Below are 57671 nucleotides of genomic sequence, written 5' to 3'. Positions count from 1 at the left end.
AGTCCGCCAGGCGTCGTGCCGGCCGGCCGCCCCCGCTAGCCGCGAGGGTGCCAGCCGCCATTGCGATAGAGCGTTAAGCTCAGTCCTTCTTCACTTCCTTGAAGTCCGCATCGACCACGTCGTCTTCGGGCTTGCTCGCGCTTGCGCCCGAGCTCGCGCCGCCGGACGACGCGCCGCTCGCGGCACCGGCCGCCGCGCTTTGCGCCTGCATGTCGGCGTACATCTTCTCGCCGAGCTTTTGCGAGGCCGTAGCAACCGCTTCGATCTTCGCCTCGATGTCGGCCTTTTCGCTCGCGTTGCTCTTCAGCGCGTCCTCGAGCTCCTTCAGCGCCGACTCGATCTTCTCCTTCTCGCTCGAGTCCACTTTGTCGCCGTACTCGGCGAGCGCCTTCTTCGTGCTGTGCACCAGCGCGTCACCCTGGTTGCGGGCGTCGGCCAGCTCACGCAGGCGATGATCTTCGGCCGCGTTCAGCTCGGCGTCCTTGACCATCTTTTCGATCTCGGCTTCCGAGAGACCCGAATTCGCCTTGATGACGATCTTGTTCTCCTTGCCGGTGCCCTTGTCCTTCGCGCCCACGTGCAGAATACCGTTGGCGTCGATATCGAAGGTCACTTCGATCTGCGGCACGCCGCGCGGCGCGGGCGGGATGCCCTCGAGATTGAACTCACCGAGCAGCTTGTTGCCGGCCGCCATCTCGCGCTCGCCCTGATACACCTTGATCGTCACGGCCGACTGATTGTCGTCCGCCGTCGAGTACACCTGCTGGTGCTTCGTCGGGATCGTGGTGTTCTTGTTGATCATCTTCGTCATCACGCCGCCGAGCGTCTCGATGCCGAGAGACAACGGCGTCACGTCGAGCAGCAGCACGTCCTTGCGGTCGCCCGAGAGGACCTGCCCCTGGATCGCGGCGCCAACGGCCACGGCCTCGTCCGGGTTCACGTCGCGGCGCGGCTCTTTGCCGAAGAACTCCTTCACCGTTTCCTGGACCTTCGGCATACGCGTCATGCCGCCGACAAGGATCACGTCGTCGATGTCGCTCACCTTCACGCCGGCGTCCTTGATCGCGATCCGGCACGGCTCGACCGTGCGCTGGATCAACTCCTCGACGAGCGCTTCGAGCTTGGCGCGTGTGAGCTTCAAGTTCAGGTGCTTCGGACCCGATGCATCCGCCGTGATGTACGGCAGGTTGATCTCCGTCTGCTGGCTCGACGAGAGCTCGATCTTCGCCTTCTCGGCCGCTTCCTTCAAGCGCTGCAGCGCGAGCACGTCCTTCGACAGATCGACGCCCTGCTCCTTCTTGAACTCGCCGATGATGTAGTCGATGATGCGCTGGTCGAAGTCTTCCCCGCCGAGGAACGTATCGCCGTTCGTCGAGAGCACTTCGAACTGCTTTTCGCCGTCGACGTCCGCGATTTCGATGATCGAGATGTCGAACGTACCGCCGCCGAGGTCATAGACGGCGATCTTGCGATCGCCCTTTTCGGCCTTGTCGAGACCGAACGCGAGCGCGGCCGCCGTCGGCTCGTTGATGATCCGCTTGACTTCGAGGCCGGCGATGCGGCCCGCGTCTTTCGTCGCCTGACGCTGGCTGTCGTTGAAGTAGGCGGGCACCGTGATGACGGCTTCCGTGACCGGCTCGCCTAGGTAGTCTTCGGCCGTCTTCTTCATCTTGCGCAGCACTTCAGCCGAAATCTGCGGCGGCGCGAGCTTCTGGCCATGCGCTTCGACCCAGGCGTCTCCGTTATCGGCCTTGATGATCTTGTACGGCATCAGGCCGATGTCCTTCTGGACTTCCTTTTCTTCGAACCGGCGACCGATCAGGCGCTTCACCGCGAACAGCGTGTTCTTCGGGTTCGTCACCGACTGACGCTTGGCCGGCGCGCCGACGAGAATCTCGTTGTCGTCCATGTAGGCGATGATCGAGGGCGTCGTGCGGGCGCCCTCCGAGTTCTCGATCACTTTGATCGAGTTGCCTTCCATCAGCGCCACGCACGAGTTCGTGGTGCCGAGGTCGATGCCGATGATTTTGCCCATTTTGTTAAATCTCCTGACTTTTGATCGCTTTCGGACGCCGCAGCCTCACTGGCTCGACCATCCGCTCAATTCATACCTGCACACAACATAAGTGCGGCTGCATCGTTTTCAAGCCCCGAAGCCCCTGAAGTCGATGCAGTCTTTCAGTTTTTTCAATCGCCGCTGCGTCCCCCGCTCTGAATCGCCTGGCCGCCGGCCGCCCGCGCCTTGGCACGGGCCGCCTCGACGGCGGCCTCGAACTGCGCGAGGCCGTGCCAGCCCGTCGCCCGACCGAGCCGCTTGCCGCGGTGAAAGAAGAACCACGTCGGCACGCCGTGCAACGAAAACCGCTGCCCGAGCTCGCGATGCTCGTAGACGTTGGCATGAAACCACTTCAGCCCGAGCGCGCGGATCGCTTCGGGCTGTGCCAGCATCGCCTTCTTCGCAACTTCGCAGTTAAAGCAATCGACGCCCCAGAAAAAAACGACGGCAAGCGCATCCCCGGCCGAAGCGAGCGCCGCGTCGAAACTCGCGGCATTCACCTCCTCCATCTCGAATACAGAAAACGCCGTAGCGTCGACCGGATGGTCACTCATGCGCGCTCGCTGGTGCGGTGTGGGGCCTGGAGTGCGACCGACGTCACTTCGGTTGCGCGACCGTGACGAGCGCGGGCCGCAACACGCGATCGGCGATCACGTAGCCCTTCTGCAGCACGGACACGACGGTATTCGGTTCCTGATCGGCCGGCACCATTGAAATAGCCTGATGGCGATGCGGATCGAACTTCTGGCCCACGGGATTGACGGACACGACGTGGCCCTTCTCGAACGCGCTCGAGAGCTGGCGCAGCGTCAGCTCGACGCCCTCGCGAAACTTCGCGACGTCGCCCGACGAATCGGCGAGCGCCGCTTCGAGGCTGTCGATCACGGGCAGCAAATGCTCTGCAAAAGCTTCGATCGCGAACTTGCGCGCCTTCACGACGTCTTCGTGCGCACGCCGGCGCACGTTCTCCGTCTCGGCCTTCGCGCGAAGGAAGCTCTCGTTGAGCTCGGCGATCTTCGCCTTAGCCTCGGCCAGCGCCGCTTCGGGCGTCGGCTCGGGGGCAGGCTCGGCGGCGGCCGCCGCCGCCACTTGCTCCGCGACGTTCTCGGCAATGGGTTGCGCGGTGTCGTCGCCGGCAGGCTTCGAGTTCTGGCTGGCCGGGTTGTCTTGCGTATTTTCCATGTCGCTGAATCGTCCAATAAGTGAAATCAAAGCGCGGAAGGCGCATCCTCTTGCGTCCGTTGCGCCTGCCGCCACACATCGGCGGCAAATGGGGCTTGCCGCGAGGAATTCAAGGTCTCCCTCGCTGTTTTTTTGCACAAATTAAGTGCATCGAAACGAGCCGTAACAGGGATTACCTCGTCAAAACCGAAATCGCATTGAGCACTATTATGGTTTGCCCTAGACTGACCTTATGACTATCCGCGCATCGACCGTTCCTTGTCGCCGATGCGCATCGAAAGTCGGTCGCGGCGCCAGGTCCGTCGCCTATCAACCGGGAGCCCCAGCGGGGAAGTACAGTGAAACTGACCTTTGCCATCGCGGTGGTCGCGCTGATACTCGTTGCGGGGACCACGACCATCTGCATGTCCGGTGCGGTGACCGATACAACCACCGAATACGGCGTCGTTCATGCCACGTTCGAGCAGTTGTTCAACCCCCACCACCTGAAAGTTTGTCGATGATGCGCCTGTCGCGCTTGGTCGGCCTGCCCTGCAACGCGGCCGACGGCTCGCGGTACGTTCTGCGCCGCTCGGCTTCCGCCTCCCGCTTCGCGCGGCTCGCGGAAGTCTCCTCGTAGAGCGTCTGCGCCACGGCAGCCGGGCCGCGCACTTCGCACACGCCCATTACGCGCACCTCCCATACCATGCGGTCGATCTCGATTTCGACAAGATCGCCGACGCGCACATCCTTCGCCGGTTTCACGGCCATCCCGCCGATGCGCACGCGGCCCTTGTCCACGGCGTCCGCGGCGAGCGAGCGCGTCTTGAAGAAGCGCGCCGCCCAGAGCCACTTGTCGATGCGCAGGCGTGCGCCCGGTTCAGTCGAGATCTTGTAGTTCATCGGAGTGCCAGAAATTCGGATTGGCCGGCAATTGCCTGCCGTCGTGTGGCCAAGTACGCAAAAAAGCAACGATCTTGCCCGAGCGATCGGCGCGAGCGATCGAGCACGGCCTGCGACGGGCCCGGTTCGCGAGCGGCGGACTCACGCCGGCACGCTCGGCGATGCCGGCAGAGGTGACCGGGCGGGCCATCCCTGCAACTGTTGCGCGACGATTTCGGCGAGCGCGGCGATCCATGAGGACGATGCGTTGAGGCACGGGATGCGCTCGAATTGCTTGCCGCCCGCGCGGAGGAATTCGTCGCGAACTTCGAGACCGATCTCTTCGATCGTCTCGAGACAATCCGACGTAAACCCGGGACAAAAGACGTCGGCCCGCCGCACGCCGGCCGCGCCGAGCTCTCGCAACGTTGGCGCGGTGTAGGGCTGCAGCCACTCCGCCTTGCCGAAGCGCGACTGAAAAGTGACGAGGCACTCGGTCGAACTCAGCGCAAGCTGGTTCGCGAGCAGCGCCGCCGTCAGCCGGCATTGCTCGTGATAAGGGTCGCCGAGGTCGAGCGTGCGTTTCGGCACGCCGTGAAAGCTCAGCACGAGCTTGTCCCCGGCGGCAAAGTCGGGGCGGCCGCGCGCGGCCCAGTGCCGCAGCACCTGGTCGGCGAGCGCCCGAATATACGCCGGCTGATCGGCAAAGTGCCGGACCGTCCGGACTTCGAGCTGGTTGCGCATCCGCTTGAGGGCCGCGAACGCGGCGTCGAACGCCGTCGCCGTCGTCGATGCCGAGTATTGCGGATACATCGGCATCAGCAGCACGCGCTCGGCGCCAGCGAGCTTGAGCTGATTCAACATCGCGCCGATGCCTGGCGTTCCATAGCGCATCGCATAGTCGACGATGACCGGATACCCGTTCGAATGAAGCAGAGCCCGCAGCGCCTCGGTCTGCCTTTCTGTATAGACGCGCAGCGGCGAACCCTCCGGCATCCAGATCGACGCATATTTCTTGGCGACCTTCGCCGCGCGCAACGGCGCGATCAGCCCGCGCAGCAGCGGCTGCCAGACGAGCGCCGGAATTTCGACGACGCGCGGATCGGTCAGAAATTCGACGAGATAGCGACGCACCGCGCGCGCCGTCGGCGCATCCGGCGTGCCGAGGTTCATCAGCAAGACGGCAACTCGGTGTGACGCGGCAGGCTGCGACGGCAGCTCGAGATCGAAACGCATGGGCAATCGACAGGGCCGGGTGGGAGACCGTTTCCGTACAAGCCGGCCTCGGTTCAGTTCAACCGATTATAGCGAGGCCGGCGGCCACGGCGACTCGGCCATTCGGCCAATGGCGCGAATGCCGTGCGCGAAGGATCATGCAAGGGGCGTCGGCGTTCGCGAACGGAGCTCGCGGCGAGCGTCCGGAAACGCGTTCACTGTTGGCTCAAGGCCGTCGAAAGCAGCCGCGCGGTGATGTCGACGATTGGAATCACGCGGCTGTACGCCATGCGCGTCGGTCCGATCACACCGAGCGTGCCGACGATCTTGCCGTTGACTTCATAAGGCGCCGTCACGACGCTCATCTGTTCGATCGGCACCAGATTCGATTCACCGCCGATGAATATTTGTACGCCTTGCGCGTGGCTCGATACATCCAGCAATTGCAGGAGGCTCGTCTTTTGGTCGAATACATCGAAAAGCTTGCGCAGCCGCGCCATGTCGGACGACAGATCCGCCACCTCGAGCAGGTTGCGCTCGCCGGAAATCAGCACCGTCTCGCCCATCTCGCTTTCGTCGGTGCTGGCGGTCACCGCTGCCTGCATGAGCGCGGTCATGTCTCCGCGCAACTGGTCGATTTCCTCTCGCAGGCGCCGGCGAACTTCATCGAAGGAAAGTCCCGCGAAGTGCGCATTGATGTAGTTCGATGCCTCGATGAGCTGCGACGGCGTGTAGTCGCGCTGCGTGGCCATGATGCGGTTCTGCACGTCCCCTTCGGGGGTGACGATGATGAGCAGGATGCGCTTGTCCGACAGGCGCATAAACTCGATCTGCTTGAAGATATGGCTGCGGCGCGGCGTCAGGATGACGCCTGCGAACTGCGAAAGGTTCGAAAGCACGCTCGCCGCGGCCGCGATGACTTTCTGCGGCTCCCCGGGCGTCAGCGTCCTTTCCACGACGCGCGTGACCGCCTCCTCGTCCGCAACCGGCTCGACGGTCAGCATGGTATCGACGAACAGACGATAGCCGCGCGGCGTCGGCACCCTGCCAGCGGAAGTATGAGGGCTCGCTACGAGCCCGAGCTCCTCGAGGTCCGACATCACGTTGCGTATCGTCGCCGGGCTCAGTTCGAGCCCCGAATAGCGCGACAGCGTGCGCGAGCCGACCGGCTGACCTTCCGCGATATATCGCTCGATCAGGGTTTTCAGCAGAGTCTGAGCGCGTGGTTCTAGCATGACGCAAGATTTTAGACGAACGCCGATGGCCCCATGTCCGCGCCCCCGCGGACATGCTGGCCGCCTCCCGCCCGACGTGCCGCCGCGAGCGGCGCAGCGCCCGCAAGATCCGCGCCGGAAAGGCAGCCTGTCATCGGCACGACATCATTCTAGCGACAAATCAATGCGGAGGAACCTGCTCGGAACCCGCGCGCGTCGAGGCTAGGGTGATCGGGGCCCGCCCGAGCTCGCGAGGCGGTGCTTTTTCAACCCAGGGTCCGCTTACATACGAAACGCGTCCCGAGCAGCCGCTCCGGGCAACATGGCCAGCCTCCGTATGTAAACAGACCGTAGCTATGGTGTAATGCCGGCATGGAAATGGGTCACCAATTCAAGACGGTTGCGCTCGTCGGGCGCAGCAATACGCCCGGCATCGGCGAGCCGCTGATGGCGCTCGCCGGCTGCATCGCGAAACGCGGCTTCGAGGTCGTCTTCGAAGCCGACACCGCACGCGAGGTCGGCGCGACCGGCTATCCCGCGCTCACGCCCGCCGAAATCGGGGCGCGCGCCGATGTCGCGGTCGTTCTCGGCGGCGACGGCACCATGCTCGGCATCGGGCGTCAGCTCGCGCCCTACCGAACGCCGCTCATCGGCATCAACCAGGGGCGGCTCGGCTTCATCACGGACATACCCGTCGCGGAGATGCAGCAACGCGTGCCGCAGATGCTCGCGGGCAGTTATGAGCGCGAGGAGCGCACGCTGCTCGAGGCGCGCATCGTGCGCGCCGACGAGCCGATCTATCACGCGCTGGCGTTCAACGACGTCGTCGTCAACCGCAGCGGCTTTTCGGGAATGGCCGAGCTGCGTGTGTTCGTCGACGGCCGGTTCATGTACGACCAACGCTCGGACGGCCTGATCGTCGCCACGCCGACGGGCTCGACGGCCTACGCGCTGTCCTCCCAGGGCCCGATCCTGCACCCGCAACTGCAGGGCCTCGTGCTCGTGCCCATCGCGCCGCATGCGCTCTCGAACCGCCCGATCGTGATTCCGGACGACTGCAAGCTGCGCATCCAGATCATCGGCGGGCGCGACGTCAACGCGAACTTCGACATGCAATCGTTCACGGCGCTCGAACTCAACGACACGATCGAAGTGCGCCGCTCGCGTCATACCGTGCCGTTCCTGCATCCGGTCGGCTACAGCTACTACGCGACGCTGCGCAAGAAGCTTCATTGGAACGAGCATCCGTCGAGCGCCGCCGAAGAAGATGAAGACGACGATGCCTCGCTCTGATCGCATCGCCAGATCGATTTGCCCTGCTCCGTCCTTGGCGCCCGGCGCCCCTATGGCACGCACGTGCGGATATGCGACGCCGGTCCCGAGGCAAGGTTTGACCAAACCATAGCCGGCCGCGCATGGCCGCCCCACGAACCCGCAGTCAAAACGCTCCCATGCTCCGCCACCTTTCGATACGCGACTTCGTCATCGTCGCCGCGCTCGACCTCGAATTCGACCGCGGCTTCACGGTCTTTTCGGGTGAAACCGGCGCCGGCAAGTCGATCCTCATCGACGCGCTTGCGCTCGCGCTCGGCGCGCGCGCCGATGTCGACGTCGTCCGCACGGGCGCGACCCGAGCCGACATCACGGCTGAATTCTCGGCGAGCGCCGAGGTGTCGGGCTGGCTCGACGAGCAGGCCTTGGCGGGCGGCGAGCCCGACGGCGCCGAGGCCACGACGGTCCTCTTACGCCGCGTAGTGGACGCGAACGGCCGCTCGCGCGCGTTCATCAACGGCACGGCCGCTACGCTCGCGCAACTGCGCGAGATCGGCGAGATGCTCGTCGATATCCATGGCCAGCACGCGCACCAGTTGCTGATGCGCCCGGAAGCGCAGCGCACACTCTTCGATACCCACGCCGGTCTCACCGCGGCCGCCTCGAGCGTTGCACGAGCGCACCGCGCCTGGCGCGACGCCGCGCATGCGCTCGAACTCGCGAAGACGCGCGATCGTGAAATCCAACTCGAGCGCGAACGGCTCGTCTGGCAGCTCGCCGAACTGGACAAGCTCGCACCGCAGCGCGGCGAATGGGAGGAAATCGGCGCGGAGCATCGCCGGCTCGCGCATTCGGCGAACTTGATCGAGGGTGTGCGCGGCGCCCTCGATGCGCTTTCCGAAGCGGATGACGCGATGCTCGGTCAACTCGGCTCGATCGTCTCGAAGCTGCGCGATCTGGCCGAGATCGACCCGGCGCTCAACGACGCGCTCGCTGCGCTCGAGCCGGCTGAAATCCAGTTGCGTGAGGCTGCTTATTCGCTGACGCACTACGCGCAAAAGCTGGATCTCGATCCTGACCGCCTCGCCGAGGTCGAAGCGCGCCTCGATGCGCTGCATTCGGTAGCCCGCAAATTCCGCCTGCAGCCCGAAACGCTGCCGGACGAGCATGAAGCGCGCCGCGCACAGCTCGCCGCGCTCGACGCCGCGGCCGATCTCGACAAGCTCTCGGCCGCGGTCGAAGCCGCACACGAGGCTTACCTGCGCGAGGCAAAGCAATTGTCAAAGGCGCGTGCGAAGGCCGCCAAGGCACTTGGCGCAGCCGTGACCACGGGCATGCAGGAGCTCGCGATGGCGGGCGGCAGCTTCGAAGTCGCGCTCGTTCCGCTTGCCGAGGGCGGCGCGCATGGGCTCGAGCAGATCGAGTTCCGGGTCGCCGGCCACGCGGGCGTGCCGACTAAGCCGCTCGCCAAGGTTGCCTCCGGCGGCGAGCTCGCGCGTATCAGCCTTGCGCTGTCGGTGATTGCGAGCGCGGCGAGCCCAACGCCGACGCTGATCTTCGACGAAGTCGACACCGGTATCGGCGGCGGCGTAGCGGAAGTTGTCGGCCGCCTTTTGCATCAGCTCGGCCGCGACCGTCAGGTGCTCTGCGTCACGCATTTGCCGCAGGTCGCCGCGCGCGGCGATCATCACTTCCAGGTGGCGAAGGCAAGTACTGGCGACGGCGGCACGCTCTCGACCGTCACGGCCCTGGATCATGCGAGCCGTGTCGAGGAAGTCGCGCGCATGCTGGGGGGCCTCGAGATTACGGCCACTACGCGCCGTCACGCGAAGGAGATGCTGGCGGCTTGAGCAGTTGGCCCGCCCGCGTCACGATTTCTCGAGTGCATCGATGCAACGTGCTTTCACGTCTCGCAACCGCGGATCCGTTACGCTGCGTACGGCGCGGAGCGCTTTGACCTTGTAGCCGGCGGGAACTGTCTCGATAAAAGGGATGCCGCATACGCGTGAAACTTCGAGGATGTGACCATCACCTTCGAGTGGGTCCACAACATCCAGGACAGCCCGCGGATTCTTCGGCAGCGCATATGCGAGTTCGATGCCTAGTCCTTCGGCATTACCTGCGTCGGCGCCCTCAGCAAGCTTGGGGGCGAGCGAAACCCACTCGGATCGGCCCGAGCCGATTTTATCCATCAACCTATCGATATCGTCGGCGCTGAGAGACGCCAGGAATGTGGCCGCGCCTTGTTGCTCGATCGCGGCAGATACTTGCGCAGGCGATGTAATGGCGGAGCCGGCCCATGCTGAGCTACTGACGACAGCGGCGGCGGCGAATGCGCGGCATTTCATTATGCTTTGCTCCAAGAAAATCTCGGACTTCGGTCCGAGGACGAAAGGAGCGCCGCCGAAAGCGGCAATTCCCCAGTTAGCATCGGCGGCATGGTCTTCCTCTACCGCCGCCGCGTGAAATCCGCCAATGGCTCGCTCGACCCGCGACGCCGCGCGGTGAATTCGTCGTGCGGCCTACTGCTCTGAAAGCTATGCCGATATCCTGCTACTTCGTCTTGAACAATAGCCAGTTCTCCACGCTTTCGTGCGCCGGTGTGGGCGCGTTTACCGCTTTTTCGGGGAACGGCGAGGGACGCGACAATCCTGCCGCAGTCGATCAGCCGGATGTCGGTCCACTGCCGCCCGGCCGGTACTATATCGTCGACCGTGAGTCGGGTGGCCGGATGGGCAGTATCCGCGATTTCGTCCTTAAGCATTTCTACCGCACTGACCGGACCGCTTGGTTCTCGTTGTACCGCAACGACGACGTTATTGACGACTGGACTAGCGTGAACGGCATCCGTCGCGGCAACTTCAGGGTTCACCCTGTTGGACCGCGGCGGCTCAGCGATGGCTGCATCGCCCTTGTGAGTCCCAGCCAGTTCGAAATACTGCGCGATCGCCTCAAATCGGCTTCGACCATTTCGATTCCCGGAACTACAATGCGCGCCTATGGCACCGTGGACGTCCGATGAAACGCTTCAAATTTATCGCACTGAACTTGGCGGCCACCCTAGTCATTGCGCTAGGCGTCGCGCGCGTCCTCGGTTCTATCCCTTTTGCGCCCTGGGCGACGGAAGCGCTCGTCCGCTTCGCCGCATGGTTCGGCGCGTATGGCGACGAACATGTGGAGGACGTCTACGCGATAGCCAGTTCGCTCGCCGCTTTGATACTTGCCGGAACTCTCGTCTGGACCACCAGCCTGCTGCTGAGGCGACGCCGGGGCTAATCGTCCATGTTCGGCACATCGGCGCGCCGGCACCGCAATTGCCAAGGTTCGGCGCGTTGACGTCGACCGATTGTTCCCGGCCGACTACCGCCCGATGTGGTCGACGGTACTAACCCATTCCGGGCGGTCGCATCTGTCGAAAGCGTCTACTCACGGTTGGGTTTCTACTACGAACATTCGCGCTTGCTGAGCCTCCTGACGTTCTGCCTTTATCGGCGCATACCTCTCCGAGTTGTAGAAGGCTAGCGCTTGCGCGAGAGTCGGAAACTCGAACACGCCAGCCATCGGCAACGGCGCCTCATCCCCCTCCAGAACCTGCGCAACGGGGCCGAAATGAAGTATCCGTCCGCCCGCTTCTTCTAGGGCAACGTTAAAGCGTGGAGCGAGCCGCGCCTGCTTTGCTGAATCGATGACGCGCAAATTGACGTGTACGTATGCTGGCATTGTGCCCTCCTCAAATGGCCTGTGCGCATGTTCATGCAAGGATCAACCTCTCTTCCGCCCCGCAGTGTCTCACAGCCGCTTCGACGCGCGCGTGATGAACTTCCGTAGTCGACCCAAGCCGGACGCTGGACGTGCGCTACCTTGGTGGCGTTTTGATGAGCACAAAAGCCACACATACCTACTTCGTTTCGTAGACAGCTCTCGCTGGCGCTGCGACAAACCGATGGTTGTCTACGTATTCGGTCAACGTATTGAAAATGTGCTCAATCGTCTCAGAAACAATTTCCCAGTTCCGCTTCAGAACTGGCGACCGATTACCTGCGGCCACCTCGCTAGCGCTTTTACGCCCATGTGCGACTGCATTTCTCTTGTCCACGATCTCATCGATGTGACCGGCATATGCCATATCGGGGAGTGGGTCCGCGTCTATCCCAAGGCAATCAAACAACTCCGAAATAGTTTTGACCCAATATTTTGTACCCTTCCCGAAAACCGCAGTTCATCATCAACGACGCATCAACCAAACACACGCCGCCAAAGCCGCAGCACGGCTCCACGCTCCGCCCCAATGCTCTCCGGCGCCACCCGCGCAATCTCCATCCCGTCGAGCCGCAGGCGGTGCTGCAGCTTACGATAAGTGCGATACGCACCGCCGACCGTCTCAGCCTCTTCGGCGCTCATCAACCCAAAATGCGAGACCTCGCGCAACAGCGCGATATTGCCGGTATTGAGAACGAGCTCGGGATGCCGCGCCGCATGGAGCAGCACCCAATACTGAACAACGAATTCAATATCGACCATCCCGCCGCGATCGTGCTTCAGATCGAACAGCTCCGTGCGATTCGGATGGCCGGCAGCAACGCGCTCGCGCATCGCCACGATCTCCGCAGCAAGCGGCGCCGCCTCGCGCGGCGTCGTCAGCACCTGCTTGCGGATGGCCTCGAACTGCGCGCCGATCTCCGCGTCGCCAGCGCAAAACCGTGCGCGCGTGAGTGCCTGGTGCTCCCAGACCCAGGCTGCATTGGCCGCGTCGCCCTCGCGCAACTGATAACGACGGAATGCATCGAGATCGGTGATCAGCAGCCCCGACTCCCCGTTCGGCCGCAACCGCAAGTCGACATCGAACAGCGTACCGGCACCCGTCGAAGTCGTGAGCCAGGTGATGAGGCGACGCGCGAAAGTCGCATAGACCTCGGCCGCCGCTTCATCGGGATCGTCGTAAAGAAAGATGAGATCGAGATCCGACGCGTAGCCAAGCTCCTTGCCGCCGAGCTTCCCATAAGCAATGATCGAAAAGCGCGGCACCGCGCGATGCCGCTTCGGCAGGTGCCGCCAGACGGCCTCCATCGTCACGTCGAGGACCGAATCGGCCAGCTCGGAGAGCCGGTCGCTCACCTGCTCGACCGTCAGCTTGCCGGCCAGATCGATTAGCAGAATGCGGAAGACTTCCGCCTGATGAGCGTGGCGCAGCAAATCCATCTGCTGCTCCACGCCGTCGGCCGCGGCAAGCCGCGCCCGTAGCGACGCCCGGAACGCGCCCCAATCGAACGGGCTCGCGATTGCCTCGTCGTCGAGCAGCTCGTCGAGCAACTGCGGATGGCGCGTCAGATACCCGGCGGCCCAGCGCGAGGCCGCAAGCACCCCCATGACGCGTTCGAGCGCTGCCGGATACTCGTCGAGCAATGCGAGGTAGGCGCTGCGCCGGCTCACCGTTTCGAGCAGATCGAAAAGCCGCGTCAGCGTCGGCGCGCGGCTCATCGCCGGTTCCAGCCTCGCCGCGGCATCAAGCGCCCGGCGCGCGATCATATCGAAGCGCTCACGGCTGCGCTCGGGCAGGCCGAGATAGCGCGTCGAACGACGAACAGCGGTGAGCCGCGCGAGAAGCTCGCCCGCTCGCTCGCCGAAACCTTGCTCGGTCAGTCGGGCGGCCAGCGCTTCGCTAGCCGCATCGTCTTCCAGCGCACTTCCCCAGATCCCCGCCGCCGCGCCTTCGTCGGGCGCATCGCCGATGCCGCGCGCCTTATCGGCAAAAATCTGATCGAACTGCGTCTCGACGAACTCCCGATAGCCGTCGAGCTTCGCCACGAGCGCGGCGTAGTCGGCAAAGCCAAGCGAAGCGGCGAGCCGCGCGCGCTCTTCCCCGTCGACAGGCATCGCATGCGTCTGGCCATCGTGGCGGTATTGGAGGCGATGCTCGAGCGTGCGCAAAAACGTATAGGCTTCACCGAGCGTCGCGCAGACGGCGGGCGTCACCAGTCCGCGCGCCGCGGCATAGCGCAGAACTTGCAGCGTCGGCCGGATGCGGAAGCCGGCATCCTGGCCGCCCCGAATCAGTTGAAAGACCTGCGCGCTGAACTCGATCTCGCGAATCCCGCCGCGGCCGAGCTTGATGTCGTCGGCCTTTTCGGGGCGCATCGAGGCTCGCCGCCGCGCCTCCTCGCCGATCTGCCGGTGCAGCGCGCGGATCGCGCTGATGACCCCGAAATCGAGATAGCGGCGATAGACGAATGGCTTCACGAGCGCGTCGAGCTGCCGCGCGAGGCGTTTCGCGGCTTCACTCTCGCCCTCGGAAACGAGCCGCCCTTTGATCCAGGCATAACGCTCCCACTCGCGCCCTTGTACATAGAAATATTCTTCGAGCATGCCGAGACTGCAGACGAGCGGCCCGGCGTCCCCGTTCGGCCGCAGCCGCATGTCGACGCGAAAGACGTAGCCATCGGCCGTCGGTTCGGCGAGCGCGCCGATGAGACGCCGCCCGAGCCGACTGAAGAATTCCTGCGTCGTAATCGGAGTGCGCGTGCCGCCGGCCGTCTCGCCGTCGTCCTCATAGACGAAGATAAGGTCGATGTCGGACGAGACGTTGAGCTCGCGGCCGCCGAGCTTGCCCATGCCGACGACGCCGAGCACGAGTCGCTCGCCTTCCGGCCCGCGGGGCTCGCCGAAGAGCGCTTCGAGGTCGGCTGAAAGCACCTCGAGCGCCTTACGGATCGACACCTCGGCCAAATCGGTCATGGCTCCCGTGACTTCGGCCACATCAGCCCGCCCGCGCAGATCGCGCTCCATGACAGTGCAAAACACGTCAGTCCGCAAGCGGCGCAACAGGCGCCGCAACAGCGCCTCGTCGATGGACGCCCCGCTGGCCTGAGCCTCGTTCACCAGCTCGCCGAAACGCCCCTCGATCCATTCTCGCGTGACAGGCGCCTCGGCCCATTCGGCCAAACGATCGGCCAACTCGGGGCGCGCCGCGATCGCGCGCGCGGCGTAGGTGGAATAGCTGGAACTCGACAAGGAGGGTACGGTCATGAGCGGTGTAGGTCGCGGTTTGCCACGGCGGATGCAAAGCTCCGGAAAGCTCCGGAAAGCTCGACGGCGCGCCGGCGGCGGACCTTCCGTCCGCACACCCATGATCGCGGGCGCCCGCCCCTGTGATACATTCGACGTCCAAGACGCCAAACTACCACAGCCCGGCCGCTCCACCCCGTTCACGCCCCGTTCGCCGCAGCATGTCCGACAGCAAGGAATCCGCAGCAAGCACCATTGCCGGACAGTCGCTTCACGATCATCGGTTTCTTCGCCGTGCGCTGAAAATCGCGCTCGCGTTCGCCATCACGGTTTACTTCGTGGCCGCGGCCGCTTTCCTCGGTCTGCGCTATCTGCTGTTGCCGCGCATCGACGACTTTCGCCCACGGATCGAGCAAGCTGTCTCGGCAACCATCCATGCCGAGCTGCGCATCGAGAAGCTCGCGCCCCACTGGTCCGGCCTCGAGCCCGGCGTGGACGTGACGGGTCTCACGATACGCGATCGCGACGGCAACCTCGCGCTGTCGGTGCCGCATGCGATGGCGACGATCTCATGGCGCTCGCTCGCGCGCGGCAAGCCCGCGCTCGCGAGCCTCGTCGTGGACGGGCCCGATCTGCTTGCGGCGCGCGCGGCCGACGGCTCGTTGACGGTCGCGGGCGTCCAGGTGCCGACCACGCACAAAGGCAACGACACGACCTTCACGAACTGGCTGCTCTCGCAGGAGGCGATCGTGCTGCGCGGCGGCAAGCTGCGCTGGCGCGACGGCGTCCGCAAGGCGCCCGAGCTCGCGCTGCACGACATTCGCGCGGCCATCGTCAATAAAGGCTTCGAGCACTATCTCGCCCTCCAGGCGCCGGCCGAAGGCACGGTCCTGAAAGGCCCGCTCGACTTCCGCGCGCGCTTTCGCCATCGGCCGCTCGGCGAGCGCGGCAGGCCGCAGAACTGGACCGGCGAAACCTATATTTCAACGGGCCCCGTCGACCTGCCGATGCTCGCCCGCTACGTCCAGACGCCGATCGCGCTCTACGCCGGGCGCATCGATAACGCCATATGGGCGGACTTCTCCGGCGGCCATATCCTGGCGGCGTCGGGCACGCTGCAAGGCTATGACATCGCGCTGCGCGTGCGCCCCACCCACCCGCAACTGCATGTGCCCGTCGCGCAGTTCGGCTGGGCCGCCGAAATCGAGCCGCAGCGCGACTATCGCCTCCGCCTCTCGAATCTGCACGCCGAGCTCGGCCAGCCGCCGCTCGCCGACGGTACGCCCGTCACCCGGACGCTGTCCTTTTCGACGCTCGTGGGCCGTTATCGCCCGGCGAGTGTCGAGCACGGGCAGCTGATGAGCGTCAGGGGCGATCGCGTTGATCTCGGCGTGCTCGCCGAGTTCAGCCGGGCGCTACCGGTGCCCGAACGCTTCCTCGACGAGCTCGTGCGTTTCGATCCGCGCGGGCTGATCGCGAACTATGCGATCGAGGCCGAGCGAGCACGCCCCGAGAATGCGCTCGCGGCGAGCGAGCAGCGCGTCACGGGCACGGCGCCGATCGTCCGCTACCGCGTGAAGGGCGACCTCGAAGGCATCAGCATTGCCGCGCAGGAACCGCCCCCGGGGCTCTCGCCGGCCGGCCATCCGCGCGTAGGCTTGCCGGGCTTCGAAAACATTTGGGGAACGATTGACGCCGACGAAACGCACGGCGCCGTGTCGGTCGATACGGTCAACGCGACGATGACGCTGCCTGGGGAGTTCGACGACCCTCGCCTCGCATTCGACCGTCTGCGTGGGCGTGGGCAGTGGACCGTGACGCCGGCCCCCGGCGAGCCGCAGAAGGCGTTTGCGGTGACCGTGCCTGAGCTCAGCTTCGAGAACGCCGATACGGCCGGTACGGTCGTCGCGAACTATAGGAACCCGGGGCACGGCCGCGGCTCGCTCGACTTGACGGCGAACATCTCCCGCGCGAAGGTCCCTGCCATCTCGCGCTACCTGCCGACGAGCGTCGGCGAGCACACGCGCCACTATCTCGGCCACGGTCTGCAGGACGGCATCGCCCGCAACGCAACGATCGAAATCCATGGCGGCCTCGACAAGTTTCCCTATTCGAGAGATCCGCACGCGGGCATCTTTCGCATCGTCGCACCCTTCTCGGGCGGCAAATTCGATCCCTCGCCCTATCCACCGAAAAAGCTGCGCAACGGCGAGCCCGATGTCTGGCCGGCGCTCGAGGGCATCGACGGTGTCTTTACGCTGAGGGAGAACCTGCTGCGCTTCGATATCGACAAAGGCCACTACAAGCGCATCGCGCTCGAACGCGTCAACGGCCGAATCGCCGATCTCGGCAATCACGGGTCGAGCCTCGTCATCGACGGTAGAGCGCGGGGACCGCTCGCCGATCTGCTCGACTATTTGAATAACAGCGCCGCCGGCAGCTTGACGGATCACGTCGGCGACACGGTGAGCGCGAGCGGGCCGGCAACCCTCGACCTCCAATTGACAGTGCCGCGCACCCAGATGCCGCACGTGAGCGTGGTCGGGACCGTCGGGCTGCGCGGCAACACGCTGGCCCGTGCGCAATGGCCGCCGCTCGAAAAGCTCACCGGCGGCGTGCGATTCACCGAGCACGCGCTCTCGCTCGAACGGATCGCCGGTCGCTGGCTCGGCGGCGAGTTCAAGGCCGGCGGGGGGCTCGCGGCCAACGGCAGCTATGGCTTCGACATTTCAGGACAAATCGCGGCGGACAGCGCGCGCGACTTCGACCGAAACGGAACAGCCGGCAAGCTGCTGGACCGTTTGCACGGTGCCGCGCCCTATGTGCTCGACATCCGTGGCAGAAAAGGCGCCTTGCCCGAGGTCTCCGCGCATTCCGACCTCACCGGCCTCGCGCTCGATCTGCCCGCCCCGCTCGGCAAGCCGGTGGGCACGCCGATGCCATTCTCGTTCTCGGTGAAGCCCGAGCCGGCCATCGCGGAAGATAAGGGTTCGCCGCTCGCACGCGCGGACCTTGCACTGGGTCCCGTGACGGCTTCCTATCTGGTGCGTCACGGCGCGGTGCATCCCGATGCACTCGGCGCGCTTTCGGTCGTGCGAGGAGCGATCGGCATCGGCGAGCCCGCGCGACTGCCGAGCGAAGGCGTGAGCGCGGCGGCCGATTTGCAGTCGTTCGATGCCGACGCCTGGCGTACGCTCGTGACCGAGCTGCGCCAGTCGCGGGATACGGCTGGACCTCGAGAGGCCCGCGCCAACCCGGCGGACGGAAACGATTCGAGGGGCCGCTCGGGCGGCGCGTCGAACATCGCATCGAGCAGCGAGTTTGCCCCGAGTCGCTTCGACCTGCGGTTCGGTACGCTCAAGCTGCTCGAGCGCGAATGGGCGAACGTCCACATCGACGCGGAAGAATCGGGGCGCGACTGGCAAGCGCGAATTGCATCGGATCAGCTCACAGGCGATCTGAACTGGCGGCCCGGCGCAACGAGCAGCGACGGCGGCCAACTGAAGGCCCATTTCGCCAAGGCGGAAATTCCCGTCGCCGTCGGGCACGCGCTCGTCGGTCAACTGTCGACGCCTTCGGCTCGGCATATGCCGGCCATCGATCTGACGATCGACGACTTCGTCGTACGAGGGCACAAGCTCGGGCAGCTCGCCCTCGCGGCGCACAATCTCGACGAAGACGGCGTGCCGGTCTGGCAAGTCGACAAATTCGACATCACGAGCGCCGCCGCGCATCTCGCGGCGACCGCCAACTGGCGCACGGCGCCCCGTCTGGGCGCGAATGTCGCAGCCAATACCCCGCGCCGCACGGCCATCGATTTCAAGCTCGACATCTCCGACGCGGGCGCCCTGCTCGATCAATTGGGACTTCCGCGCACCGTGAAGGCCGGCAAGGGCTCGCTCACGGGCAGTATCGGCTGGCGCGGCGAGCCGACGGCCATCGATTACCCGACGCTTTGGGGCCACATGAGCGTCGACCTCCAGCATGGACAGATCCTCAAGGTCGATCCCGGCGTCGCGAAGCTACTCGGCGTATTGAGCCTGCAAAGCCTTCAGCGCGTGATCACGCTGAACTTTCGCGATGTGATCGGCGAAGGGCTGCCGTTCCACAGCGTGACGGGCACGGGCCACATCACCGACGGCATTGCGCGAACCGACGACTTCCGTATCGTCACGGCGCCGGCGCGCGCCGACCTCTCGGGCTCTGTCAATCTCGCCGCGGAGACGCAGAATCTGCACGTCGCGGTCACCCCCACGCTCAATGCCGGCTCGGCCGTCATTGCGGCGACGGTCGTGAATCCGCTGCTGGGCCTGGGCGCGCTGGTGGCCAACCTGGCGCTCTCGCAATCGATCGCCCACGCGTTCGCTACGCAGTACGCAATAACGGGGTCATGGTCGCATCCGCGCGTCGAGCGGTTCACCGGCGATCGGGGTAAGATGGTTGCTCCGGCCGAAGCAACCGGCAACACCGGCAACTGACGGAACTGACGGATTACGTTGATCTCCATGAGCGATCTTTCGACTACACCGACGCGATCCGCGCCGTTTCGCGTCGCCGCGCTGCAAATGGTCAGCACGCCCGAGCGCGAGCGCAATCTCGAGGATGCCGCGCGGCTCATCGCCGAGGCGGCGAGCGACGGCGCGCAGCTCGTGCTGCTGCCCGAGTACTTCTGCTTCATGGGCTTCAAGGAGACGGACAAGCTCGCGGTGCGGGAAACATACGGCGACGGCCCGATTCAGCGCTTTCTGGCCGAAGCGGCGCGCCGCCATGGCCTTTGGGTCATCGGCGGAACACTGCCGCTCGCCGTCAGCGAGCCGTCCGCAGATCGCGAGCGCGTGCTCAACACATCGCTCGTTTTCGATCCGCAAGGCAGGGAAGTGGCGCGCTACGACAAGATCCACCTTTTCAACTTCGAAAAGGGCGACGAGTCGTTCGACGAAGCGCGCACGATCCGGCCCGGCGGCGAGGTTCGCACCTTCGACGCGCCGTTTGGCCGAGTGGGGCTGTCGGTCTGCTACGATTTGCGCTTTCCCGAGCTCTATCGGCGGATGGGCGATGTCGCCATGATCGTCGTGCCCTCGGCGTTCACGTACACGACGGGGCGCGCGCACTGGGAGATGCTGTTGCGCGCCCGCGCCGTCGAGAACCAGTGCTACGTGCTCGCCGCCGCGCAGGGCTGCACGCACGAGAACGGCCGGCGCACATGGGGGCATAGTATGCTCGTCGACCCGTGGGGCGAGATCGTGGCCGAGCGCGCGGACGAGGGCCCGGGCGTCGTGGCCGGCGATATCGAGCGTCGGCGCATCGAAGAAGTCAGGCGCAGCCTCCCCGCCTGGCGGCACCGCGTGCTTGCATAGCCGCTTTTTCAATCACCGCATTCCGTTCGTTTCGATCCATTCGCATGAACATCATCGAACCCGGCATTCGCAACCTCGCCACGGCGAAAGACGCGCTGCTCACCCCCTATGGCCTCGACGAGGCGCTGCTCACGCGCACGCTCGCCGATATCTTCACGCACCGCGTCGACTACGCGGACCTCTACTTCCAGGCAACGCGCAGCGAAGCGTGGAGCCTCGAAGAGGGAATCGTGAAATCGGGCAGCTTCAGCATCGATCAAGGCGTCGGCGTGCGCGCCGTCTCCGGCGATCGCACGGCCTTCGCCTATTCGGACGACCTCTCGCCCGAGGCGCTACGTCAAGCGGCCGAGGCGACGCGCTCGATCGCCAAGGCAGGTGGCGGCAACCAGAAAATCAAGGTGGCGAGCGCGCTCAGGGGCGTCGCGGGCCGCGATCTCTATCTGGCCGCCGACCCGCTCGCCTCGCTCGACGCGACGGCGAAGGTGGAGCTCCTCGAGCGCGTCGAGCAGATGGCGCGCGGCGCCGATCCGCGCATTTCGCAGGTGATGGCGGGCCTCGCGGGAGAATACGACGTCGTGCTCGTCGCGCGCAGCGACGGCGCGCTCGCGGCCGATGTGCGGCCGCTCGTGCGCGTGTCGGTGACGGTCATCGCCGAGCAGAATGGCCGGCGCGAGATCGGCACGGGCGGCGGCGGCGGCCGATTCGACTATGGCTATTTCACCGACGAAGTGCTCAAGCGCTATGTCGACGACGCCGTGAAAGCCGCGCTCGTCAATCTCGACGCACGGCCCGCTCCGGCAGGTACGATGACGGTCGTGCTCGGCCCCGGCTGGCCCGGCGTGCTGTTGCACGAGGCGATCGGTCACGGGCTCGAGGGAGACTTCAATCGCAAAGGCTCGTCGGCATTCGCGGGACGCATCGGCGAGCGTGTGGCGGCGAAGGGCGTCACGGTCGTCGACGACGGCACGCTGCCGAACCGGCGCGGCTCGCTCAATATCGACGACGAAGGCAACCCCACGCAATGCACGACGCTGATCGAAGACGGCGTGCTCAAGGGCTACATTCAGGATTCGCTGAATGCCCGGCTCATGAAGATGCCGGTGACGGGCAATGCGCGCCGAGAGTCGTACGCGGCGCTGCCCATGCCGCGCATGACGAACACCTACATGCTGAACGGCGACAAAGACCCCGCCGAGATCATCGCCTCGGTGAAGAACGGCCTCTATGCCGTGAACTTCGGCGGCGGGCAGGTCGACATCACCAACGGCAAATTCGTTTTCTCGGCCTCCGAGGCGTACATGATCGAGAACGGCCGGATCGCCTACCCCGTCAAGGGCGCGACATTGATCGGCAGCGGCCCCGAATCGCTCAAGTACGTGACGATGATCGGCAACGACATGGCGCTCGATACAGGCGTCGGTGTCTGCGGCAAGGAAGGCCAGAGCGTGCCCGTCGGCGTCGGTCAGCCGACACTGCGCATCGAGAAGATGACGGTCGGCGGAACGGTTTGATCGATCGGGTCCGGCTGGCCGGCGTTCGAGGCCGGCCCCCCGTGCGATCGGTGGCCGCAGATCATGCCCATTTTGCGGCTTTTTCCGGCACGCGACTTGCCAGCCGCGCCCAACCGGGGTATAAAGCGTAAGCACCTTTTTGAGACGTCCCACCGAGCCATGTTCACGAAGTTTTATTTTTACTTCTTTTGGCATCTCAGTCCGCTGGCGGATCGAGAGGGGTGTTAGCGCTCAAAGCGAACCCGAATTCCCGAGAGAAACCGCCGGCAAAGCCCGGCGGTTTTTTTTCGTGCCGCCGCCGCGGGCGAACTCGGCACCCTACCGACAGGAGAAACGCAGCATGCCCCCGCACAACACTGATGACGTCCGGATCCGCGAGCTTAAGGAGCTGACGCCGCCCGCGCATTTGATCCGCGAATTTCCGTGCACGGAGCCGATCTCCGATCTCATCTTCAGCACACGCCAGTCGCTGCATCGGATCCTGCACGGGATGGACGACCGGCTCATCGTGATCATCGGACCGTGCTCGATTCACGATCCCAAGGCGGCGCTCGAATACGCGGGCCGGCTCGTGGAGCAACGCAAACGCTTCGCCAGCGAGCTCGAAATCGTCATGCGCGTCTACTTCGAAAAGCCGAGGACGACGGTCGGGTGGAAGGGTCTCATCAACGATCCCCATCTCGACAACAGCTTCAAGATCAACGAGGGGCTGCGAACGGCGCGCGAGCTGCTCGTCGGCATCAATGAGCTCGGCTTGCCGGCCGGCACCGAGTTCCTCGACATGATCAGCCCGCAGTACATCGCCGATCTCGTCGCGTGGGGCGCCATCGGCGCGCGCACGACCGAGTCGCAGGTCCACCGCGAGCTCGCATCGGGGCTTTCGTGCCCGGTCGGGTTCAAAAACGGCACGGACGGCAACGTGAAGATCGCCGTCGATGCGATTAAGGCCGCCTCGCAACCTCATCACTTTCTCTCGGTGACGAAAGGCGGGCACTCGGCGATCGTATCGACGGCCGGCAACGAGGATTGCCATGTGATCCTGCGCGGTGGCGTGAAGCCGAACTACGACGCCGAAAGCGTCGACGCCGCCTGTTCCGCGATCGGCAAGGCCGGTCTGGCGGCGCGGCTCATGATCGACGCGAGCCATGCGAACAGCTCGAAGAAACACGAAAACCAGATTCCCGTTTGCGCCGAGATCGGCCGGCAAGTGGCGGGCGGCGACGAGCGCATCATCGGTGTGATGGTCGAGTCGCACCTTGTCGAGGGACGGCAGGATTTGCTGGAAGGTTGCACGCTCAACTACGGCCAGAGCATCACCGACGCCTGCATCGGCTGGGACGAGAGCGTCGGCGTGCTCGAACGGCTGGCCGAGAATGTGAAAGCACGGCGTGTCGTGCGCGGCAGCGGGAACTGACTGGTCCCGCCGCTCGCATTCGCAAGGTCAGACCGCGCCGGAACCGAACACTTCCGTATGGATCCGCGCCGCATCCACACCTAGCCCGATCAACGCATCGCGCTGGAACTGCATGAACGGAATCGGCCCGCACAGGTAGTAATCGGCATCGGGGAGCAGCGCCTGCTCCGCAATGAGCGCGAAATCGATTCGACCGGTGAAGTCATAGTCGATGCCGGCGCGGTCGGCATCCGTCACATCCTCATAGAAGACGGCGCGCGCCACGTTCGAATGCTTCGCCACCGTATCGGCGAGCCATGTCTTGAACGCATGCACGCGGCCGTTGCGACAAGCGTGGACGAACGCCACGCGGCGAGTACTGCCCTCGGCCACGAGCGACGACAGCATCGACATCATCGGCGTAATGCCGACGCCGCCCGAAACGAGGACGACGGGCGTCGTCTTCGTGCGATCGAGGCAGAAATCGCCCATCGGCGCCGTCACTTCGACGATCGAGCCTTCTTCCACGCCCTCGTGCAGCAGCGTCGAGAGCCGCCCGGGCGGCACGTCCTCTTTACCCTGCGGCGCGCCGTGGCGCTTCACCGAAATGCGCAGCCACTTGCCGTGCGGCGCATCCGACAGGCTGTACTGACGCGGCTGATCGACGCCGAGCTCGCCGACATAGCGCTTGACCGTGACGAACTGCCCCGGCTCGAAACCGCATGCCTCGGCGCCGTCGGCCGGCGTCAGGTAGAACGAGGTGATTTCATCGCTCTCCACCACTTTGCGCGAGACGATGAACGGCCGGTACCCGCTCCACGCCGCGCCCTGATAGAGCTTCGACTCGACGCCGATCATGATCTGGGCGAGTTGCGCATAGGCGGCGCGCCAAGCCTCGAGCGTCGGCTCATCGACAGCCTCGCCAAGCACTTCGACCACGGACGCGAGGAGGTTCTCGCCGACGATCGGATAGTGCTCCGGGCGGATGTTCAAGCTCGCGTGCTTGTTCGCGATGCGGCCGACCGCCGTGCCGAGCGCGGCGAGATTGTCGATGTTCGCCGCGTAGGCGTAGACCGCATGCGCCAGCGTCTCGGCCTGGCTGCCGCTCGCCTGGTGCGTCTGGTTGAACAGGTTGCGCAGCTCCGGACGGTTGGCGAACATGCGCCGGTAGAAGTGCTTCGTGATCGTCGCGCCGTGCTCGGCGAAAACGGGCGCGGTCGCCTTGACGCGCGCGATCTGGTCTGCGGTGAGAGGGGAACTCATTCGGCTGCTCCTCGTTAAAGATGCGCACAATTTACATCTTTATTGGCAAATCGTAATACGACAATTTGTCGCAGCGCATCATTCATTCGAGGGCGGAGACAGCCTGGCGGGCGACTAGCCGGCGTTGCGCCCGCGCTGCCAAAGCACGTCGGCGCCGCCGCCCGCGCGATTCAAGACGCGAGCGAGGACGAACAGAAGATCCGACAGGCGATTGACGTACCGACGCGGCGCCGCTTCGAGCGGCTGCGTCTTGCCGAGCGCGACGATCGATCGCTCGGCACGGCGGCACACGGTGCGGCAGACATGGGCGAGCGCGGCCGCGCGCGCGCCGCCCGGCAGAATGAATTCCTTGAGCGGCGGCAGATCGGCGTTGTAATGGGCGAGCCAGTCGTCGATGCGCGCGAGGTGAGCGTCTCCGATCATCGTGTGACCGGGAATGCAAAGCTCGCCGCCGAGATCGAAGAGATCGTGCTGGACGACGGTCAGCGCCTCGTGAACATCGTCGGGCAACGTTTCGCAAAGCAGCAGGCCGATTTGTGAATTGAGCTCGTCGACATCGCCGATGGCCGCGACCCGCGCATCGTCTTTTGGCACGCGGCTGCCGTCGCCGAGGCCCGTCGTTCCATCGTCACCGGTGCGCGTTGCGATTTTGCTCAAGCGGTGGCCCATGATCTGCTCCTCGTTGTCAAATCGATCAAGCCGTGCCTTTGTGGAAACCAACCACTGGTCATGCGCGAGCGCGCCGCGGCAGCGGCAGCGGCAGCGGCAGCGGCAGCGGCAGCGGCAGCGGCAGCGGCAGCGGCAGCGGAAAACAGTTTGATTATAAGAGCGACGCGAAAGCCAATCGGCGGCCCTTTACATCTCGAGCCGCAGCCAAGCACCGGCGCACGCGCCGCTTCGCGTTTTGTCCGCGCCGATCGGCGTAGAATGAAATGGTCATTCCATTAGCCTGACGATCACGCTCGATCGGTATGCAACCACAACAAGCGCGCCTATGCCGGCGTCCCTATCCGCATGGCCGCGCCAGGAGACATTCGTGAACCATCCCGTGCCGCCAGCCGCCGTCAACCCGCGCCGTCCGTTTCCGGCCGATCTCGCCACCGCGCTCAAAACCGCCTTCGGCGAACGCGTGTCGATGTCGGAAGCCGTGCGCGCCCATCATGGCCGCGACGAGTCGCCGTTCGACCCGGTACCGCCCGACGCCGTCGTCTTCGCCCAAAGCACCGACGATGTGCGCACGGCCGTCGAGCTCTGCGGGCGCTACGGGGTGCCCATCATCCCCTATGGCAACGGCTCGTCGCTCGAAGGTCATCTGCTCGCGGTGGAAGGCGGCGTGTCGATCGACCTCTCGGGAATGAACCGGGTGCTCTCGATCAACGCCGAAGATTTGACGGCCACCGTCGAGGCCGGCGTTTCGCGCAAGGCGCTCAATGAGGCGCTGCGCGACACCGGCCTTTTCTTCCCGATCGATCCCGGTGCCGACGCGAGCATCGGCGGCATGTCGGCGACGCGAGCCTCGGGCACCAACGCCGTGCGCTACGGCACGATGCGCGAGAACGTGCTCGGCCTCACCGTCGTCCTGGCCGACGGCCGTATCGTCACGACCGGAACGCGCGCGCGCAAATCGTCGGCCGGCTACGATCTGACGCGGCTTTTCGTCGGATCGGAAGGCACGCTCGGCGTCATCACGGAAATCACCGTGCGGCTCTATCCGCTACCCGAGGCGGTCTCGGCTGCCGTCTGCGCATTCCCGACGATGGGCGATGCGGTACGCACCGTGATCGAGACGATTCAGCTCGGGGTGCCCGTCGCGCGCGTCGAGTTCGTCGATGCGCTCGCGATTCGCGCCATCAATCGACATTCGAACATGACGCTGACCGAATCGCCGACGCTCTTCTTCGAGTTCCACGGCACGGACGCGAGCGTCGCGGAGCAGGCCGAGCGCGTCCAGGAGATCGCGGCCGAACATGCCGGCAGCGGGTTCGCCTGGGCGACGCGCCCCGAGGAGCGCAGCCGGCTTTGGAACGCGCGGCACAACGCTTACTTCGCGATGCTGCAGCTCAAGCCCGGCAGCCGCGCGCTCTCGACGGACGTCTGCGTGCCGATTTCGCGGCTCGCCGAGTGTGTCGTCGAAACCGAGGAAGATCTGCGCGGCTCGCCGCTACCCTGCCCGATCGTCGGCCATGTCGGCGACGGCAATTTCCATATCTGCATGCTGATCGACCCGGCCAAGCCCGCGGAACTCGCCGAAGCCGAGCGCCTGAACCGGCGCGTTGTGGAGCGGGCACTGCGCATGGACGGCACCTGCACCGGTGAGCATGGCGTGGGGTTGCACAAAATGGGCTTCCTGCTCGACGAGCATGGCGCCGACGCCATAGGCGTGATGCGCGCGGTCAAGCATGCACTCGATCCGCGCAACCTGATGAACCCGGGCAAAATCTTTTCCTACGACGCATAAACAGCGCAACGCGCATACACGGCACGCGAGGAGACGACAATGAACGGCCCCCATGCTCACTCACGCCCGTTGCCCTCCGATACTCGGAAGGCCCCGCACTTGGGCCATCGTTCGGGCGATCCTGCGCCGATCGGAGCTCCTTCCGAAGTCGATTCCGATGCGCGGCCCGAAGTCGCGGGCGCACCGCGAGCGGCAGCGAATGGAGGCGCATCGATCACGCGCCCCGCCGGCGACGACGACGAGGCGGTGCGAGCCAAAATGCGCACCGACCGTCAGCGCGAAGTCGTACAGGCGCTGATGGCGACGTTGCCCGCTCACTGCCTGCTTTATCGCGACGAAGATACGGCGCCCTACGAATGCGATGGCCTTTCCGTCTATCGCGAACTGCCGCTTGCCGTCGCGTTGCCCGAAACCGAATCGCAAGTGCAGCGCATCGTGCAGATTTGCCGACGCCTCGGCGTGCCCGTTGTTCCGCGCGGCGCGGGCACCGGACTGTCGGGCGGTGCCACGCCGATCGCGCAGGGCATCGTCATCTCGCTGTCTCGATTCACGAAGATTCTCGACATCGATCCCTACGGGCGCACCGCGACGGTTCAGCCGGGCGTGCGCAACCTGGCCGTCTCGGAGGCCGCCGCACCGTACGGGCTTTATTACGCGCCGGACCCGTCCTCGCAAATCGCCTGCACCATCGGTGGCAATGTCTCCGAGAATTCAGGCGGCGTGCACTGCCTCAAATATGGGCTCACCGTACACAATGTGCTGCGCGTGCGCGCGGTGACGATGGACGGCGAGATCGTCGAATTCGGCTCGCTCGCGCCTGATGCGCCGGGCCTCGATCTACTCGCGGTGATGATCGGCAGCGAGGGCATGTTTGCGATCGTCACGGAAGTGACATTGAAGCTGATCCCGAAGCCGACGACAGCCCAGGTCGTCATGGCGAGCTTCGACGATGTCGTCAAAGGCGGCGATGCGGTTGCCGCCATCATCGCTTCGGGCATCATTCCGGCCGGGCTCGAGATGATGGACAAGCCCGCGACGCGCGCCGTCGAATCGTTCGTCGGTGCCGGCTACGATCTCGACGCGGCCGCGATCCTCCTTTGCGAATCGGACGGCACGCCCGAGGAAGTGGCGGAAGAGATCGTGCGCATCACGGCGGTGCTGCGCGAGCACGGTGCGACACGGCTGCAGATCTCGCGCACGGACGCCGAGCGGCTCAAGTTCTGGTCCGGGCGCAAGAACGCTTTCCCCGCCGCGGGCCGGCTCGCGCCCGACTATTACTGCATGGACGGCACGGTGCCACGCCGCAGCATCGGACCGCTGCTCGCCCGCATCGAGGAAATGGAGGCGACGTACGGACTCGCCTGCATCAACGTCTTCCATGCGGGCGACGGCAATATGCATCCGCTCGTCCTCTTCGACGGCAACGATCCGGATCAGCTCCATCGCGCCGAAGCCTTCGGCGCGGCGATCCTCGAATGCTGCGTCGAGCTCGGTGGGACTGTGACGGGCGAGCATGGCGTCGGTATCGAGAAGCTCAATTCGATGTGCGTCCAGTTCTCGCCGGCCGAGCGGGAGGCGTTCTTCGCGGTCAAGCGCGCGTTCGATCCGGCCGAGCTGCTCAATCCGACCAAGGGCATCCCGACGCGAGCGCGCTGCGCCGAGTACGGCAAGATGCACGTGCGCGGGGGCCTGCTGCCGCACCCGGAGCTGCCGCGCTTTTAACAACGAGGACTAACCCGGAGCGGGTGAACCGCGAGTTGCTCCGCCATCATGCGTCGGTACAATGGGCTCCCTGAGAAAGTGCCCTTTGGGCACGAATCAGCAAGACTCGAACAAAAAGCCGGCGACCGGATGAACGAGACGACAAAGCGAGGGGCCATGCAAGATGACGACATCGTCGAGCAATGGGCAGAGCGCATTCGCGCGGCGACGGCGGATGAACGTCCGTTGCGCCTGCGCGGGGGCGGTACGAAAGACTGGTACGGCCAGGCCCTCTCCGGTGAAATCCTCGATACGCGGGCGTACCGCGGCATCGTCGCCTACGATCCGGCCGAGCTCGTCATCACTGCGCGTTGCGGCACGCCGCTCGCCGAGATCGAGGCGACGCTCGCCGAGCGCAACCAGATGCTCGCTTTCGAGCCCCCCTACTTCGGCCGCGGAGCCACGCTCGGCGGCTGCATCGCGGCCGGCATCGCGGGGCCGCGGCGCGTGTCGGCGGGCGCGGCGCGCGATTTCGTGCTCGGCGCCACGGTGATGAACGGTCGAGGCGAAACCCTGCGCTTCGGCGGACAAGTCGTCAAAAACGTCGCCGGCTATGACGTCGCGCGCCTGATGGCGGGCTCGCTCGGCACGCTGGGGCTCATTCTCGAGCTCTCGATCAAGGTGATGCCGCGGCCGGTGGCCGAAGCCACGCTCAAATTCGACATGAACGGCACGGACGCCGTGCGCAAGCTCAACGAGTGGTGCGGCCGGCCGTTGCCGATCTCGGCGAGTGCATGGCGCAACGGTACGCTGGCGCTGCGGCTCTCGGGTGCCGAAAGCGCCGTCAAGTCGGCGCGCAATTCGCTCGGCGGCGAAGTCGTCGATGCGGTCGAGGCCGAACGCTTTTGGGAGGGGCTGCGCGAACAGACCGATCCGTTTTTCGCGACGATCCCGGGCAAGGCCGCGCTCTGGCGGCTCGCCCTGCCCTCGATTGCCGAGCCGTTGCAATTGCCGGGGGCGCAAATGATGGAATGGGGCGGTTCACAGCGCTGGTGGATCACCGATACCGATGCTCAAACGGTGCGCATCAGCGCGAAGCAGGCCGGTGGGCACGCGACGATCTTCCGGGCCGGGCGCGAGTTCGACCGCAGCGCCAGCGTTTTCACGCCGTTGCCGGCGCCGCTCATGAAGATTCATCGCGGGCTGAAGGCGGCTTTCGATCCGGCCCGCATCTTCAACCGGGCGCGCCTCTACCCGGATCTCTGATCGATCGTCCGAGCGACCCGATGCAAACCCAACTCGCGGACTTCATTCGCAACACGGCAGACGGCAACGAAGCCGATGAGATTCTGCGCAAGTGCGTTCATTGCGGCTTCTGTACCGCGACGTGCCCCACCTACCAGCTACTCGGCGACGAGCTCGACGGGCCGCGCGGACGCATTTATTTGATGAAGCAGATGTTCGAAGGCGCGTCCGTCACGCGCAGCACGCAGCTTCATCTGGACCGCTGCGTCACTTGCCGAAGCTGCGAGACGACGTGCCCGTCCGGCGTTCAATATGGACGACTCGTCGAGATCGGGCGACAACATGTCGAGGCGACGGTCGAGCGCCCGTTCGGACAGCGGCTCCTGCGCCGCCTTCTCGCGACCGTCCTGCCCAGTGCCGCCGTTTTCACACCCATCATGCGCCTCGGCCAGATGGTGCGGCCGGTGCTGCCGCCGAAGCTGCGCGACAAAGTTCCGCCCCGCCAGCGTCTGCTGCAATGGCCGCAAGCGCGGACCACCGGATACAAACATAAGATGCTGCTGCTTGCCGGCTGCGTGCAACCGGCGATGCTACCGAACATCAATATCGCCACGGCACGTGTGCTCGATGCGCTCGGCGTGCAGACGATCGTCGAGCCCGAGGCCGGCTGTTGCGGCGCGATCCGCCTGCATCTCGGCTACCGTGACGAATCGCTCGACGACATGCGCCGGAACATCGACGCGTGGTGGCCGCACATCGAAGGCGGGGTCGAGGCGATCGTCGTCAACGCCTCGGGATGCGGCGCGACGGTCAAGGAATATGGGCATTTGCTGCGTGACGATCCAGCGTATGCCGAAAAGGCACGACGCGTGACCGAACTCGCGCGCGATGTGGCCGAGGTGCTGGGCGACTTCGAAGCCGAGCTGACCGAGCTTGGACGCCGGCGCGGCGTGCATACGGTGGCGTTTCATCCGCCTTGCACACTCCAACATGGATTGCAGGTCCGAGGACTGGTGGAACGTTTGCTGGGTGCGCTCGGAATCGAGGTGCGTCTGCCTGCCGATAGCCATCTGTGCTGCGGCTCGGCCGGCACGTATTCGATACTGCAGCCGGCGCTGGCTTACGCGCTGCGCGATCGCAAGCTCGATAGCCTCGCGGCACTCGAACCGCAGATGATCGTTTCGGCCAATGTCGGCTGCATCGCGCATTTGCAAAGCGGCACGCCGATGCCCGTGGCGCATTGGATTGAGCTCGTCGAGCACACCATTTACGGTTGAGCCGCCCGGCGAGGCCATATTGCACTGTCGCTTCGGTGATTAGGACTGGCGGGAAAGCTCTTCTATCACCCCGTCTTCCAATCGATAGACACGATCGGCGTCTTCCAAAAGCGCAAGCCGATGCGTGATGACGAGCAAAGTAGACACGCGCTGCCGAATCCGAGCGAATATGCGAGCTTCGCGCTCGGGATCCAACGACGAAGTCGGCTCGTCCAAGATCACTATGGAAGGACATCTGGCCAGCGCTCGGCCAAGCGCGATGCGTTGACGTTCTCCACCGGATAGCGATCTACCTTGTATACCTAAAGGCAGGTCTAGAATGGGATCGTTGTCGCCGCAGCTCAACTCGCGCAGCTCAAGCAGCTCGACGAGTTCGAGAAGGAACGTATCTGACGGCGCTTCGCTACACCCATAGCCCAGGTTGTCGCGCAATGTTCCGCTAAGTATGAGTGGGTTCTGCGGCGCCACTGCGACCTGTTTGCAAATGTCGCCGACCGAGATATTGCGTACGTCCGCGCCGTATAGCAAAACCTTTCCGGAATCGGGCGACGACAATCCGAGCATCAAGCGTATCAAAGTTGACTTGCCGGATCCCGACGGGCCCGTTACGACCGCGAGTTCGCCTTGCCGAATCTCGAGGTCGACGTTGGACAAAATGCTTCGCCCCGCTATCGAGATGCTCACACCTTGTAATCGATATACAACGTTCCCTTGCGGCCTGAGAACCGTCTTCGTCGTACTTTGCTCCAAGGGAAGTTCGAGAATCCCGAAGCCTTCCCGCAACGCCAAGTGGTTGCGGCGCAGGTCCGAAAGCGACGCGGCAAGCACCGTGAACGGGGTCGTCAATGCGATCACGTAGCTCCCGATCATCACGAAATCGCCGACTTGGAAGCTCGATGTCGTGACCTCTTGCGCGGTGGCCATCGTGAATACGGTGAGCAAAAGCCCTGCGCAAACGGCCTGTGCCGCCAGTAGTAAGGAAAGTCGGGCATTCCCGCGCGAAATCTTTCTCACGTACGTCCCGAGCAAGTCGCGAAGTAACGCATCCTCCCGCGAGTAGGCCGCATTCACCTTGATATCGAGCGCGAAGGCGAGCTTGTCGACCAAGTGGCTCGCCAGCGAATCGGCGGCGCCGAAGATTTCCGTATGCGCGCCTTTGCTAAGGCTTGCGAGCCACCACGTTGCGAGAAAAAGAAGAAACATGGAAGCCACGAAAACGAGTGCGAACGCCCCGCTCGTCAGCTTCCACAAGACGCCGCCCGAAAGCAACAGTTGAAATAGGGTGGGGGCGATGACCCAAAATACGGTGAACGTCAGCGCGCTGAACGCACCCGTGCTTCTCGAGATCACCGAGACGAGCGTGCCGGGATCCTGATCGATCAATCGTGCGTGCTCTACCCTAATGAGGCGCGCGTACATGGCGTGATGGAACGCGGCATCGCATCTTGCCAGAATGGTTGCGGAAGCGATGTTCTTGAGCCATTCGAACGCACGGGCAGCGGTCCACGCGAGGCCGTACGCACCCGCCAGGGCGAGCACGGAAACACTGTCGTGGCGCGCGTCGCCGGCAGACAAGGCGTTCGTTGCTTGCCGCAACAAATACGGTGCCAGCGTGTACAGCGCCGTCACCAACGCCATGAACAGACTAGCCATGACAAAGTGAGCGGGGAGAGCGCCCGATAGTCTTTCAACGTGATCCGATAAGCGAGTAGGTAATCCTTTAGCAACTCAGCGAGAAAACGCATCGACACTCCGCGGGAAAAAAACATGAGTCATCCGTCAGGCCGGGGCGGCCGACGATCCGTAAGGTCGATCGAATCCGATATTCGCGCGAAGCCGGCATGGCGCGGCGCTTTTAGGACTAACGGAAGTCGAAGGGACGATGCGGCAAGCGAAGGGGGGACGAAGTTGATCCGTATAATCCGAACCTAACGTTGCTCCAACGCCTCCGATAGAAACCCTATGCCCTCCATCGCCGATAACCTGGCGGCGGTCCATGGCCGCATCGCCCAGGCCGCTCTCGCGGCGCAACGCGATCCCGCTTCGATCGAGCTCCTCGCCGTCTCGAAGACGTTTCCGGCCGATGATGTGCGCACTGCCTTCGCCGCCGGACAGCGCGCCTTCGGCGAAAACTACGTGCAGGAATCCATCGTGAAGATCGAAGCGCTCGCCGACCTGCGCGCGCAAATCGAATGGCATTTCATCGGACCGTTGCAGTCGAACAAGACGCGCCCCGTCGCCGAGCATTTCGACTGGGTGCAATCGGTCGATCGCCTGAAAATCGCCCAGCGCTTGTCCGAGCAACGGCCGCCGAATCTCGCGCCGCTCAACGTCTGCCTGCAAGTCAACGTGAGCGGCGAGGCCTCGAAAAGCGGTGTCGCCCCGAGCGATGCGCCAACACTCGCCAAAGAGATCGCCGCCATGCCGGGCCTAGTGCTGCGCGGACTCATGTCGATCCCGGAGCCGACCGACGACGTCGACGCTCAACGCGCCCAGCACCGCACGCTGCGAGCGCTCTTCGACGCGCTGCGCGCCGACGGTCTCGCGATCGATACGCTTTCGATGGGCATGTCGGCCGACCTCGAGGCGGCCGTGCTCGAAGGCGCGACTATCGTTCGCATCGGCAGCGCAATCTTCGGTGCGCGCGATTACAGCCGCTGATTGGCCGTCGCGTAAAGCCTCAAGCACCTTTTATACGACCACAGTCCCCATCCCCTATGAAAATCGCATTCATCGGCGGCGGCAACATGGCCGCCGCCTTGATCGGCGGCCTCGCCAAGCGCGGAACGTCCCCGGCCCATCTCTATGCCGTCGACGTCAACGAAGACGCTCGCACGCGCCTGCAAACGCAGTTCGGCATCGCTACGGCGGCAACGCCCGACGACACGTTGCGCGGCTATGACGCCATCGTCCTCGCCGTCAAGCCGCAGGTCATGAAGGAAGTGGCCGCCGCGCTCGCGCCGCACCTATCGGCACAACTCGTCATCAGCATCGCGGCCGGCATTCGCGGCGCCGACATCTCGCGCTGGCTGAACGGCTACACACGGATCGTGCGCGCGATGCCGAATACACCGGCGCTGATCGGAATGGGTGTCGCGGGTCTCGTCGCACTGCCGGGCGTCGAGGAGGCAGGCCGCGAGCTCGCGGCAAACGTGCTCGGCGCCGTCGGTGAAACGGTCTGGTTCGACGATGAAGCGAAGATCGACGCAGTGACCGCCATCTCCGGCAGCGGTCCGGCCTACGTCTTCTATTTCATCGAAGCGCTACAGGAAGCGGCGCACCGCCTGGGACTCTCGGACGATCAGGGCCGCGCGCTTGCACTCGCGACATTTGCCGGCGCGGCGCAACTCGCCGCCCAATCGGAAGAGCCGGCCGGCGTGCTGCGCGAGCGCGTCACGTCGAAAGGCGGCACCACGGCCGCCGCACTGGCATCGTTCAATGCCCAAGGGGTGAAGGACGCGATCGTCGCGGGCGTGCTCGCCGCCGATGCGCGAGCGAAAGAGATGGGTGACGAACTCGGCAAGCAGTAGCCGAGTACCGCTCAGCCGCGGTGCTATCGACATTGGCGCCCTCCTCGCCCTTAACAACGCGGGCGGGCGAGTTGTGCCGCGCGACTGATCAGAAGCCGGCCGCGACGTAGTGCGCGGCAATCCCGGCAAAGAGGGCGCCGCCAAGCCAGTTGTTGTGCCGAAACGCCGCGAAGCACGGCATCCGCTCACGATCGCGGATCAGCGTGTAGTGGTAAACGGCGCAGCCGATCGCCGCGGCCCAGCCGAGCCAGTACAGCCACCCGAAGCCGAGCAAAGCGCCAAGCCACGCATAGATGGCGAACGTCGCCGCATAGCAGAGCATGACGGCCGCCACGTCGAAACGGCCGAACGTAATGGCCGACGTGCGGATGCCGATCTTGAGATCGTCGTCGCGATCGACCATCGCGTACTCGGTGTCGTACGCCACGGCCCAGAAGATGTTCGCGAGCAGCATCGCCCAAGCCAGCGGCGGGACGCGGTCCTGAACGGCCGCGAACGCCATCGGAATGCCGAAGCCGAACGCGATGCCAAGGTAGGCCTGCGGAATCGCGAAGAAACGCTTCATGAACGGATAGCTTCCCGCGACGAAGAGCGCGACGACCGACAGCGCCTTCGTGAGCCCGTTGAGCGGCAGGATCAGCAAGAACGCGATGAACGACAGCACGCCCGCGATCGCCAGCGCCTCCCATGAGCGAATCTTTCCTGAGGTGAGCGGGCGATCGGCCGTGCGCTTGACGTAGCGATCGAAGTCGCGGTCCGCATAGTCGTTGATCGCGCATCCGGCCGAGCGCATCAGCACGGTGCCCACCGAGAAGATGACGATCAGCGAGAGCGACGGGCGGCCGTTGGACGCAATCCAGAGCGCGTTGAGCGTCGGCCACAGCAGCAGGAGGCTGCCGATCGGCTTGTCCATGCGGATCAAGCGCAGATAAAGCGGGAAGCGGGCGAACATGGGCGTCGACATCGGGCGGCCGGAAGGGAACGTGATCGCCTATTTTAGGCCGGGACGGCGGGCCTTTCAGCGATGTCGTTCCGAGAAGCGATTTCCGCCGCGCACGTGCGATTCGCCGCCAAGGCGAAAACCGCCGGTCAATGGACCGGCAAGCCGATCGCCCGAAGGCGAGCGGCCCCCTTTTACGCAAGCATCGCGCGCAGCATCCAAGCGGTTTTTTCGTGCGTCTGCATCCGTTGCGTGAGCAGATCGGCGGTCGGTTCGTCGTTCGCCGCTTCCGTCGCAGGAAAGATCGCCCGCGCCGTGCGGACCACGGCTTCCTGACCCGCCACGAGCTGACGAATCATCTCCTCGGCGGCCGGCACGCCGTCGGCTTCAGGAATCGACGAGAGCTTCGCAAACTCCTTGTAGCTGCCCGGCGCCGGCACGCCGAGCGCGCGGATACGTTCGGCGATGGCATCGACGGCGAGCGCCAGTTCGTTGTACTGCTGCTCGAACATCAGATGCAGCGTATTGAACATCGGCCCCGTCACGTTCCAGTGGAAGTTGTGCGTCTTGAGGTAGAGGGTGTACGTATCGGCCAAAAGCCGCGACAGTCCTTCCGCGATCTTCTTGCGATCTTTGTCGCTGATGCCGATGTCGATTTGAACTGCAGTGTTTTTCTTGGCCATGACTATTCCTTGCAAATGTGATGCGAACCACTCCGGGCGGCAAACGCCTTCAACGCCACGACGCCCGCAAGGCACGGCAGGTGCCTGCAGGCGTCGGGCGAGCGCCAGTGTAGCCCACGCGAACGCAGCGGCGCTATCTCAGTGGCTCGCGCATTGCTCGCGTGTGCGCCGGCGCGCCGCATCCGGCTACTTTGAACGCTTGGCCTTCTGCATCTCGATAGCGGCCGCGACGCCCTCGCCGTAGGCCGGATCGGCGCGCCTGAAATGCTCGAGTTGCCGTGCGACGATGTCCCCGGGCACTCCGTCGATCGCCCGAGCGATGTTCTCGAAGAGCCGCTGCCGCTCGCCCTCGTCGAACAGACAGAACAGCGCACCGGGCTGGCTGTAGTAGTCGTCGTCCTCGCGGTGATCGTAACGGTCGATCGTGCCGGCGGCGAGGGGCGGCTCGGCGGCATTGCGATCCTGCGCGAACTCGCCGAAGCGGCTCGGCTCGTAGTTCACGGTGCCGCCAAGATTGCCGTCCGCGCGCAGCGCGCCGTCGCGGTGGAACGTGTGATGGAACGGGCACTTCGGCGCATTCACGGGAATCTGGTGATGGTTCACACCGAGGCGATAGCGTTGCGTGTCCCCGTATGAGAAGAGTCGCCCCTGCAGCAGACGGTCCGGCGAAAAGCCGATACCAGGCACTACGTTGGCCGGCGTGAACGCCGCCTGCTCGACGTCGGCGAAATAATTCGCCGCGTTGCGGTTGAGTTCGATCACGCCGACGTCGATGAGCGGATAGTCCTTGTGCGGCCAGACCTTCGTAATATCGAACGGGTTGTAGGGCACCTTGGCCGCGTCAGCCTCGGGCATCACCTGAATGCGGAATGCCCACTTCGGAAAGTTGCCGTCGTCGATCGCCGTCACGAGGTCGCGCTGCGCGCTCTCGCGATCGCCCGCGATCACCTGCGCCGCTTCCGCGTCGGTGTAGTTCTCGATCCCGTTGAGGGACTTGAAGTGGAACTTCACCCAGAATCGCTCGTTGTTCGCGTTGATAAACGAGAACGTATGCGAGCCGAAGCCGTGCATCTGCCGGTAGTTCTTCGGAATGCCGCGATCGCTCATGACGATCGTGACCTGGTGCAGCGACTCGGGATGGCGCGACCAGAAATCCCACGCGGCGACGTTGTTGCGCAGGTTCGTGTACGGATCGCGCTTTTGCGTGTGGATGAAATCGGGGAACTTCAACGGGTCGCGGATGAAGAACACCGGCGTGTTGTTGCCGACCACATCCCAGTTGCCCTCTTCCGTATAGAACTTGATCGAGAAGCCGCGCACGTCGCGCTCGGCGTCGGCGGCGCCGCGCTCGCCGGCCACGGTCGAGAAACGCATGAAGAGCGGCGTCTCCTTGCCGATCGCGGAAAAGACTTTTGCCTTCGTGTAGCGCGAAATGTCATGCGTCACGCGCAACGTGCCGAAGGCGCCCGAGCCTTTGGCATGCACGCGCCGCTCGGGAATCACTTCGCGGTCGAAATGCGCGAGTTTTTCGATGAGCCAGACGTCTTGCAACGCTACGGGGCCGCGCGGGCCGGCCGTCAACGAATTCTGGTTGTCGGCGACAGGCGCGCCGGCGGCGGTAGTGAGACTGCGGTCATTACGGTCGGACATGGGTTGAGCTCCTTAGCATCGGGAAACGTCTGGCGACGTGGAACGAAGCGATAAGACAGGGATGGGATGCAAACGAGAGAATGAACGCGAATGCGCGACGCTGCTTCGAAACTGCTCACCGTCGCTGCCTCGAAACGTTGAGCGAAATGTCGACGGGCATTCGCCAGGCGGCGCTGCCGTCGATTCATCGAGCTAGCCGGCGAGCGCCCGATCGGCGAGTAGCGCGAACCCGATGGCGCGCGAACGACGCAACGCCGCCGCGAGTCGCACGCCGGCCCGCCGAGAGGCGGACTCGCCGGCTACAGACGAGAAGCGTTTCCACATGACCTCCTCCATGAATGCGATCACCATGTGAGGAAGTATATTGAGACTATCGATTTATTGTGATTGATTGATTATATGTATTCGATAGGGGCGAGACGGGTACATCAAGCGACGAGCGAGGTCGGTGCGATGGAGAGGGGCGGCACGCGGTGCCGCCTGCCGGATCAGTTGACGGCAACCGGCATGTCGAGCTTGTTGACGCCGGGCAGTTCGCAGGCGGCGATCGCTTCGCTGATCGCATCGATGGCGGGCATGCGCGTGAAGCTCTTGCGCCAGGCCAGGACGACGCGCCGATCGGGCACCGGTTCGCCGAACGGCACGTAGCTGAGCAGTCCGGCGTCGGGGCCGCCCGCCTGCGGCTTCACCTCGGTCACCGACATGCGCGGCAGCACCGTAATCCCGACGCCGCTCGCCACCATATGCCGGATCGTCTCGAGCGACGAGCCCTCGAACGTTTTCTGAATGCCGTCGGCCGTCTGCGAGAAGCGCATCAGCTCCGGGCAGACGCCGAGGACGTGGTCGCGGAAGCAATGCCCGTTGCCGAGCAGCAGCATCGTTTCCTGCTTCAGGTCATCGGGATCGATCTCCTTGCGCGACTCCCAGGCGTGCCCGGCCGGCAACGCGACGACAAACGGCTCGTCATAGAGCGGACGCACCATGAGTCCCGTCTCGGGAAACGGCAGCGCCATGATTGCAACGTCGATCTCGCCCTGCTTGAGCAACTCGATCAGCTTCAGCGTGAAGTTTTCCTGCAGCATCAGCGGCATCTGCGGCACGCTCTTGATCATCTGCTTGACGAGCGCCGGCAGCAGGTACGGGCCGATCGTATAGATGACGCCGAGGCGCAGCGGCCCGACGAGCGGATCCTTGCCCTGCTTCGCGATCTCCTTGATGGCGAGCGTCTGCTCGAGCACGCGCTGCGCCTGCGTCACGATCTGCTCGCCGATCGGTGTCACGCTGACTTCGCTCGTTCCGCGCTCGAAGATCTGGACATTGAGCTCGTCCTCGAGCTTTTTGATCGCCACCGAGAGCGTCGGCTGGCTGACGAAGCAGGCCTCGGCCGCCCGGCCGAAATGGCGCTCGCGGGCGACTGCCACGATGTATTTGAGTTCGGTAAGCGTCATGGGGACCAATCAGACTATGACTGTCGATAGGTTTTATCTTATACACCTGTCGCGGCGATTCGCCAACACCACGACGCGGCGGCTGACCGGTCGGCCCGTGCGGCTCGATTCACCGGATGATGGAGCGTTGGCGAAGCGATGCTCCGCGGGCTCACCGTCAAGCCTTCAGATACTGCTCGCGCGTGCCTAGCCAGCGCGCCAAATGCTGCATAGCGACGTCCGGATACTCCGCGATGAGCCGCGCCGCCGCCTCGCGCGCCGGCTCGATCAGCCACGCGTCCTGCTGCAAATCCGCGAAGCGCAGCATCGCCGCGCCCGACTGCCTCGCGCCAAGGAATTCGCCCGGGCCGCGAATCTCGAGATCCCGACGCGCGATTTCGAAGCCGTCCGTCGTTTCGCGCATCGTCTTCAGCCGCGCACGCGCCGTCAGCGAAAGCGGCCCGCCGTAGAGCAGCACGCAGACCGATGCGGTGCTGCCGCGGCCGACTCGCCCGCGCAGCTGGTGCAATTGTGCAAGCCCGAATCGCTCGGCATGCTCGATCACCATCAGCGATGCGTTCGGCACATCCACGCCGACCTCGATCACCGTCGTCGCGACGAGGAGCTGAATCTCGTTGCGCGAGAACGCATCCATCACGAGGGCTTTCTCGGCTGGCGCGAGCCGTCCGTGCACGAGGCCCACGCGCAGCTCGGGCAGCGCGGCCGCGAGCGTTTCGTACGTCTCGACGGCGGTCTGGAGCTGCAACGTTTCGCTCTCCTCGATGAGCGGGCAGACCCAGTAGACCTGCCGCCCCGTCAGCGCCGCCTCGCGCACGCGCGCGACGACTTCGTCGCGGCGCGCATCGGAGATCAGCTTGGTGACGATCGGCGTACGCCCTGGCGGCAGCTCGTCGATCGTCGAAACGTCGAGATCCGCGTAGTACGTCATCGCGAGCGTGCGCGGGATCGGCGTCGCCGACATCATGAGCTGATGCGGCTGAAACTCGCGCGCATCGCCAGCCGCCGCCCGCGCAGTGCCTTGCTGCCCGCCCTCATCCGCCGTATCGGCGGCCTTGTCCTTGCGCGCCTTCGCCCGCAGCGCGAGTCGCTGCGCCACGCCGAAACGGTGCTGCTCGTCGACGATGACGAGCCCGAGCCGCGCGAATTCGACCGTTTCCTGGATCATCGCGTGCGTGCCGATGACGAGTCGCGCCTCGCCCGAAGCCGCGGCCGCGAGCGCCGCGCGCTTCTCCTTCGTCTTCAGGCTGCCGGCCAGCCACGCGACCGTCGCGCCGAGCGGCTCCAGCCAGCCGCGCAGCTTGCGCGCGTGCTGCTCGGCGAGGATCTCCGTCGGCGCCATCATCGCGGCCTGATAGCCGGCGTCGATCGCCTGCGCGGCGGCGAGCGCGGCAACGATGGTCTTGCCGCTGCCGACGTCGCCCTGCAGCAGGCGCTGCATGGGGTGCGGCGCGGCGAGATCGGCGGAGATTTCTGCCACGACGCGTTGTTGTGCGTGCGTGAGCGCAAACGGCAACGCCTCGATGAGACGCGCCGCGAGCGAAGCCGAATCGCCGGACGCGCGGCGCGGCATCGCGGGCGCCGTGCGGCGGCGGCGCTCTTCGTGCGCGCGCTTGAGGGAAAGCTGCTGGGCAAGCAGCTCGTCGAACTTGATGCGCGTCCAGGCGGGATGACTGCCGTCGCTGAGCGCCGCCTCGTCGGCATCGGCACTCGGATGATGGAGCGTCCGCACAGCGCTTGCGAGCGGCGGCAGCGCGAGCGGCTCGCAATAGCGCTCGGCAATCGGGCGAGGCAGCAGCTCGGGCAACTCGGTACGCGCGAGCGCGTTGTCGATCGCCTTGCGCAAATACGCCTGCGAAACGCCCGCCGTGCTCGGGTATACGGGCGTCAGCGCCTGCGGCAGCGGCGTATCGTCATCGACGACGCGCACCGTCGGATGCACCATCTCGAGGCCGAAGAAACCGCCACGTACGTCGCCCCGCACGCGCAGCCGCTGGCCCACGGCCATCTGCTTGACTTGCGAGCCGTAGAAGTTGAGAAACCGCAAGACGAGCTCGTCGCCCGCGTCGTCGCGCAGCTTCACGACCAACTGTCGACGCGGCCGGTACGCAATTTCGTTGTCGAAGACGACGCCGTCCGTCTGCGCCGTCTCGCCGGGCAGCAGCTCGCCGATCGGGGTGAGCGTCGTTTCGTCCTCGTAGCGCATCGGCAGGTGCAGCACAAGATCGATGTCACGCGTCAAACCGAGCTTCGCCAGCTTGTCGGCGGTCTTCGCGGGCTCCGCGCGTTTCGCCGCGGGCGCGGCGGCCGACGCCGTCGCCTTCTTCGCCTTCGCCGGGCGCGACTCCGCGATGGTTTTCATGCGCGTTGGAGCGTCCTCGCCGCCCGCGCCGTCGTAGCCGTTGCCCACATCGCGCGCCGCTCGCACGGGCGCGCGGCCGCCCGCGGCGTCGGCTGCGTCGTCCATCGCGTCTTTTGCAGGCTCGGCCGGCCGGCGGCGGGTCAAGGGCATGAGTCTCTTCGCAAGTACAATATCGGTTTCGTCATCAGCATCGCGCCCGGCACGCGGCCGGACGTCCCGCGATGATAGCGGCTCGCGAATTGCGCCGGGCCGCGCCGCCTACCGCCGATCAACGCAGCATGTTCACGCTTTCCGATTTCGATTTCAATCTACCTCCCGAGCTGATCGCTCAAGAGGCCCTGCCTCAGCGCAGCGCGAGCCGCCTGCTCGAGGTCGTCGCGCCGAGACCGGGCGGCGATCCGCAAACGGCGACCGATACGATGCGCCTCGTCGATCGGCGCTTTGCCGAGCTTCCCGACTGCCTGACAGCCGGCGACTTGCTCGTTTTCAACGATACCAAAGTGCTCAAGGCCCGCTTTTTCGGCGTCAAGGCGAGCGGCGGCCGAATCGAGGTGCTCATCGAGCGCCTGACGGGCGAGCGCACCGCGCTGGCGCAGATTCGCGCAAGCAAGAGCCCCACGCTGGGAACGACGCTGCGCCTTGCCGACGCATTCGACGTGACTGTCGGCGAGCGTGTCGAACCGTTCTACACGCTTCATTTTCCCGAAGCCTGCCTCGATCTGATCGAGCGCTTCGGCCGGCTGCCGCTGCCGCCCTACATCGAGCACGACCCGGATGCGACCGACGAAGCGCGCTATCAGACCGTCTACGCGCGCAACCCGGGCGCCGTCGCGGCGCCGACGGCGGGCCTGCATTTCGACGATGCGCTGCTCGCCGAGCTCGATCGCCGCGGCATCGAGCGGGCGACGCTGACCCTGCACGTCGGCGCCGGCACGTTCCAGCCCGTGCGCGTCGAGAACATCGCGGAGCATAAGATGCATAGCGAGTGGTACCACCTCCCGCAGACGCTCGCCGACAAGATCGCGGCCACGCGCGCGCGCGGCGGCCGGGTTGTCGCGGTCGGCACGACCTCGCTGCGCGCGCTCGAAGCCGCGGCGCGCGATGCCGAAGCCGCCGGCCGGCCGCTCGCGGCCACTTCGGCCGAAACGGATATCTTCATCACGCCCGGCTACCGTTTTCGCGTGGTCGATCGGCTCATCACGAACTTCCATCTGCCGAAGTCGACGCTCATGATGCTCGTCTCCGCATTTGCCGGCATGGCGACGATACGCGAGGCTTATCGCCATGCGATCGAGGCGCGCTACCGCTTTTTCAGTTACGGCGACGCGATGTTGCTCACCAGGAGTCACTGAATGACCGACGGTCATCCGAACCATCACGACCCGATCGCATCGCCCGCCGCCGCGGGCGGCCTGCAATTCGAGCTGCTCGCCACCGACGGCCAGGCGCGCCGCGGCAGATTAACGCTCAACCACGGCGTCGTCGAGACGCCGATCTTCATGCCCGTCGGCACCTACGGTACCGTCAAGGCAATTCAGCCGCGCGAGCTCGAGGAGATCCAGGCGCGCATCATCCTCGGCAACACGTTTCACCTCTGGCTGCGGCCGGGCCTCGATACGGTCGCCGCGCATGGCGGGCTGCACGGCTTCATGGGCTGGCGCCGGCCGATCCTGACCGATTCGGGCGGCTTCCAGGTCTTCTCGCTCGGCGATCTGCGCAAGATCACCGAGGAAGGCGTCGCGTTCGCCTCGCCCGTCAACGGCGACAAGCTCTTTCTCTCACCCGAGATCTCGATGCGGATCCAGCGCACGCTCAACTCCGACATCGTGATGCAGTTCGACGAATGCACGCCCTACGCGACCGATGGCGTGCCGACGAGCCACACGGAGGCCGCCGAGTCGATGCGCATGTCGCTGCGCTGGGCGAAGCGCTCCATCGACGAATTCGAGCGGCTCGCGAACCCGAATGCGCTTTTCGGCATCGTCCAGGGCGGCATGTACGAAGACCTGCGCGATGAATCGCTCGCGGGCCTCTCCGAAATCGGCTTTCACGGAATCGCGGTCGGGGGGCTTTCAGTGGGCGAGCCGAAGGAAGAGATGCTGCGCGTGCTCGCGCACGTCGGGCCGCGCCTACCGGCCGACAAGCCGCACTACCTGATGGGCGTCGGCACGCCCGAGGACCTCGTGGCCGGCGTCGCGGCCGGCATCGACATGTTCGACTGCGTGATGCCGACGCGTAACGCGCGCAACGGCTGGCTCTTCACGCGCTTCGGCGACATCAAGATCCGCAACGCCCAGCACCGCAACACGCTGCGTCCGCTCGACGAGTGCTGCGGCTGCTACACCTGCCGCAATTTCACGCGCGGCTATTTGCACCATTTGCATCGCGTCGGCGAGATTCTCGGCGCGCAGCTCAACACCATTCACAACCTGCACTACTACCTCGAACTGATGGGCGAAATGCGCGCCGCCATCGAGACGCAAACCTTCGACGCGTTCCGCAAGCGGTTCGCCGAGGAGCGGGCAAGGGGCACCGAATAGCCGCCGCGCGCGACGAGCGGGGATTCGTCCGACTTCGGGGACCCGCGTCGCCGCGCAATACCGCAATGCTAAAATATCTGGCTATTTCGCGATCGTCCGATCGTCTTTTACGGAGAAACCAACGTGTCGATGATTTCCAACGCATTCGCGCAAGGGGCCGGCGGCGGCGCCGAATCGAATCTGATGAGCTTCCTGCCGTTCATCCTCATGTTCGCGGTGCTGTATTTCATCATGATCCGGCCCCAGATGAAGCGCCAAAAGGAGCACCGCAACATGCTCGCCGCAATGGCCAAGGGCGATGAGGTCGTGACGAACGGCGGCGTCGTCGGCAAGGTCACCAAGGTGGGCGATGCCTACGTCGGCGTGGAAATCGCCGAAGGCACCGAGATCCTCGTGCAAAAGGCGGCCGTCACCACGATCCTCCCGAAAGGCACGATCAAATCGCTCTGAAGCCGCCTCGCTCCCATGTCGCGTCGATCAACGTTTCGATCGCTGCTTGAGATCGCCTCCCGCGCCTTCACGAGCCGGGCGGCGCGCCGGGTTTCCCCGCGCGCCCTCGCACCGGCCATGAAGACGCGGGACGCGGCGCTTTGACGCCCCTTCCCCGAACGGCGAATGCCATGAATCGTTATCCCCTTTGGAAATATGTCGTGATGGCCGTGGCGCTCGCCATCGGTCTTCTCTACACATTGCCCAACTTCTTCGGCGAAGCGCCGGCGGTGCAGGTGTTGAGCGGCAAGGCCACGGTCAAGCTCGATGCGTCGACGCTCGACAAGGTCGAAGCCGCGCTCGCCGCGAACCAGATCAAGCCTGACGACGTCACGTTCGACAATAGCGGCGCGAATGCCAACATCCGCGTGCGCCTGAAAGACACCGACACGCAGCTGCACGTGAAAGACGTCCTGCAAAAGGCGCTGAACGCCGATCCGGCCGATCCGCAATACGTCGTCGCACTGAATCTGCAAAGCGCCTCGCCGCGCTGGCTGACGGCGCTGCGCGCGTTGCCGATGTACCTCGGGCTCGATTTGCGCGGCGGCGTCCACTTCCTCATGCAGATCGACATGGCCGGCGCGCTCGACAAGCGGCTCGACGCCGACGCGTCGGACGCGCGCACCTACTTGCGCGATAACAACATCCGCGACGGCGGCGTGAATCGCGTCGGCCAGTCGGTCGTCGTGAGCTTTGCCGATGCGAACGTCGCCAATACGGCGCGCACGCAGCTCTCGCGCACGATCACCGAGCTGCAATGGAACACGCGGCCCGCGGCGCAAGGAGGCGGCGTCGAGCTCGTCGGCACGTTCGCGCCCGCCCAGCAGCAGGCCGTCGAGGAAGCCGCCGTCAAGCAGAACATGCAGACGCTGCACAACCGCGTGAACGAGCTTGGCGTCGCGGAGCCCGTGATCCAGCAGCAAGGCGCCGACCGCATCGTCGTCGAGCTGCCGGGCGTGCAGGATACGGCGAAGGCAAAGGAAATCATCGGCCGCACGGCCACGCTCGAGGCGCGTCTCGCGGATCCGGTCAACACCCATCCGGCCCCCGGCGAGCCCGTGCCGCCCGGCGACGAGCTCTTCACCGAAGGCAATCAGGTGCCAGTTCTGCTGCGCAAGCAGGTCATCTTCACGGGCGACAGCATCATCGACGCGTCGGCCGGCTTCGACGAACACCAGCGCCCCTCCGTCAACATCCGCCTCAATTCGGCCGCGGGCCGCGCCGTCGCGAGCGTCTCGCGCGACAACATCGGCAAGCCGATGGCGATGGTGCTGTTCGAAAAGGGCAAAGGGCAGGTGCTGACGGTCGCGACGATCCAGTCCGAGCTCGGCGACCGCTTCCAGATCACGGGCCAGCCGACGCCGCAGGCCGCCGCCGATCTCGCGCTGCTGCTGCGCGCGGGCTCGCTCGCGGCACCGATGGACATCATCGAGGAGCGGACGATCGGACCAAGCCTCGGCGCCGACAACATCAAGAAGGGCTTCGACTCGGTCGTCTACGGCTTCGCCGCGATCACCGTGTTCATGATCGCCTACTACCTGCTCTTCGGCGTCGTTTCCGTGATCGGCCTGTCGGTCAACCTGCTGCTGCTCGTGGCCGTGCTCTCGTTGCTCCAAGCTACGCTGACGCTGCCCGGCATCGCCGCCATTGCGCTCGCGCTCGGTATGGCGATCGACTCGAACGTGCTCATCAACGAGCGCGTGCGCGAAGAGCTGCGCCACGGCGCGCCGCCGCAACTCGCGATCCAGAACGGCTACGCGCACGCCTGGGCGACGATCATCGACTCGAACGTGACGACACTGATCGCCGGCCTCGCGCTGCTCGCGTTCGGCTCCGGCCCCGTGCGCGGCTTTGCCGTCGTGCACTGCATCGGCATCTTGACCTCGATGTTCTCGGCCGTGTTCTTCTCGCGCGGGCTCGTGAACTGGTGGTACGGCGGCAAGAAGAAGCTCAAGACGCTTTCGATCGGCCAGGTCTGGCGGCCCGCCGCGGCGACAGCGGCAGCCGGAGCCGGCGCTTTCGGCGCGTCCGATGCGGGCAGCGATACGGCGGCGCTCGCGTCGTCGGTCGGCTCGCAATCGGCCCCCAAGGGCGGAAATCGAGGGGCTCGCGCAGGCAAGCCACAATTGCGCAATCGCGCGCGCGAAACTGCGGCGCCGCGCAAACCGGATTCGTCCCGCTGACGGCTCGAGGCCGAGCGCTTATATGCCAAAAGGAAGGCGGCCCGCAGGGGCCGCCGAGCGGCTAAAGGGCCGATGACGGCCCGGAGAGAAACACGATGGAATTTTTCCGCATTCGCAACGACATCCCGTTCATGCAGCGCGCGTTGATTTTCAACGCGATCTCGTTCCTGACGTTCTTCGCGGCGGTGTTTTTCCTGCTGCATCGCGGGCTGCACCTGTCGGTCGAGTTCACGGGCGGCACCGTCATGGAAGTGCAGTACCCGCAGGCGGCGCAACTCGAGCCGGTGCGCACGACGCTCGGCAAGCTCGGCTACGGGGACGCACAAGTGCAGACGTTCGGCACGTCGCGCGACGTGATGATCCGTCTGCCGTTGAAGACGGGGCTCTCGTCGGCGCAGCAAAGCAATCAGGTCATGACGGCGCTCAATCAGCAGGAGCCCGCCGCGAAGCTGCAGCGCGTCGAGTTCGTCGGCCCGCAGGTCGGCAAGGAGCTCGCGACGAATGGCCTGCTCGCGCTCGCCTGCGTCGTCGTCGGCATCATGATCTACCTGTCGTTCCGCTTCGAATGGAAATACGCGGTGGCCGGCATCATCGCGAACCTGCACGACGTCGTGATCATTCTCGGCTTCTTCGCATTCTTCCAATGGGAGTTTTCGCTGTCGGTGCTAGCCGCGGTGCTCGCGGTGCTCGGCTACTCGGTCAACGAGTCGGTCGTCATCTTCGACCGGATTCGTGAAACATTCCGCCGCGAGCGCAAGATGACCGTCATGGAAGTCATCAACCACGCGATCACGAGCACCATGTCGCGCACGGTCATCACGCACGGTTGTACCGAAATGATGGTGCTGTCGATGTTCTTCTTCGGCGGCCCGACGCTGCACTACTTCGCTCTCGCGCTGACGATCGGCATCCTGTTCGGCATCTACTCGTCGGTGTTCGTCGCAGCCGCGCTCGCGATGTGGCTTGGCGTGAAGCGCGAAGATCTGCTGAAGGAAAAGCGGGAACGCCACGATCCGAACGATCCGAATGCGGGCGCGCAGGTCTGAGGTCGGCAGCGCACCGGCTCGCGTCTGTTGACGGGCGAAAAAAAACGCTTCGGGCGCCATGCTCGAAGCGTTTTTTTATTGGCTCGCCGGGACTGGCGCTGGTCCTGCCCCAGCTTACGACGGCCGCGCGATTACTGCTGCTTGATCCCTTCAGCCTGGATCTGCAGCTTCGTATCCATGTTGAAGCCATACTTCTGCCCGAAATCGAGGCCGAAATCGGCGCGATTGAAATCGCCGCTCGCCTCGACGCCGCACACTTCACGCTTGAGCATCGGGTGCGGCATGCACTTGAAGGAATCGATCTTCAGGTCGACGGGCTTCGTCACGCCGTGCAGCGTCAGCTCGCCGATCACTTCGACGGGCTTGTCGCCGTCGAACTTGATCTTCGTGCCCTTGTAACTGGCCGTCGGGAACTTCGTCACGTCGAAGAATTCGTCCTTCTTCAAATGCTCGTCGAGCTTGGCGTTACCCGTATCGATCGAGGCGGGATCGATCGTCACCTCGACCGTACCGGTCTTCGCCTGCCGATCGAGCGTCACGGTGCCCGTCGTCTTCGTAAACTTGCCGCGCCAGACCGACAAGCCGCCGAAATGATCGGCCGCGAAGCTCGGGTACGTGTGGTTCGGGTCGAGCTGATACGTATCCGCAGCGAAGACGCTGCCCGACAGCGTCGCCGCCAATGCCGCGGCGGCGATAAAGACATTCTTTTTCACAACCGATTCTCCTGATGCGAGCACCGCCGAACGGGCGGCAACGTTGAACAAACGAGGGAAGAAACGCAAGATCGCGCCGGTCAGCCTTTCTTCGCCGCCGCGACAATATGGAACTTGATGACGACATCGTCGGCGACGACCGAGGTATCCTTCCACTCCCCGGTGCCGACGTCGAAGGCCGAGCGCTTGATCGGCACCGCGCCGTCGAACACTTGACTAGCCCCCTGCTGCGTCACCGTCACAGGGACGACGACGGTCTGGCTCTTGCCCTTGATCGTCAGCTTGCCGGTTACGTTGTATTTGTTGCCGCCGGCGGGCGCGATGGCGCTCGAGACGAAAGTGGCCGTCGGATACGCCTTCGCGTCGAACCAGTCTTTGCCGGCCACCTGATCGTTGTATTCCTTATCGCCGAGATCGTAGCTGCGCACGTCCACGGAGAATTGCGCACTGCCGGCCGTCGGCTTCGACGGATCGAAACTCACGTCGGCCGTGAACTTCGTGAACTTGCCGTCCACGGGGACGTTCATCTGTTTCGACGTCGCGACGATCGAACTCTTCGCGGAGTCGACCTGAGCGAGCGCGGCCCCCGAGGCTGCCAGTGTCGCGGCTGCGAATGCGGCCAGCATGTAGCGATAAAACGAAGCTTTCATTGCAGTGTCGCTCTTGAAAGGTTACTTGGATAATTGAATTACTTGAGAAACGGGATCATCCGCGAAAGGAGTCCGTCGCGGTCGAACCACTGGTGCTTGAGCGCCGCTGCAATGTGCAGGACGACGAGCGCGGCGAGGCAATAGTCGAGCGTAATATGCGTCGTCTTGAGCACTTCCTTCAGCATCGGGTCGGGTGCGATGATGCGCGGCAACGGCACGATGCCGAGGTAGACGACGGGCACGTTCGCGGCCGAGCTATAGAGATAGCCGGTAACGGGCACGGCGATCATCAGCAGGTAAATAAAGCCGTGGATGGCATGCGCCAGCGCGCGCTCCCAGCCGCGCATGTGCTCGGGCAGCGGCGGCGCCTTGTGCGTCAAGCGCCAGACGATGCGCAGCACGATGAGCGCGAACGCGGTCACGCCGATCCACTTGTGCCATGAGAAATAGCGGAGCTTATCGGGCGTGAATCCCGGAATGCTCGTCATGACGAGACCGATCGCAAACGCACTGACGATGAGCAGCGCGATTACCCAATGAAAGGTGATTGCGGTGCTCGTGTAAGCATCGGACTGCGAAAATGATGGCCGCGAAGGCCGGATTTCAGTCGACATGGCAGGATATCGAGTTATCAGGTATTTTGCCGAGACCGGCGACGGCGGCCCCATCCCGTACGGCCGCCATGCTACCGCAAGCGAAGAGACCGTGTGGCCCCGAATTTTTTCGAGAACGGAATCCGGGAACGGCAAGTGCTAAACGCGGACAAAGGACAGTCTATTCCGCGCGTCGGCCACGCGCGTGCTCCGGCCCCTTTCCGCGGATTGACCGCAACGCGTCCGCGCGGGGCCATTTGGTAAGATTGGCGCGGGTTTGCCGCTCGTTTGCAGCGCCTCGAGTCTCGCTCGTCCACCGCCGCCCCGCCCGGGCGGACGCACTGTTGCCTATGGATCGCCTGAATCTGATTGCATGTCATGAATGCGACGCACTGTTGCGCAAGCCGCGCGATTCCAATCACGCGAATGCGCGCTGCCCGCGTTGCGGCGCCGTGCTGTCGCGCTCGAGCTCGATCCACGTCGAGCGGATTGCCGCGCTCGCGATGGCGGCGCTGATCACGTTCCTCATCGCGCAGGGCTTTCCGATCGTCGAGCTCGAATTGAACGGCATCACGTCGCAAACGACGCTGATGGGCGCGCTCGTCGCTCTTTGGAGCGAGGACATGCAGATCGTCGCCGTGCTCGTGTTCTGCTCGACGATCCTCTTTCCGCTCGTCGAGCTGACCTCGCTGCTCTATGTCCTGCTGCCGATCCGCGCCGGCGTCGTGCCGCCCGGCTTCCATTCCGTGCTGCGCGCGATTCAATTCGTGCGCCCCTGGGGCATGATCGAAGTGCTCATGCTCGGCATTCTCGTGACGATCGTTAAAATGACGAGCCTCGCCCGCGTCATTCCGGAAGCGGCGCTCTTCGCGTTCGGCGGGCTGACGCTGATGCTGGCTGTGGTCGTGATGTTCGATCCGCGTGTACTCTGGGACATGGCCGATCGCCTGAACGCTCGCCAAGGCGACGCCCGGGCAGCGCGCGAGCGGGGCGCGAAGCACGCCGCGGCGGCCGCGCGAACGGCGCCTACGCGCATCGAGCCGCGATGAGATACGTCACGGCGGCAGCCGCGGGACTGATCGCTTGCCATGCGTGCGGCAACGTCGAGGCACGCCGCGCCGCCGGGCGCGGGCAGCACGCGGAGCGCGCCACGGCCGCGCGCCAGCGCTGCTCGCGCTGCGGCACGGTGCTGCACCAGCGCAATCCGGACAGCATCATGCGAACGTGGGCCTTGCTGATCGCGGCGGCATTGCTCTATATCCCGGCCAATCTGCTGCCGATCCTGCACACGAGATCGCTCTTCGGCGACGAAGACGACACGATCATGAGCGGCGTCGTCTACTTCTGGGTATCGGGAGATTGGCCGCTCGCGATCATCGTCTTCGTCGCCAGCATCCTCGTGCCGATGCTGAAGCTCGTCGTGCTGGCCCTGCTCGCACTGACGGTGCAGCGCCGCTCAAGCTGGCGCACGCACGAGCGCGCGAGGCTTTATCGGATCATCGAGCATATCGGTCGCTGGTCGATGCTCGACGTATTCGTGATCACGCTGACCGTTGCGCTCGTGCGCTTCCGGTCGCTCGCCGTCATTACCGCGGGCTGGGGCGCGCTCGCGTTCGCCGCCGTCGTGGTGCTGACCATGATTGCATCGATGCAGTTCGACCCGCGCCTCATCTGGGACTGCGCCGATGAAGCAGAAGCCGGACGCACAGAAAGGAACCAGGACGCAACGACATGAATAGCCCGAATCAAGAGCCCGGCAACCCGCCAGGCGGCTCGAACGGCGGCTCGGGCCTTCCGCCCGATCTGCCGGAGCCGGTCGCCGCCCGCCGCGGCGGCTGGCTGCCCTCGCTCGTCTGGGTCGTGCCGCTCATTGCGGCGCTGATCGGCATTGCGCTCGTCGTGAAGTCGGTCGTCGACCGTGGGCCGACCATCTCGATCAGCTTCGCGAACGCGGAGGGCCTCGAGGCCGCCAAGACGAAGGTCAAGTACAAGAACGTCGACATCGGTACCGTCAAGACGATCCGCCTTTCGAAGGACCATACGCGCGTCATCGTCGAAGTGCAGCTCACGAAGGAAGCGTCCGACTTCGCCGTCGAAGACACACGCTTCTGGATCGTGCGTCCGCGCATCGGCACGACCGGCGTGTCGGGCCTCGGCACGCTGCTTTCGGGGGCGTACATTGGCGTCGATCTGGGCCGCTCCCATAACGGAGAGACCGACTTCAACGGGCTCGAAACGCCGCCTGCGGTAACCGGTGACCAGCGCGGGCGGCGCTATACGCTGCAGGGCGATTCGCTCGGCTCGATCGATATCGGCTCGCCCGTCTACTATCGGCGCGTTCAGGTCGGGCAGGTTGTCGGCTTCTCGCTCGACAAGGATGGCAAGGGCGTCACGATACAGGTCTTCGTCGATGCGCCCTACGATCAGTACGTCGGCGAGAACTCGCGCTGGTGGCATGCGAGCGGTGTCGATCTGCGGCTCGATTCGAGCGGGCTCAAGCTCAATACGCAATCGCTCGCAACCGTCATCGTCGGCGGCCTCGCGTTCCAGTCTCCACCAGGGCAGGCGGTCGGGCAGGAAGCGCCAGACAATATGACTTTCCGCCTCGCGGGCAGCGAATCGGCCGCCATGCGCGAGCCGGACGGCCCGGCCTTCACGGTCGTCATGAACTTCAACCAATCGCTGCGAGGCCTCTCTCCGGGCGCCAGCGTCGACTTCCGCGGCATCGAGCTCGGCGAAGTCACGCAGATCGGCGTCGACTACGATGCCAAGACGCGCAGCATCACGATGCCCGTCACGATGAATCTCTATCCGAACCGGCTCGGCACGCGGTTCCGCGACGCGCTCGCGAAGACGGGTCCCAATGCCGACAAGACACTGCTGACGCAGCTCGTGGCGCGCGGCTTGCGCGGACAACTGCGCACCGGGAACCTGCTCACGAACCAGCTCTACGTGGCGCTCGACGTGTTCCCGAACGCGCCGCATATCGCGTTCAATCCCGACGCGACGCCGCTCACGCTGCCGACCGTGCCGAACACGCTCGAAGAACTGCAGGTTCAGTTGGCCGACATCGCGAGCAAGCTCGACAAAATCCCGTTCGACGAACTGAGCAAGAACCTGAACGGCACGTTGAAGAATGCCGACAGCCTCTTCAAGCGGCTCGACACGGAAGTCGCGCCGCAGGCGCGAGACACGCTTGCGGCCGCGCAAAAGACGTTCGGCGCCGCGCAGCAGACATTGCAGCAGGACTCGCCGATGCAGTCAGACGTGCATCAGGCGCTGACGCAACTCACGCAGACGCTGCAGTCGCTCAACGCGCTCGCCGATTACCTCGAACGCCACCCCGAATCGCTGCTGCGCGGCAAGGCAAAGGATACGAACCCGTGAAGTCCCTTCGACTCTCGCGCTCATACGGCGCCTATGTTCGCATCGCGCTTTGCGCGAGCGTGGCGGCATTGGCGGCTTGTGCCTCGCCGCCCGCCCATTTCTATACGCTCGGATCGGGCGGAGCGGGGTCGGCGTCCATGGCATCGACGGCATCGGCCGCGCCGGCGGCCGCCCCCGCCGCGGCGGCCGACCGTGCGACAAGCCCGGCCTTCTTGATCGAAGTGCCGCCCGTCGACGTCCCGACGCAAGTCGCGCGCAATCAGCTCGTGGTGCAAAAAGGCGGCTCGGGCGTCGACGTGCTCGAGCAAGAGCGATGGGTGTCGCCGCCGGCCGATGAAATCCGCCGCGCGCTCTCGGGCGATCTCGCGGCTCGCCTCGATACATTCGACGTCTATGGCGCGCCCTATCCGAACGGGGTGCCGGTCTACCGCATCACCGTCAACGTGCGGCGCTTCGATTCGTGGCTCGGCTCACGCGCGGTGCTCGATGCGGTGTGGAGCGTGCGCAAGGTGGGCAGCGAATCGGTGCTGACCTGCCATACGCTCGCGCAGGTCTCCGTCGGTCCCGGCTACGCCGCGCTCGTCGACGGACATCGGCAAGCCGTCGCGCAAATGGCCGACGAGATCGCCGCGGCTGTCCGGGCCGGCGCTTCCGGCCGCGGTGCGCCGTCGACGCCGAGCGGGCAATGCGCGACGGGCAAGCCATCATCCGGCAAGGTCGGCGCCGGCGCGGCGTAGCGCCTCCGCACGCACAGGGTCGGCCGACCCTGACCGCTGGCGGCAGCGGGCTGGATCGGCAGGGCTGGCGCGCCGCTCGCCTCGGGTGTGGACGACCGATCCGCGTACAATGACGGCTTTGCACGCAGGCCGCCGCTTTATGTCATCCCCCATGCCGTTCGATTTCTTCGCTCCCTGTCCGCGCGGTCTCGAAGCTGCACTTGCCGCCGAGCTCGCCGAGATCGGCGCGCGCCATCTCGCAGGAGCCGGCACGCCGCCCCTCGAGCAGGGCGCGCAGGTGCCGGGCGGCGTCCACTTCCGAGGCGGCTGGGCGGCAGGAATGGCCGCCAATCTCCATTCGCGCATTGCAAGCCGCGTGCTGCTGAAAATCGCCGAGCGACCCTATCGCAACGAGCACGACATTTACGCGTTCGCGGCCGAGCAGGCATGGGAGAAATGGTTTTCGGCGAATGAAACGCTGCGTGTCGATCTGACCGCCATCAAGTCGCCGCTGCGCAGCCTCGAATTCGCGACCCTGCGCGTGAAGGACGCGGTCTGCGATCGCCTGCGCAGCGTGAGCGGCGCGCGGCCGAGCGTCGATACGGCGCAACCCGACGTGCGCGTCTTCGCCTTTCTCACGGCGAGCGAGTGCACGCTGTATCTCGATACTTCGGGCGATCCGCTCTTCAAGCGCGGCTGGCGGCTCGATAAAGGCGCGGCGCCATTGCGCGAGAACCTTGCGGCCGGCATTTTGCGTCAGACCGGCTGGGCGCCCGGCACGCCGCTTTACGATCCGATGTGCGGCAGCGGCACTTTCCTCGCCGAGGCCGCCCAAGTGGCGCTCGGTATCGCGCCGGGCGTCGATCGCCGCTTTGGGTTCGAGAAGCTGAAGCAATACGACATCGCGTCATGGCAAGCGTTGAAAGTCGCCGCGATCGATGCGAAACGCGCCGCGCGCGCTTCGCATCCCGACGATCTGCTCATCTTCGGCAGCGACATTTCAGGCGACATGCTCATCAAGGCGCGCGCGAACCTCGAGCGCGCGGGCCTGCCGCCGCTTCCCCTAAAGCAACTGGATGCGCGCGCCATCACGCCGCCCTCCACGATGCCCGGCATCATCGTCGCGAATCCGCCATATGGCGAGCGCATCGCCGTGCGCGGGCGCGGCCCGCGCGGCGAGACGCGCGAACGCGAGCGCGACGCGGATGAAGGATTCAGGCGCGCGCAACCTGACGCCGCCGACGCCGAGTTCTTTCACGCGTTCGGCGACGCGCTCAAGCAGCGCTTCGCCGGCTGGCGCGCCTTCGTGCTGACGGCCGATCGCAAGCTGCCAGGCCAGATGAGGTTGCGCGAGTCGACCAAGACGCCGCTTTTCAACGGCGCGCTCGAATGCCGGCTTTTTCGCTTCGATCTTGTCGCGGGCAGTGTGAAGGCTGCACGCGCCGACAAGGCGGACGACGACGCGGCGAAACGCTGAGCGAACCGCCACCGAACCCTCCTGCCTCACGTGCGAATCGCTCCCGCGCCTTCTTGATCTCGGCGACGGACGGGCGACGACCACGCGGTCTCAAGCAGTCCTGACAAAGGCAAAATGACGCGGCCCGTCCGCCTGCCGACGCCATCGCCGCGGCGGACATTCTGCTGACAGAACGGTGTCAGCAGCGCTGTCTCAAAATCCGTCTCACTTCGCTGCGCCAGCCTGCCGTTCGGCGCCCGAACGTTGACCTTGCGGCACCTGCCGCTCTCGATGGAGACTGCCATGACTGCTGCTACTGCTACCGCTACTGCCACGCGCGTGATCAATTGGTTCGAAATCCCGGCCATCGATTTCGAGCGTGCCGTTCGTTTCTATGAAGCCGTTCTCGACGCGGACTTGCCGCGCGAGGTCATCGGCGGTGTGCCGATGGCACTCTTCGCGCACGACGACGACGCAACGGGCGGCTGCATCGTCCATAACCCCGGCCAGATGCGCCCGGCCGAAAATAACGCGGGCGTGCTCGTCTACCTGAATGCGGAGCCGTCGGTCCAAGCCGCGCTGAACCGTGTCGCGAAAGCGGGCGGCAAGCAAGTCGGCTCGCTGGTGGAGCTGCCGAACAATTACGGCTATATTGGCTTCTTCCTCGACAGCGAGGGCAACAGGGTGGGACTCCACTCGACGACACTGCGCTGACCATCCGACTGCCATGAGCCGCCGCGCCGATCGTCTGTTTCAAATCGCCGAGCTGTTGCGAGGCCGTCGCTTGACGACTGCGCAGCAACTCGCCGAGTGGCTCAGCGTCTCGCCGCGCACCGTTTACCGGGACGTACGCGACTTGCAGCTATCGGGCGTGCCCATCGAGGGCGAGGCCGGCATCGGCTACCGGCTGAGCCGCTCGGCGAGCCTGCCGCCGCTCATGTTCACGGCCGATGAGCTGGCCGCCCTCGCGGCCGGTGCGCGCATGATCGAGACGTGGGGCGGCATGGGACTGGCGAGCGGCGCGAGAAGCGCGCTCGCGAAAATCGCCTCGGCCATGCCGGCCGACAAGCGGGCGACGATCGAGCGCCTTGCGGTATTCGCGCCTTCCTATCGCGTGAATCGGCAGTTTTCCGAAAACATCGATGCGCTGCATCGCGCCGTGGACAGGCACCACGTCGTCAGCATGTCTTACGAGGACAAGAAAGGCGCACGGACGCAGCGGCGCATCTGGCCGCTCAGCCTCGTCTACTGGGGCGGACAATGGACGGTCGGGGCGTGGTGCGAGCTGCGCTCGGACTTCCGCAACTTCGACATCTCCCGCATGACCGACGTGACGCCGCAAGAGCCGTTTCCCGACATGGAGGGGCGACGGCTCGCCGACTATATGAGGCGTGTAGAGACGCCGTCGGCTTAGCCGCCCGAGCTCTCCCCCTACCCGAAGGCTGCGGCCTTCCGCTCACTCCACCGACTTCACCATGTCCTCGATGACCTTCTTCGCATCGCCGAAGACCATCATCGTCTTGTCCATGTAGAAGAGATCGTTGTCGAGCCCCGCATAGCCGGCTGCCATCGATCGCTTGTTGACGATCACGGTGCGCGCCTTGTAGGCCTCGATAATCGGCATGCCGGCGATCGGCGATTTCGGATCGTTCTTCGCGGCGGGGTTCACCACGTCGTTCGCGCCGAGCACAAGCACGACATCGGTCTGCCCGAATTCGTTATTGATGTCTTCCATCTCGAAGACGAGGTCGTACGGCACCTCCGCTTCGGCAAGCAGCACGTTCATGTGCCCCGGCATCCGGCCCGCCACGGGGTGAATCGCATAGCGCACGTCGACGCCCTTCTCGACGAGCTTGTCCGTCAACTCTTTCAGCGCGTGCTGAGCGCGTGCCACCGCGAGCCCGTAGCCGGGCACGATGACGATCGTCTCGGCATTGCCGAGCATGAACGCGGCGTCTTCGGCCGAGCCCGATTTGACGGGCCGCTGCTCGCCGCCGCCCTGCGCCGTCGCCCCCGGCTCCGCACCGAAGCCGCCCAGCAGCACGTTGAAGAACGACCGGTTCATCGCGTGGCACATGATGTACGAGAGGATTGCGCCCGATGAGCCGACGAGCGAGCCCGCCACGATGAGCATCGCGTTGTTCAGCGAAAAGCCGATGCCGGCCGCCGCCCATCCGGAGTACGAGTTCAGCATCGAAACGACGACGGGCATATCCGCGCCGCCGATCGGAATGATGATGAGCACGCCCAACGCAAACGCGATGAGCGTCATGATGATGAA

49 protein-coding genes (1 of these 49 only partly in view) are annotated in these 57671 nt (G+C 65.0%); 27 read left to right on the top strand and 22 right to left on the bottom strand.

Translation table 11 applies throughout. The features are described 5' to 3' along the window. Positions 1-79: 79 nt before the first annotated feature. The 3 genes from dnaK to grpE form a co-directional block, all read right to left on the bottom strand. Entirely contained in the window at positions 80-2035 is a 1956-nt protein-coding gene (gene dnaK / locus B0G57_RS20175; RefSeq protein ID WP_018440003.1) for a molecular chaperone DnaK, read from the bottom strand. 152 nt (positions 2036-2187) lie between these two features. Then, positions 2188-2610, bottom strand: a complete 423-nt coding sequence (locus B0G57_RS20170) for a thioredoxin family protein (RefSeq protein ID WP_020566116.1) — start codon at positions 2608-2610, stop codon at positions 2188-2190. Positions 2611-2653: 43 nt separating this feature from the next. Then, positions 2654-3238 (bottom strand): nucleotide exchange factor GrpE, encoded by a 585-nt coding sequence (gene grpE, locus B0G57_RS20165; RefSeq protein WP_018440001.1) that lies wholly within the window; start codon positions 3236-3238, stop codon positions 2654-2656. 338 nt (positions 3239-3576) lie between these two features. Here grpE and B0G57_RS31415 point away from each other — a divergent pair, with 338 nt between their 5' ends. Further along, positions 3577-3741 (top strand): hypothetical protein, encoded by a 165-nt coding sequence (locus B0G57_RS31415; protein ID WP_181321782.1) that lies wholly within the window; start codon positions 3577-3579, stop codon positions 3739-3741. Here the strand turns inward: B0G57_RS31415 and B0G57_RS20160 are convergent. From B0G57_RS20160 to hrcA, 3 genes are all read right to left on the bottom strand, one after another. After that, entirely contained in the window at positions 3710-4120 is a 411-nt protein-coding gene (locus tag B0G57_RS20160; RefSeq protein WP_018440000.1) for an RNA-binding S4 domain-containing protein, read from the bottom strand. The genes B0G57_RS31415 and B0G57_RS20160 overlap by 32 nt on opposite strands. 141 nt (positions 4121-4261) lie before the next feature. Further along, positions 4262-5335, bottom strand: coding sequence for a ferrochelatase (gene hemH, locus B0G57_RS20155; RefSeq protein WP_018439999.1), 1074 nt, complete (start codon positions 5333-5335; stop codon positions 4262-4264). A gap of 194 nt (positions 5336-5529) precedes the next feature. Beyond that, on the bottom strand, positions 5530-6549 hold the full coding sequence (gene hrcA / locus B0G57_RS20150) for a heat-inducible transcriptional repressor HrcA (protein ID WP_018439998.1): 1020 nt from the start codon (positions 6547-6549) through the stop codon (positions 5530-5532). Positions 6550-6900: 351 nt separating this feature from the next. Here hrcA and B0G57_RS20145 point away from each other — a divergent pair, with 351 nt between their 5' ends. Together B0G57_RS20145 and recN are read left to right on the top strand one after the other, a co-directional pair. Further along, positions 6901-7821, top strand: coding sequence for an NAD kinase (locus B0G57_RS20145; protein ID WP_018439996.1), 921 nt, complete (start codon positions 6901-6903; stop codon positions 7819-7821). A 158-nt stretch (positions 7822-7979) separates the two neighbouring features. Further along, positions 7980-9650, top strand: a complete 1671-nt coding sequence (recN, locus tag B0G57_RS20140; RefSeq protein WP_018439995.1) for a DNA repair protein RecN — start codon at positions 7980-7982, stop codon at positions 9648-9650. A gap of 18 nt (positions 9651-9668) precedes the next feature. Here recN and B0G57_RS20135 read toward each other — a convergent pair whose 3' ends face one another. Beyond that, positions 9669-9992, bottom strand: coding sequence for a hypothetical protein (locus B0G57_RS20135; protein WP_146013388.1), 324 nt, complete (start codon positions 9990-9992; stop codon positions 9669-9671). 347 nt (positions 9993-10339) lie between these two features. Between B0G57_RS20135 and B0G57_RS20130 the strand changes: the two genes are divergently transcribed. Both B0G57_RS20130 and B0G57_RS20125 read left to right on the top strand, forming a co-directional pair. Continuing rightward, entirely contained in the window at positions 10340-10822 is a 483-nt protein-coding gene (locus tag B0G57_RS20130; protein ID WP_018439993.1) for a DUF2778 domain-containing protein, read from the top strand. Next, complete coding sequence (locus tag B0G57_RS20125) at positions 10819-11076, top strand: hypothetical protein (RefSeq protein ID WP_018439992.1); 258 nt, start codon at positions 10819-10821, stop codon at positions 11074-11076. Before B0G57_RS20130 ends, B0G57_RS20125 begins: the two co-directional genes overlap by 4 nt. 150 nt (positions 11077-11226) lie before the next feature. Here B0G57_RS20125 and B0G57_RS20120 read toward each other — a convergent pair whose 3' ends face one another. Together B0G57_RS20120 and glnE are read right to left on the bottom strand one after the other, a co-directional pair. Next, positions 11227-11520 carry a DUF1330 domain-containing protein gene (locus tag B0G57_RS20120; RefSeq protein WP_018439991.1) on the bottom strand — a complete coding sequence of 98 codons (294 nt, stop codon included), beginning with the start codon at positions 11518-11520 and terminating at the stop codon, positions 11227-11229. A 516-nt stretch (positions 11521-12036) separates the two neighbouring features. Beyond that, positions 12037-14823 carry a bifunctional [glutamate--ammonia ligase]-adenylyl-L-tyrosine phosphorylase/[glutamate--ammonia-ligase] adenylyltransferase gene (gene glnE, locus B0G57_RS20110; protein WP_018439989.1) on the bottom strand — a complete coding sequence of 929 codons (2787 nt, stop codon included), beginning with the start codon at positions 14821-14823 and terminating at the stop codon, positions 12037-12039. 200 nt (positions 14824-15023) lie between these two features. Here glnE and B0G57_RS20105 point away from each other — a divergent pair, with 200 nt between their 5' ends. The 4 genes from B0G57_RS20105 to aroG all read left to right on the top strand — a co-directional run bounded on the left by B0G57_RS20105 (position 15024) and on the right by aroG (position 23084). Next, the gene (locus tag B0G57_RS20105; RefSeq protein WP_018439988.1) at positions 15024-19280 is read left to right on the top strand and encodes a YhdP family phospholipid transporter; all 4257 of its coding nucleotides are present in this window, start codon (positions 15024-15026) and stop codon (positions 19278-19280) included. A 27-nt stretch (positions 19281-19307) separates the two neighbouring features. After that, complete coding sequence (locus B0G57_RS20100) at positions 19308-20159, top strand: carbon-nitrogen hydrolase family protein (protein WP_018439987.1); 852 nt, start codon at positions 19308-19310, stop codon at positions 20157-20159. 44 nt (positions 20160-20203) lie between these two features. Further along, complete coding sequence (tldD, locus tag B0G57_RS20095; protein ID WP_018439986.1) at positions 20204-21670, top strand: metalloprotease TldD; 1467 nt, start codon at positions 20204-20206, stop codon at positions 21668-21670. Between the two features lie 340 nt (positions 21671-22010). Further along, positions 22011-23084: a 3-deoxy-7-phosphoheptulonate synthase AroG gene (gene aroG / locus B0G57_RS20090; RefSeq protein ID WP_018439985.1), complete on the top strand. Its 1074-nt coding sequence runs from the start codon at positions 22011-22013 to the stop codon at positions 23082-23084. Positions 23085-23111: 27 nt separating this feature from the next. Here aroG and hmpA read toward each other — a convergent pair whose 3' ends face one another. Together hmpA and B0G57_RS20080 are read right to left on the bottom strand one after the other, a co-directional pair. After that, entirely contained in the window at positions 23112-24326 is a 1215-nt protein-coding gene (gene hmpA / locus B0G57_RS20085) for an NO-inducible flavohemoprotein (RefSeq protein WP_018439984.1), read from the bottom strand. Between the two features lie 114 nt (positions 24327-24440). After that, a complete protein-coding gene (locus B0G57_RS20080; RefSeq protein WP_018439983.1) occupies positions 24441-24995 on the bottom strand; it encodes a cob(I)yrinic acid a,c-diamide adenosyltransferase in 555 nt (184 codons plus the stop codon). A 367-nt stretch (positions 24996-25362) separates the two neighbouring features. Between B0G57_RS20080 and B0G57_RS20070 the strand changes: the two genes are divergently transcribed. From B0G57_RS20070 to glcF, 4 genes are all read left to right on the top strand, one after another. Further along, entirely contained in the window at positions 25363-26784 is a 1422-nt protein-coding gene (locus B0G57_RS20070; RefSeq protein WP_026229540.1) for an FAD-binding oxidoreductase, read from the top strand. Positions 26785-27042: 258 nt separating this feature from the next. Beyond that, a complete protein-coding gene (locus tag B0G57_RS20065; RefSeq protein ID WP_035468456.1) occupies positions 27043-28506 on the top strand; it encodes an FAD-linked oxidase C-terminal domain-containing protein in 1464 nt (487 codons plus the stop codon). 156 nt (positions 28507-28662) lie between these two features. Further along, positions 28663-29751 carry a glycolate oxidase subunit GlcE gene (glcE, locus tag B0G57_RS20060; protein ID WP_020566114.1) on the top strand — a complete coding sequence of 363 codons (1089 nt, stop codon included), beginning with the start codon at positions 28663-28665 and terminating at the stop codon, positions 29749-29751. 20 nt (positions 29752-29771) lie between these two features. After that, entirely contained in the window at positions 29772-31007 is a 1236-nt protein-coding gene (gene glcF / locus B0G57_RS20055; RefSeq protein WP_018439979.1) for a glycolate oxidase subunit GlcF, read from the top strand. A 39-nt stretch (positions 31008-31046) separates the two neighbouring features. Here the strand turns inward: glcF and B0G57_RS20050 are convergent, their stop codons facing one another. Beyond that, a complete protein-coding gene (locus B0G57_RS20050) occupies positions 31047-32660 on the bottom strand; it encodes an ATP-binding cassette domain-containing protein (protein ID WP_223258713.1) in 1614 nt (537 codons plus the stop codon). Positions 32661-32969: 309 nt separating this feature from the next. Here B0G57_RS20050 and B0G57_RS20045 point away from each other — a divergent pair, with 309 nt between their 5' ends. Together B0G57_RS20045 and proC are read left to right on the top strand one after the other, a co-directional pair. Beyond that, positions 32970-33668, top strand: coding sequence for a YggS family pyridoxal phosphate-dependent enzyme (locus B0G57_RS20045; protein ID WP_018439977.1), 699 nt, complete (start codon positions 32970-32972; stop codon positions 33666-33668). A gap of 56 nt (positions 33669-33724) precedes the next feature. Continuing rightward, complete coding sequence (gene proC, locus B0G57_RS20040; RefSeq protein WP_018439976.1) at positions 33725-34537, top strand: pyrroline-5-carboxylate reductase; 813 nt, start codon at positions 33725-33727, stop codon at positions 34535-34537. Between the two features lie 88 nt (positions 34538-34625). Here proC and ubiA read toward each other — a convergent pair whose 3' ends face one another. The 6 genes from ubiA to recG all read right to left on the bottom strand — a co-directional run bounded on the left by ubiA (position 34626) and on the right by recG (position 41767). Next, the gene (gene ubiA, locus B0G57_RS20035) at positions 34626-35489 is read right to left on the bottom strand and encodes a 4-hydroxybenzoate octaprenyltransferase (RefSeq protein ID WP_018439975.1); all 864 of its coding nucleotides are present in this window, start codon (positions 35487-35489) and stop codon (positions 34626-34628) included. A 182-nt stretch (positions 35490-35671) separates the two neighbouring features. Continuing rightward, positions 35672-36160 carry a Dps family protein gene (locus tag B0G57_RS20030; RefSeq protein WP_018439974.1) on the bottom strand — a complete coding sequence of 163 codons (489 nt, stop codon included), beginning with the start codon at positions 36158-36160 and terminating at the stop codon, positions 35672-35674. A gap of 186 nt (positions 36161-36346) precedes the next feature. Continuing rightward, a complete protein-coding gene (locus B0G57_RS20020; protein ID WP_018439973.1) occupies positions 36347-37810 on the bottom strand; it encodes a catalase in 1464 nt (487 codons plus the stop codon). Positions 37811-38002: 192 nt separating this feature from the next. Continuing rightward, the gene (locus B0G57_RS32165; RefSeq protein ID WP_262984484.1) at positions 38003-38134 is read right to left on the bottom strand and encodes a hypothetical protein; all 132 of its coding nucleotides are present in this window, start codon (positions 38132-38134) and stop codon (positions 38003-38005) included. A 164-nt stretch (positions 38135-38298) separates the two neighbouring features. Further along, on the bottom strand, positions 38299-39258 hold the full coding sequence (locus tag B0G57_RS20015; protein ID WP_018439971.1) for a hydrogen peroxide-inducible genes activator: 960 nt from the start codon (positions 39256-39258) through the stop codon (positions 38299-38301). Positions 39259-39415: 157 nt separating this feature from the next. Continuing rightward, the gene (recG, locus tag B0G57_RS20010) at positions 39416-41767 is read right to left on the bottom strand and encodes an ATP-dependent DNA helicase RecG (protein WP_018439970.1); all 2352 of its coding nucleotides are present in this window, start codon (positions 41765-41767) and stop codon (positions 39416-39418) included. Positions 41768-41895: 128 nt separating this feature from the next. On the opposite strand from recG, the gene queA reads away from it, so the two are divergent. The 5 genes from queA to secF all read left to right on the top strand — a co-directional run bounded on the left by queA (position 41896) and on the right by secF (position 47875). Next, entirely contained in the window at positions 41896-42969 is a 1074-nt protein-coding gene (queA, locus tag B0G57_RS20005) for a tRNA preQ1(34) S-adenosylmethionine ribosyltransferase-isomerase QueA (RefSeq protein WP_026229538.1), read from the top strand. Next, positions 42970-44157 carry a tRNA guanosine(34) transglycosylase Tgt gene (gene tgt, locus B0G57_RS20000; protein WP_018439968.1) on the top strand — a complete coding sequence of 396 codons (1188 nt, stop codon included), beginning with the start codon at positions 42970-42972 and terminating at the stop codon, positions 44155-44157. Positions 44158-44280: 123 nt separating this feature from the next. Further along, positions 44281-44607, top strand: coding sequence for a preprotein translocase subunit YajC (yajC, locus tag B0G57_RS19995; RefSeq protein WP_018439967.1), 327 nt, complete (start codon positions 44281-44283; stop codon positions 44605-44607). A 170-nt stretch (positions 44608-44777) separates the two neighbouring features. Beyond that, positions 44778-46829 carry a protein translocase subunit SecD gene (gene secD / locus B0G57_RS19990; protein WP_018439966.1) on the top strand — a complete coding sequence of 684 codons (2052 nt, stop codon included), beginning with the start codon at positions 44778-44780 and terminating at the stop codon, positions 46827-46829. A gap of 95 nt (positions 46830-46924) precedes the next feature. Beyond that, positions 46925-47875, top strand: coding sequence for a protein translocase subunit SecF (gene secF / locus B0G57_RS19985; RefSeq protein WP_018439965.1), 951 nt, complete (start codon positions 46925-46927; stop codon positions 47873-47875). 131 nt (positions 47876-48006) lie between these two features. Here the strand turns inward: secF and B0G57_RS19980 are convergent, their stop codons facing one another. The 3 genes from B0G57_RS19980 to B0G57_RS19970 all read right to left on the bottom strand — a co-directional run bounded on the left by B0G57_RS19980 (position 48007) and on the right by B0G57_RS19970 (position 49852). Further along, positions 48007-48588: a YceI family protein gene (locus tag B0G57_RS19980; protein ID WP_026229537.1), complete on the bottom strand. Its 582-nt coding sequence runs from the start codon at positions 48586-48588 to the stop codon at positions 48007-48009. 80 nt (positions 48589-48668) lie between these two features. After that, positions 48669-49238 carry a YceI family protein gene (locus B0G57_RS19975; protein ID WP_018439963.1) on the bottom strand — a complete coding sequence of 190 codons (570 nt, stop codon included), beginning with the start codon at positions 49236-49238 and terminating at the stop codon, positions 48669-48671. A 38-nt stretch (positions 49239-49276) separates the two neighbouring features. Then, complete coding sequence (locus B0G57_RS19970; protein ID WP_018439962.1) at positions 49277-49852, bottom strand: cytochrome b; 576 nt, start codon at positions 49850-49852, stop codon at positions 49277-49279. A 329-nt stretch (positions 49853-50181) separates the two neighbouring features. On the opposite strand from B0G57_RS19970, the gene B0G57_RS19965 reads away from it, so the two are divergent. The 7 genes from B0G57_RS19965 (at position 50182) to B0G57_RS19930 (ending at position 56804) form a co-directional block, all read left to right on the top strand. Beyond that, a complete protein-coding gene (locus B0G57_RS19965; protein ID WP_018439961.1) occupies positions 50182-50880 on the top strand; it encodes a paraquat-inducible protein A in 699 nt (232 codons plus the stop codon). Further along, positions 50877-51566, top strand: a complete 690-nt coding sequence (locus B0G57_RS19960; protein ID WP_018439960.1) for a paraquat-inducible protein A — start codon at positions 50877-50879, stop codon at positions 51564-51566. Before B0G57_RS19965 ends, B0G57_RS19960 begins: the two co-directional genes overlap by 4 nt. Further along, a complete protein-coding gene (locus B0G57_RS19955) occupies positions 51563-53218 on the top strand; it encodes a PqiB family protein (protein WP_018439959.1) in 1656 nt (551 codons plus the stop codon). The genes B0G57_RS19960 and B0G57_RS19955 overlap by 4 nt, the downstream gene beginning before the upstream one ends. After that, positions 53215-53955 (top strand): PqiC family protein, encoded by a 741-nt coding sequence (locus tag B0G57_RS19950; protein WP_018439958.1) that lies wholly within the window; start codon positions 53215-53217, stop codon positions 53953-53955. Before B0G57_RS19955 ends, B0G57_RS19950 begins: the two co-directional genes overlap by 4 nt. A gap of 139 nt (positions 53956-54094) precedes the next feature. After that, the gene (locus B0G57_RS19945) at positions 54095-55411 is read left to right on the top strand and encodes a THUMP domain-containing class I SAM-dependent RNA methyltransferase (protein WP_026229536.1); all 1317 of its coding nucleotides are present in this window, start codon (positions 54095-54097) and stop codon (positions 55409-55411) included. Positions 55412-55693: 282 nt separating this feature from the next. Then, complete coding sequence (locus B0G57_RS19935; RefSeq protein WP_020566111.1) at positions 55694-56104, top strand: VOC family protein; 411 nt, start codon at positions 55694-55696, stop codon at positions 56102-56104. A gap of 13 nt (positions 56105-56117) precedes the next feature. Further along, entirely contained in the window at positions 56118-56804 is a 687-nt protein-coding gene (locus B0G57_RS19930; protein WP_018439954.1) for a helix-turn-helix transcriptional regulator, read from the top strand. Positions 56805-56846: 42 nt separating this feature from the next. Here B0G57_RS19930 and B0G57_RS19925 read toward each other — a convergent pair whose 3' ends face one another. After that, positions 56847-57671 carry the 3' portion of an NAD(P)(+) transhydrogenase (Re/Si-specific) subunit beta gene (locus tag B0G57_RS19925; protein WP_018439953.1) on the bottom strand. Its footprint extends 627 nt past the window's final position, so only the last 825 of its 1452 coding nucleotides appear in the window; its start codon lies off the right edge, out of view — the gene reads right to left on this strand; the stop codon is at positions 56847-56849.

It is taken from the genome of Trinickia symbiotica, assembly GCF_002934455.1.
Classification (GTDB): domain Bacteria; phylum Pseudomonadota; class Gammaproteobacteria; order Burkholderiales; family Burkholderiaceae; genus Trinickia; species Trinickia symbiotica.
Note: the sequence above shows the minus strand (reverse complement) of the source record. Positions and strands in the feature narration are given on the sequence as shown.

Excerpts from the sequence above, each read along its gene's own strand:
- secF (WP_018439965.1), top strand. The coding sequence starts at position 46,925 with ATGGAATTTTTCCGCATTCGCAACGACATCCCGTTCATGCAGCGCGCG.
- B0G57_RS19965 (WP_018439961.1), top strand. The coding sequence starts at position 50,182 with ATGGATCGCCTGAATCTGATTGCATGTCATGAATGCGACGCACTGTTG.
- recN (WP_018439995.1), top strand. The coding sequence starts at position 7,980 with ATGCTCCGCCACCTTTCGATACGCGACTTCGTCATCGTCGCCGCGCTC.
- queA (WP_026229538.1), top strand. The coding sequence starts at position 41,896 with ATGTTCACGCTTTCCGATTTCGATTTCAATCTACCTCCCGAGCTGATC.
- B0G57_RS19945 (WP_026229536.1), top strand. The coding sequence starts at position 54,095 with ATGTCATCCCCCATGCCGTTCGATTTCTTCGCTCCCTGTCCGCGCGGT.
- glcE (WP_020566114.1), top strand. The coding sequence starts at position 28,663 with ATGCAAGATGACGACATCGTCGAGCAATGGGCAGAGCGCATTCGCGCG.
- B0G57_RS20130 (WP_018439993.1), top strand. The coding sequence starts at position 10,340 with ATGCCGATATCCTGCTACTTCGTCTTGAACAATAGCCAGTTCTCCACG.
- B0G57_RS19960 (WP_018439960.1), top strand. The coding sequence starts at position 50,877 with ATGAGATACGTCACGGCGGCAGCCGCGGGACTGATCGCTTGCCATGCG.
- B0G57_RS20160 (WP_018440000.1), bottom strand. The coding sequence starts at position 4,120 with ATGAACTACAAGATCTCGACTGAACCGGGCGCACGCCTGCGCATCGAC.
- B0G57_RS20080 (WP_018439983.1), bottom strand. The coding sequence starts at position 24,995 with ATGGGCCACCGCTTGAGCAAAATCGCAACGCGCACCGGTGACGATGGA.
- aroG (WP_018439985.1), top strand. The coding sequence starts at position 22,011 with ATGCCCCCGCACAACACTGATGACGTCCGGATCCGCGAGCTTAAGGAG.
- B0G57_RS20030 (WP_018439974.1), bottom strand. The coding sequence starts at position 36,160 with ATGGCCAAGAAAAACACTGCAGTTCAAATCGACATCGGCATCAGCGAC.
- B0G57_RS20135 (WP_146013388.1), bottom strand. The coding sequence starts at position 9,992 with ATGGATAAAATCGGCTCGGGCCGATCCGAGTGGGTTTCGCTCGCCCCC.
- B0G57_RS20015 (WP_018439971.1), bottom strand. The coding sequence starts at position 39,258 with ATGACGCTTACCGAACTCAAATACATCGTGGCAGTCGCCCGCGAGCGC.
- B0G57_RS20125 (WP_018439992.1), top strand. The coding sequence starts at position 10,819 with ATGAAACGCTTCAAATTTATCGCACTGAACTTGGCGGCCACCCTAGTC.
- grpE (WP_018440001.1), bottom strand. The coding sequence starts at position 3,238 with ATGGAAAATACGCAAGACAACCCGGCCAGCCAGAACTCGAAGCCTGCC.
- B0G57_RS19935 (WP_020566111.1), top strand. The coding sequence starts at position 55,694 with ATGACTGCTGCTACTGCTACCGCTACTGCCACGCGCGTGATCAATTGG.
- ubiA (WP_018439975.1), bottom strand. The coding sequence starts at position 35,489 with ATGTTCGCCCGCTTCCCGCTTTATCTGCGCTTGATCCGCATGGACAAG.
- B0G57_RS20100 (WP_018439987.1), top strand. The coding sequence starts at position 19,308 with ATGAGCGATCTTTCGACTACACCGACGCGATCCGCGCCGTTTCGCGTC.
- B0G57_RS20105 (WP_018439988.1), top strand. The coding sequence starts at position 15,024 with ATGTCCGACAGCAAGGAATCCGCAGCAAGCACCATTGCCGGACAGTCG.
- proC (WP_018439976.1), top strand. The coding sequence starts at position 33,725 with ATGAAAATCGCATTCATCGGCGGCGGCAACATGGCCGCCGCCTTGATC.
- hrcA (WP_018439998.1), bottom strand. The coding sequence starts at position 6,549 with ATGCTAGAACCACGCGCTCAGACTCTGCTGAAAACCCTGATCGAGCGA.
- B0G57_RS20045 (WP_018439977.1), top strand. The coding sequence starts at position 32,970 with ATGCCCTCCATCGCCGATAACCTGGCGGCGGTCCATGGCCGCATCGCC.
- B0G57_RS19970 (WP_018439962.1), bottom strand. The coding sequence starts at position 49,852 with ATGTCGACTGAAATCCGGCCTTCGCGGCCATCATTTTCGCAGTCCGAT.
- B0G57_RS20145 (WP_018439996.1), top strand. The coding sequence starts at position 6,901 with ATGGAAATGGGTCACCAATTCAAGACGGTTGCGCTCGTCGGGCGCAGC.
- B0G57_RS19975 (WP_018439963.1), bottom strand. The coding sequence starts at position 49,238 with ATGAAAGCTTCGTTTTATCGCTACATGCTGGCCGCATTCGCAGCCGCG.
- B0G57_RS19930 (WP_018439954.1), top strand. The coding sequence starts at position 56,118 with ATGAGCCGCCGCGCCGATCGTCTGTTTCAAATCGCCGAGCTGTTGCGA.
- glcF (WP_018439979.1), top strand. The coding sequence starts at position 29,772 with ATGCAAACCCAACTCGCGGACTTCATTCGCAACACGGCAGACGGCAAC.
- recG (WP_018439970.1), bottom strand. The coding sequence starts at position 41,767 with ATGCCCTTGACCCGCCGCCGGCCGGCCGAGCCTGCAAAAGACGCGATG.
- B0G57_RS19955 (WP_018439959.1), top strand. The coding sequence starts at position 51,563 with ATGAATAGCCCGAATCAAGAGCCCGGCAACCCGCCAGGCGGCTCGAAC.
- hmpA (WP_018439984.1), bottom strand. The coding sequence starts at position 24,326 with ATGAGTTCCCCTCTCACCGCAGACCAGATCGCGCGCGTCAAGGCGACC.
- dnaK (WP_018440003.1), bottom strand. The coding sequence starts at position 2,035 with ATGGGCAAAATCATCGGCATCGACCTCGGCACCACGAACTCGTGCGTG.
- hemH (WP_018439999.1), bottom strand. The coding sequence starts at position 5,335 with ATGCGTTTCGATCTCGAGCTGCCGTCGCAGCCTGCCGCGTCACACCGA.
- B0G57_RS20065 (WP_035468456.1), top strand. The coding sequence starts at position 27,043 with ATGCGCACCGACCGTCAGCGCGAAGTCGTACAGGCGCTGATGGCGACG.
- B0G57_RS20020 (WP_018439973.1), bottom strand. The coding sequence starts at position 37,810 with ATGTCCGACCGTAATGACCGCAGTCTCACTACCGCCGCCGGCGCGCCT.
- B0G57_RS32165 (WP_262984484.1), bottom strand. The coding sequence starts at position 38,134 with ATGTGGAAACGCTTCTCGTCTGTAGCCGGCGAGTCCGCCTCTCGGCGG.
- B0G57_RS20170 (WP_020566116.1), bottom strand. The coding sequence starts at position 2,610 with ATGAGTGACCATCCGGTCGACGCTACGGCGTTTTCTGTATTCGAGATG.
- glnE (WP_018439989.1), bottom strand. The coding sequence starts at position 14,823 with ATGACCGTACCCTCCTTGTCGAGTTCCAGCTATTCCACCTACGCCGCG.
- tldD (WP_018439986.1), top strand. The coding sequence starts at position 20,204 with ATGAACATCATCGAACCCGGCATTCGCAACCTCGCCACGGCGAAAGAC.
- B0G57_RS20120 (WP_018439991.1), bottom strand. The coding sequence starts at position 11,520 with ATGCCAGCATACGTACACGTCAATTTGCGCGTCATCGATTCAGCAAAG.
- tgt (WP_018439968.1), top strand. The coding sequence starts at position 42,970 with ATGACCGACGGTCATCCGAACCATCACGACCCGATCGCATCGCCCGCC.
- B0G57_RS20050 (WP_223258713.1), bottom strand. The coding sequence starts at position 32,660 with ATGGCTAGTCTGTTCATGGCGTTGGTGACGGCGCTGTACACGCTGGCA.
- secD (WP_018439966.1), top strand. The coding sequence starts at position 44,778 with ATGAATCGTTATCCCCTTTGGAAATATGTCGTGATGGCCGTGGCGCTC.